General features: G+C 72.3%; 50 protein-coding genes and 1 pseudogene (2 of these 51 only partly in view). 25 read left to right on the forward strand and 26 right to left on the reverse strand.

What is annotated here, in order from left to right; genetic code table 11:
* From ACSHXN_RS07925 to ACSHXN_RS07935, 3 genes are all read left to right on the forward strand, one after another.
* Nucleotides 1–122, forward strand: the 3' end of a protein-coding gene (locus ACSHXN_RS07925; RefSeq protein ID WP_355139791.1) for a carbohydrate ABC transporter permease. 742 nt of this gene lie to the left of the window's left edge; 122 of the gene's 864 nt are visible here — the last part of the coding sequence; its start codon lies beyond the left edge, outside the window; the stop codon is at nt 120–122.
* Entirely contained in the window at nt 122–3046 is a 2925-nt protein-coding gene (locus ACSHXN_RS07930; protein ID WP_356295714.1) for a glycoside hydrolase family 2 TIM barrel-domain containing protein, read from the forward strand. Before ACSHXN_RS07925 ends, ACSHXN_RS07930 begins: the two co-directional genes overlap by 1 nt.
* Before the next feature lie 62 nt (nt 3047–3108).
* Entirely contained in the window at nt 3109–3303 is a 195-nt protein-coding gene (locus ACSHXN_RS07935) for a hypothetical protein (RefSeq protein WP_356111400.1), read from the forward strand.
* Between the two features lie 544 nt (nt 3304–3847).
* Here the strand turns inward: ACSHXN_RS07935 and ACSHXN_RS07940 are convergent.
* Complete coding sequence (locus ACSHXN_RS07940) at nt 3848–4735, reverse strand: helix-turn-helix domain-containing protein (RefSeq protein ID WP_355139795.1); 888 nt, start codon at nt 4733–4735, stop codon at nt 3848–3850.
* A 146-nt stretch (nt 4736–4881) separates the two neighbouring features.
* Here ACSHXN_RS07940 and tkt point away from each other — a divergent pair, with 146 nt between their 5' ends.
* The 8 genes from tkt to ACSHXN_RS07980 all read left to right on the forward strand — a co-directional run bounded on the left by tkt (nt 4882) and on the right by ACSHXN_RS07980 (nt 14731).
* Entirely contained in the window at nt 4882–6957 is a 2076-nt protein-coding gene (gene tkt, locus ACSHXN_RS07945) for a transketolase (RefSeq protein ID WP_355139797.1), read from the forward strand.
* Between the two features lie 19 nt (nt 6958–6976).
* On the forward strand, nt 6977–8122 hold the full coding sequence (gene tal, locus ACSHXN_RS07950) for a transaldolase (protein ID WP_355139799.1): 1146 nt from the start codon (nt 6977–6979) through the stop codon (nt 8120–8122).
* On the forward strand, nt 8119–9771 hold the full coding sequence (gene zwf / locus ACSHXN_RS07955) for a glucose-6-phosphate dehydrogenase (RefSeq protein WP_355139801.1): 1653 nt from the start codon (nt 8119–8121) through the stop codon (nt 9769–9771). The genes tal and zwf overlap by 4 nt, the downstream gene beginning before the upstream one ends.
* Nucleotides 9768–10706, forward strand: a complete 939-nt coding sequence (opcA, locus tag ACSHXN_RS07960) for a glucose-6-phosphate dehydrogenase assembly protein OpcA (RefSeq protein WP_355139803.1) — start codon at nt 9768–9770, stop codon at nt 10704–10706. Before zwf ends, opcA begins: the two co-directional genes overlap by 4 nt.
* Nucleotides 10699–12345 carry a glucose-6-phosphate isomerase gene (pgi, locus tag ACSHXN_RS07965; RefSeq protein WP_356111361.1) on the forward strand — a complete coding sequence of 549 codons (1647 nt, stop codon included), beginning with the start codon at nt 10699–10701 and terminating at the stop codon, nt 12343–12345. The genes opcA and pgi overlap by 8 nt, the downstream gene beginning before the upstream one ends.
* Before the next feature lie 6 nt (nt 12346–12351).
* A complete protein-coding gene (gene gnd / locus ACSHXN_RS07970; protein WP_355799156.1) occupies nt 12352–13230 on the forward strand; it encodes a phosphogluconate dehydrogenase (NAD(+)-dependent, decarboxylating) in 879 nt (292 codons plus the stop codon).
* A gap of 9 nt (nt 13231–13239) precedes the next feature.
* Complete coding sequence (locus tag ACSHXN_RS07975) at nt 13240–13866, forward strand: histidine phosphatase family protein (RefSeq protein ID WP_356111359.1); 627 nt, start codon at nt 13240–13242, stop codon at nt 13864–13866.
* 199 nt (nt 13867–14065) lie between these two features.
* Complete coding sequence (locus ACSHXN_RS07980; protein ID WP_355138818.1) at nt 14066–14731, forward strand: TetR/AcrR family transcriptional regulator; 666 nt, start codon at nt 14066–14068, stop codon at nt 14729–14731.
* An 11-nt stretch (nt 14732–14742) separates the two neighbouring features.
* Here the strand turns inward: ACSHXN_RS07980 and ACSHXN_RS07985 are convergent, their stop codons facing one another.
* Nucleotides 14743–15393 (reverse strand): class I SAM-dependent methyltransferase, encoded by a 651-nt coding sequence (locus tag ACSHXN_RS07985; protein WP_356297569.1) that lies wholly within the window; start codon nt 15391–15393, stop codon nt 14743–14745.
* A 413-nt stretch (nt 15394–15806) separates the two neighbouring features.
* On the opposite strand from ACSHXN_RS07985, the gene ACSHXN_RS07990 reads away from it, so the two are divergent.
* The gene (locus tag ACSHXN_RS07990; protein ID WP_438302848.1) at nt 15807–17252 is read left to right on the forward strand and encodes a glycosyltransferase family 4 protein; all 1446 of its coding nucleotides are present in this window, start codon (nt 15807–15809) and stop codon (nt 17250–17252) included.
* Nucleotides 17253–17333: 81 nt separating this feature from the next.
* Here ACSHXN_RS07990 and ACSHXN_RS07995 read toward each other — a convergent pair whose 3' ends face one another.
* The 3 genes from ACSHXN_RS07995 to ACSHXN_RS08005 form a co-directional block, all read right to left on the reverse strand.
* Nucleotides 17334–17684: a VOC family protein gene (locus ACSHXN_RS07995; RefSeq protein ID WP_356111352.1), complete on the reverse strand. Its 351-nt coding sequence runs from the start codon at nt 17682–17684 to the stop codon at nt 17334–17336.
* 50 nt (nt 17685–17734) lie between these two features.
* Nucleotides 17735–18145 carry a VOC family protein gene (locus ACSHXN_RS08000; protein WP_355799148.1) on the reverse strand — a complete coding sequence of 137 codons (411 nt, stop codon included), beginning with the start codon at nt 18143–18145 and terminating at the stop codon, nt 17735–17737.
* 115 nt (nt 18146–18260) lie between these two features.
* Nucleotides 18261–18866 carry a TetR/AcrR family transcriptional regulator gene (locus ACSHXN_RS08005; RefSeq protein ID WP_355799146.1) on the reverse strand — a complete coding sequence of 202 codons (606 nt, stop codon included), beginning with the start codon at nt 18864–18866 and terminating at the stop codon, nt 18261–18263.
* A gap of 110 nt (nt 18867–18976) precedes the next feature.
* Between ACSHXN_RS08005 and ACSHXN_RS08010 the strand changes: the two genes are divergently transcribed.
* Nucleotides 18977–19861: an NAD(P)-dependent oxidoreductase gene (locus tag ACSHXN_RS08010; RefSeq protein ID WP_438306440.1), complete on the forward strand. Its 885-nt coding sequence runs from the start codon at nt 18977–18979 to the stop codon at nt 19859–19861.
* Here ACSHXN_RS08010 and ACSHXN_RS08015 read toward each other — a convergent pair.
* The gene (locus ACSHXN_RS08015; RefSeq protein WP_355138830.1) at nt 19858–20307 is read right to left on the reverse strand and encodes a PPOX class F420-dependent oxidoreductase; all 450 of its coding nucleotides are present in this window, start codon (nt 20305–20307) and stop codon (nt 19858–19860) included. The genes ACSHXN_RS08010 and ACSHXN_RS08015 overlap by 4 nt on opposite strands.
* Before the next feature lie 76 nt (nt 20308–20383).
* Here ACSHXN_RS08015 and ACSHXN_RS08020 point away from each other — a divergent pair, with 76 nt between their 5' ends.
* From ACSHXN_RS08020 to ACSHXN_RS08030, 3 genes are all read left to right on the forward strand, one after another.
* The gene (locus ACSHXN_RS08020; RefSeq protein WP_355138832.1) at nt 20384–20962 is read left to right on the forward strand and encodes a TetR/AcrR family transcriptional regulator; all 579 of its coding nucleotides are present in this window, start codon (nt 20384–20386) and stop codon (nt 20960–20962) included.
* Nucleotides 20959–22332, forward strand: a complete 1374-nt coding sequence (locus tag ACSHXN_RS08025; RefSeq protein WP_438302849.1) for an MFS transporter — start codon at nt 20959–20961, stop codon at nt 22330–22332. The genes ACSHXN_RS08020 and ACSHXN_RS08025 overlap by 4 nt, the downstream gene beginning before the upstream one ends.
* A gap of 64 nt (nt 22333–22396) precedes the next feature.
* Entirely contained in the window at nt 22397–23623 is a 1227-nt protein-coding gene (locus tag ACSHXN_RS08030; protein ID WP_438302850.1) for a serine hydrolase domain-containing protein, read from the forward strand.
* 141 nt (nt 23624–23764) lie between these two features.
* Here ACSHXN_RS08030 and ribA read toward each other — a convergent pair whose 3' ends face one another.
* Nucleotides 23765–24451, reverse strand: coding sequence for a GTP cyclohydrolase II (gene ribA, locus ACSHXN_RS08035; protein ID WP_355799139.1), 687 nt, complete (start codon nt 24449–24451; stop codon nt 23765–23767).
* Between the two features lie 111 nt (nt 24452–24562).
* On the opposite strand from ribA, the gene ACSHXN_RS08040 reads away from it, so the two are divergent.
* A complete protein-coding gene (locus ACSHXN_RS08040) occupies nt 24563–25366 on the forward strand; it encodes a creatininase family protein (RefSeq protein ID WP_438302851.1) in 804 nt (267 codons plus the stop codon).
* Between the two features lie 362 nt (nt 25367–25728).
* On the opposite strand, the pseudogene ACSHXN_RS08045 reads toward ACSHXN_RS08040, so the two are convergent.
* The 5 genes and pseudogenes from ACSHXN_RS08045 to ACSHXN_RS08065 all read right to left on the reverse strand — a co-directional run.
* Nucleotides 25729–26754 (reverse strand): annotated as a pseudogene (locus ACSHXN_RS08045) (lysylphosphatidylglycerol synthase transmembrane domain-containing protein); the annotation flags it as partial.
* Complete coding sequence (locus ACSHXN_RS08050; protein ID WP_438302852.1) at nt 26751–27695, reverse strand: SAM-dependent methyltransferase; 945 nt, start codon at nt 27693–27695, stop codon at nt 26751–26753. The gene ACSHXN_RS08050 and the pseudogene ACSHXN_RS08045, both read right to left, overlap by 4 nt.
* Nucleotides 27692–28906 carry a glycosyltransferase family 4 protein gene (locus tag ACSHXN_RS08055; protein WP_356111343.1) on the reverse strand — a complete coding sequence of 405 codons (1215 nt, stop codon included), beginning with the start codon at nt 28904–28906 and terminating at the stop codon, nt 27692–27694. The genes ACSHXN_RS08050 and ACSHXN_RS08055 overlap by 4 nt, the downstream gene beginning before the upstream one ends.
* Nucleotides 28903–29301 carry a 6-pyruvoyl trahydropterin synthase family protein gene (locus tag ACSHXN_RS08060; RefSeq protein ID WP_355138846.1) on the reverse strand — a complete coding sequence of 133 codons (399 nt, stop codon included), beginning with the start codon at nt 29299–29301 and terminating at the stop codon, nt 28903–28905. The genes ACSHXN_RS08055 and ACSHXN_RS08060 overlap by 4 nt, the downstream gene beginning before the upstream one ends.
* A 163-nt stretch (nt 29302–29464) precedes the next feature.
* The gene (locus ACSHXN_RS08065; RefSeq protein ID WP_355138848.1) at nt 29465–30445 is read right to left on the reverse strand and encodes a zinc-dependent alcohol dehydrogenase; all 981 of its coding nucleotides are present in this window, start codon (nt 30443–30445) and stop codon (nt 29465–29467) included.
* A 107-nt stretch (nt 30446–30552) separates the two neighbouring features.
* Here ACSHXN_RS08065 and ACSHXN_RS08070 point away from each other — a divergent pair, with 107 nt between their 5' ends.
* Nucleotides 30553–31335, forward strand: a complete 783-nt coding sequence (locus ACSHXN_RS08070; RefSeq protein WP_356294873.1) for a CDP-alcohol phosphatidyltransferase family protein — start codon at nt 30553–30555, stop codon at nt 31333–31335.
* 70 nt (nt 31336–31405) lie between these two features.
* On the opposite strand, the gene ACSHXN_RS08075 is transcribed toward ACSHXN_RS08070, so the two are convergent.
* Both ACSHXN_RS08075 and ACSHXN_RS08080 read right to left on the reverse strand, forming a co-directional pair.
* The gene (locus tag ACSHXN_RS08075; RefSeq protein WP_356111339.1) at nt 31406–31861 is read right to left on the reverse strand and encodes an RpiB/LacA/LacB family sugar-phosphate isomerase; all 456 of its coding nucleotides are present in this window, start codon (nt 31859–31861) and stop codon (nt 31406–31408) included.
* A 332-nt stretch (nt 31862–32193) separates the two neighbouring features.
* The gene (locus ACSHXN_RS08080; RefSeq protein ID WP_355138854.1) at nt 32194–32754 is read right to left on the reverse strand and encodes an NADPH-dependent FMN reductase; all 561 of its coding nucleotides are present in this window, start codon (nt 32752–32754) and stop codon (nt 32194–32196) included.
* Between the two features lie 117 nt (nt 32755–32871).
* Here ACSHXN_RS08080 and ACSHXN_RS08085 point away from each other — a divergent pair, with 117 nt between their 5' ends.
* The 4 genes from ACSHXN_RS08085 (at nt 32872) to ACSHXN_RS08100 (ending at nt 35214) form a co-directional block, all read left to right on the forward strand.
* Complete coding sequence (locus ACSHXN_RS08085; RefSeq protein WP_355138856.1) at nt 32872–33357, forward strand: MarR family winged helix-turn-helix transcriptional regulator; 486 nt, start codon at nt 32872–32874, stop codon at nt 33355–33357.
* 118 nt (nt 33358–33475) lie between these two features.
* Complete coding sequence (locus tag ACSHXN_RS08090; protein ID WP_356111336.1) at nt 33476–34090, forward strand: DNA polymerase ligase N-terminal domain-containing protein; 615 nt, start codon at nt 33476–33478, stop codon at nt 34088–34090.
* Nucleotides 34087–34323 (forward strand): hypothetical protein, encoded by a 237-nt coding sequence (locus ACSHXN_RS08095; RefSeq protein WP_355138860.1) that lies wholly within the window; start codon nt 34087–34089, stop codon nt 34321–34323. Before ACSHXN_RS08090 ends, ACSHXN_RS08095 begins: the two co-directional genes overlap by 4 nt.
* A 141-nt stretch (nt 34324–34464) precedes the next feature.
* On the forward strand, nt 34465–35214 hold the full coding sequence (locus tag ACSHXN_RS08100) for an MBL fold metallo-hydrolase (RefSeq protein ID WP_355138862.1): 750 nt from the start codon (nt 34465–34467) through the stop codon (nt 35212–35214).
* A gap of 321 nt (nt 35215–35535) precedes the next feature.
* On the opposite strand, the gene ACSHXN_RS08105 is transcribed toward ACSHXN_RS08100, so the two are convergent.
* The gene (locus ACSHXN_RS08105; protein ID WP_356111334.1) at nt 35536–36987 is read right to left on the reverse strand and encodes an MFS transporter; all 1452 of its coding nucleotides are present in this window, start codon (nt 36985–36987) and stop codon (nt 35536–35538) included.
* Between the two features lie 307 nt (nt 36988–37294).
* Between ACSHXN_RS08105 and ACSHXN_RS08110 the strand changes: the two genes are divergently transcribed.
* Nucleotides 37295–37873 carry a TetR/AcrR family transcriptional regulator gene (locus ACSHXN_RS08110; RefSeq protein WP_331264151.1) on the forward strand — a complete coding sequence of 193 codons (579 nt, stop codon included), beginning with the start codon at nt 37295–37297 and terminating at the stop codon, nt 37871–37873.
* Nucleotides 37874–37918: 45 nt separating this feature from the next.
* Here the strand turns inward: ACSHXN_RS08110 and ACSHXN_RS08115 are convergent, their stop codons facing one another.
* The 8 genes from ACSHXN_RS08115 to ACSHXN_RS08150 all read right to left on the reverse strand — a co-directional run bounded on the left by ACSHXN_RS08115 (nt 37919) and on the right by ACSHXN_RS08150 (nt 48269).
* Nucleotides 37919–38698 (reverse strand): TIGR03943 family putative permease subunit, encoded by a 780-nt coding sequence (locus ACSHXN_RS08115; protein ID WP_356294877.1) that lies wholly within the window; start codon nt 38696–38698, stop codon nt 37919–37921.
* Nucleotides 38695–39711, reverse strand: a complete 1017-nt coding sequence (locus ACSHXN_RS08120) for a permease (RefSeq protein ID WP_356111332.1) — start codon at nt 39709–39711, stop codon at nt 38695–38697. Before ACSHXN_RS08120 ends, ACSHXN_RS08115 begins: the two co-directional genes overlap by 4 nt.
* Before the next feature lie 128 nt (nt 39712–39839).
* Entirely contained in the window at nt 39840–41669 is a 1830-nt protein-coding gene (locus ACSHXN_RS08125; protein WP_438302853.1) for a phosphatidylglycerol lysyltransferase domain-containing protein, read from the reverse strand.
* A 206-nt stretch (nt 41670–41875) separates the two neighbouring features.
* Nucleotides 41876–42589, reverse strand: coding sequence for a hypothetical protein (locus ACSHXN_RS08130; RefSeq protein ID WP_438302854.1), 714 nt, complete (start codon nt 42587–42589; stop codon nt 41876–41878).
* A 143-nt stretch (nt 42590–42732) separates the two neighbouring features.
* Entirely contained in the window at nt 42733–43539 is an 807-nt protein-coding gene (locus ACSHXN_RS08135) for a helix-turn-helix domain-containing protein (protein WP_356294882.1), read from the reverse strand.
* 224 nt (nt 43540–43763) lie between these two features.
* On the reverse strand, nt 43764–44267 hold the full coding sequence (locus ACSHXN_RS08140; protein ID WP_355138874.1) for an SH3 domain-containing protein: 504 nt from the start codon (nt 44265–44267) through the stop codon (nt 43764–43766).
* A gap of 220 nt (nt 44268–44487) precedes the next feature.
* Nucleotides 44488–46581 (reverse strand): elongation factor G, encoded by a 2094-nt coding sequence (fusA, locus tag ACSHXN_RS08145; RefSeq protein ID WP_355138876.1) that lies wholly within the window; start codon nt 46579–46581, stop codon nt 44488–44490.
* A gap of 422 nt (nt 46582–47003) precedes the next feature.
* A complete protein-coding gene (locus ACSHXN_RS08150; RefSeq protein WP_356111329.1) occupies nt 47004–48269 on the reverse strand; it encodes a serine hydrolase domain-containing protein in 1266 nt (421 codons plus the stop codon).
* Between the two features lie 313 nt (nt 48270–48582).
* Here ACSHXN_RS08150 and ACSHXN_RS08155 point away from each other — a divergent pair, with 313 nt between their 5' ends.
* Nucleotides 48583–51903 (forward strand): right-handed parallel beta-helix repeat-containing protein, encoded by a 3321-nt coding sequence (locus tag ACSHXN_RS08155; RefSeq protein ID WP_438302855.1) that lies wholly within the window; start codon nt 48583–48585, stop codon nt 51901–51903.
* Nucleotides 51904–51973: 70 nt separating this feature from the next.
* Here ACSHXN_RS08155 and ACSHXN_RS08160 read toward each other — a convergent pair whose 3' ends face one another.
* Complete coding sequence (locus ACSHXN_RS08160) at nt 51974–52522, reverse strand: YciI family protein (RefSeq protein WP_356294888.1); 549 nt, start codon at nt 52520–52522, stop codon at nt 51974–51976.
* A gap of 111 nt (nt 52523–52633) precedes the next feature.
* Nucleotides 52634–53431 (reverse strand): SAM-dependent methyltransferase, encoded by a 798-nt coding sequence (locus ACSHXN_RS08165; RefSeq protein WP_355138882.1) that lies wholly within the window; start codon nt 53429–53431, stop codon nt 52634–52636.
* A 202-nt stretch (nt 53432–53633) separates the two neighbouring features.
* Here ACSHXN_RS08165 and ACSHXN_RS08170 point away from each other — a divergent pair, with 202 nt between their 5' ends.
* Entirely contained in the window at nt 53634–54824 is a 1191-nt protein-coding gene (locus tag ACSHXN_RS08170) for a S8 family serine peptidase (RefSeq protein ID WP_355138884.1), read from the forward strand.
* A gap of 946 nt (nt 54825–55770) precedes the next feature.
* Here ACSHXN_RS08170 and eccCa read toward each other — a convergent pair.
* On the reverse strand, nt 55771–57671 hold the end of the coding sequence (eccCa, locus tag ACSHXN_RS08175) for a type VII secretion protein EccCa (RefSeq protein WP_356294920.1). The gene runs 2020 nt beyond the window's last position; 1901 of the gene's 3921 nt are visible here — the last part of the coding sequence; its start codon lies beyond the right edge, outside the window; its stop codon occupies nt 55771–55773.

The following is a 57671-nucleotide window of genomic DNA, read 5'->3' on the forward strand; positions in this document are numbered from 1 at the left end:
GCACGACCGACTACGGCATGGTGATGACCGGCGCGCTCCTCGCCCTCGTCCCGCTGCTGATCGTGTTCGCGATCGGCGCCCGGCAGATCATCGCCGATCTGGGCAAGGGGGCCATCCGCTGATGAACCGCGATCCCCTGATCGCGCTGCGCCCCTGGGAGTCGCCCGAGGTGACCTCCTGGGGGCGGCTGCCCATGTGCGCGGTCGACCGCCGTCCGGGAGCGATGCCGCTGGACGGCGAGTGGCGCTTCCAGCTGCTGCCCGCACCGGACTCCCCCGTCACAGACACCTGGTCGTCCCAGCACGTCCCCGGCGCCTGGACCCTCCAGGACACCGGCGACCTGCCGCAGTACACCAACGTCCGTATGCCGTTCGACGCGTTCCCGCCCGCCGTGCCCGCCGCCGACCCGACGGGCGTGTACGAGCGTGACGTGCAGGTACCCGCCGCGTGGACGGACCGGCGGATCGTGCTCCAGGTCGGGGCCGCCGAGAGCGTGCTGCTGGTACATGTGGACGGACGGCCCGTGGGCGTCTCGAAGGACTCCCATCTCGCCGCCGAGTTCGACCTCTCCGGTGTGCTGCGCCCCGGGGAGCGAAGCACCCTGCGTCTGACGGTGGTGAAGTGGTCGGACGCCACGCACCTCGAGGACCAGGACCAGTGGTGGCACGGCGGGATCACCCGGTCGGTGCTGCTGTACGCGACGGACCCGCTGCACCTTGCGGACGTGACCGTGCGGGCGCGGCGGAGCGGCGAGCTGCGGGTCGACTGCCGGGTGCGGGACGCCGCCGGCGCGCTGCCCGAGGGCTGGTACGTCAGCGGCGAGGTGGACGGCTGGACGCTCACCCAGGACAAGGACTTCGACCGCGCCAACATCGAGGACGAGCGTGTCTCGGCCTTCCTCGGCGAGGCACGTCTGCTCACCACCGTGCCCGAGGTGCGCACCTGGACCGCCGAGACACCCGAACTGTACGACTTGACCGTCCGGCTCCACCGTGCCGACGGCACGGTCGCCGACACCTCGCACCATCGCGTCGGCTTCCGTGACGTGGAGATCGTCGGCCGGGACCTGCTCGTCAACGGCGAGCGTGTGTTCATCCGCGGCGTCAACCGGCACGACTTCCATCCGCTCACCGGCCGGACGGTGACCTACGACGACATGCGCGCCGATCTGGTCGTACTCAAGCGCTTCGGCTTCAACGCGATCCGCACCGCGCACTACCCGAACGACCCGGCGCTCTACGACCTCGCCGACGAGCTCGGCCTCTACGTCGTCGACGAGGCGGACATCGAGTCCCACGACCACGCCCACGAGATCGCCGACGACCCTCGCTATCTGAACGCCTTCGTGGACCGTGTCTCGCGGATGGTGCTGCGGGACAGGAACCACCCGTCGATCATCATCTGGTCGCTGGGCAACGAGTCCGACTACGGCGCGAACCACGACGCGGCGGCCGGCTGGCTGCGCCGGCACGATCCGACCCGGCCCCTCCAGTACGAGGGCGCCGCGAAGCTCGGCTGGGCCGACCCGGGCCTGGCCTCCGACATCGCGTGCCCCATGTACGCACCGATCGAGGACTGCGTCGCGCACGCCCTGTCCGGGAAGCAGACCAAGCCGCTCATCCAGTGCGAGTACTCGCACGCCATGGGAAACAGCAACGGGACGCTCGCCGACCACTGGGCCGCCATCGAGGCCACCCCGGGTCTTCAGGGCGGCTTCATCTGGGAGTTCTGGGACCACGGCATTCTCCAGCGGGTGAGCGACGGAAGACCGGCCGGGCCCGCGGGCGCCGGCCTGCATGGCAACGGTGTCGCCGCGCCCGGTCATCGCTGGGCGTACGGCGGCGACTTCGGCGAGACGGTGCACGACGGCGCGTTCATCGCGGACGGCGTGGTCTTCCCCGACCGCACGCCCAAACCGGTGATGTACGAGCACCGCGAGATCGCGGCGCCCCTACGGGTGGAGTGCTACAGGCACGAGGGCATCGTCCTGCGCAACCACCAGCACTTCCGGGGCCTGGACTGGCTGACGGGCCGGTGGGAGCTGGCGCTCGCCGACGGCCGCACCCTGAGCGCGCCGGCCGATCTGCCCGATCTGCGGCCTGGCGAGACGGCGGCGGTCCCGCTGCCGTTCGAGCTGCCGCGGGACGGGGGCGAGGTCTGGCTCACGCTCCGCGTCACCACGGCGGAGGATCTGCCGTGGGCGCCGCGCGGTACGGAGGTGTGCGCGCCCCAGGTGCGGTTGCGGCCGGCCCCGAGGCCGGTGGACGAGCCGACGGCGGACCGGCCGGTTCAGGTCGACGCGGAGGGGCTGCTCGTCCATCCGCTGCTGACCGCCGCCCCCACGCTCTCGCTGTGGCGGGCGCCGACCGACAACGACGAGCTGGGCGGCATCGCGCCGCGCTGGCGGGCCTGGGGGCTCGACGCGCTCGTGCGCAAGGCCGTCTCCGTCCGGCGTGACGCATCGCGGGTGACGGTGCTGGCGGAGTACGCCGGCACGGTCGGCGTCGTCCGCCACCGCCAGGTGTTCACCCCGGTCGAGAGCGGCATCCGTGTCGACGAAGAGGCCGAGCTGCCCGAGGAGTTCGACGACGTGGCACGGGTCGGCTCGGTGTTCGAGACGGTGGCGGGGCTCGACCTGCTGGAGTGGTTCGGGCAGGGGCCCTGGGAGTCGTATCCCGACCGCAGTGCGGGTGCGCCCGTGGGCCACCACCGCGTCGCCGTGGACGAGCTGTTCACCCCCTACCTGCGTCCGCAGGAGAGCGGTGGCCGGCACGGTGTACGCCACTTCACCTTGAGCGGGCCGGACGCCGCCGGTCTCGGCGTGGTCCTGGACGAGCCGCGTCAGGTCTCCGTGACCCGCTACCGCGCCGAGGATCTGACCGGTGCCGCACACCACGACGAGCTGAAGCCCCGCTCCGGCTGCGTGGTGCACATCGATGCCGCACACCGCGGGCTGGGCACGGCCTCCTGCGGTCCCGACACCTCGTCCTCGTATCTCGTCCCCCCGGGCGTCCACCGCTGGAGCTGGACGCTGCGCAGTCTCTGACCCCCGCCCTTCCCGCACCCCCCCGCGCTTCCCCCTCCTCTGTCACCTCTCACGGAGCACACGTGTGTACTTCGCATGACCACACTCAGGGCGAGGCCGCGCAGGCCGGCGCCGGAAAACGCAGCTTCCTGCGCGCCACCGCGCTGCTCGGCGGATACGAGTACGCGGGCAGGATCGACCAGATCCACCACGGGTGGCTCGGCGACGTCCGCATCGTCGACCGCGCCCTGCCCGTGTCCCAGTTCATGAACCATTGACGTCGGGAGATCGGACGCGCTCATGAACGAGCAGCGGCCGGCCGCCTTGGCCGACCGTCCGTCACCCCGGGCGCCTGGACGCCCGGGGTGTCTCCCCGCGCCGGCTCCTCTGCGGCGCGTCGGCCTGTTCGGCGCCGCCTTCGCCCCCGGGTCCGCGGCGGCCCCCGCCGTCGTAACCGGCCGCCTCGGTGCCGCCGTCGATCCGCCCGGGGACCGGCCGCTGCTCGAGGTGGATCTGCCGCACCTGCCGGAGACGGGCAGCCGCCCACCGGGCGGATGAGCAGTCTGCTCGCGCTGCCCCGGCGCAGTGTGTGCACGGGCGCCTTCGAGACGGAGGGCGTGGACCACCACGCGGCGAGCGGCACGCTCCACGCCGTGGTCGTGCGACCCGGCGCAGGCGTGGTCGCCACGACCGTCCACGCCTACCGCGAGCAGCAGCGGCTTCGTGAACGTGAACCGGTTGGGCTTCGGTCACTGACGGAGCGGGCCGGGGGTGGGCCGGGCGCCCACCCCCGTGTCGCCGGCCCGCGCATCCCGGTTCCGCTCATCTCAGCTCCGCGCGGAACGCGGCCGGGGTCGTGTCCGTGTGCTGGTGGAAGAACTTGGAGAAGTTCGCCGCGTCGGCGAACCCGACGGCGGCACCGACCCGTCCGATCGGCAGGTCCGTGTGCGCGAGGAGACGTTTGGCCTCCAGGATCACGCGCTTGTCTATGAAGCCCTTGGGGGTCTCGCCGGTGGCGGCGCGCACCGCGCGGACCAGGGTGCGCCGGGAGTATCCGAGGCCGTCGGCGTACGCGCTGACGCTGTGGTTGGTCGCGAACCCCTTCTCCACCTCGTCCCGGAAGCGGGTGAAGGTCGTGTCGGCCTGCTCCTGGGCCGCCTTCGCGGAACTGGCCGCGAGATGCGCGAGACGCAGCAGGAACGCGGTCAGGGAGTGCCGCAGCACCGCCGTGTGCAGACTCAGGGGCAGCGTGCCGGTGTCCTCGTACTCGCGCCGCAGCTGGGTGAGGGCCGACTGGAGCCCGTCGAGCTCGGCCGGGTCGGGGTGCAGCAGGGGTGGCAGTTCGTAGCGGTACAGACCCGCCGCCTCCACGGTGGCGCGCGGCAGGAATCCGGGTTGCATGGTGAGCACGGTGCCGTGGTACTCGCTGGCCCGGGAGAAGCGGTGGACCTGTCCGGGTCGGATCCACAGGAGGTCGCCGGCGCTCATCCGGTATTCGGCGAAGTCCACCATGTGCGTCACGGGGCCGCCGGTGAAGAGCATGACCACATGGAAGTCGATCCGGTGGACGCGGTCGACCGGTGCGGCCCGGTGCCAGGGGCGCCCGGGCTCCATGGGGGCCACCTGCATACCGACACCGCAGACGCTCTGGTCGACCGGGAAGGGGTACGTTCTGATCCCGTCACCGTCTTGCACGGTTCTGTCCACCATGTCCTTCTCGTGCCGCCTCGATCGCGCTGCCGATGTCCCACTTTCACCGAAGGCTGACACAGGTGCACCTTCCACTGCAAAAGTCAGACTTTTAGGTTTGAACGCGTTCTGTCAGCGAGTTGCCACGCAGTGAGGACTTCTTGAAGATGAGTGCGCAGAGCCCCGATGGATTCGAATGGACCGACCTCGACCGGCGGGCCGTCGACACCGCCCGCATCCTGGCCGCCGACGCGGTGCAGAAGGTCGGCAACGGACACCCGGGCACCGCGATGAGCCTGGCCCCGGCCGCGTACACGATCTTTCAGAAGGTGATGCGGCACGATCCGGCCGACCCCGAGTGGACCGGCCGCGACCGTTTTGTCCTCTCCCCCGGCCACACCTCGCTGACCCTGTACACACAGCTCTTCCTGGCCGGATACGAGCTGGAACTCGATGATCTGAAGGCGTTCCGCACCCACGGCTCGAAGACCCCGGGTCATCCCGAGTACGGGCACACCGCGGGCGTGGAGACCACCACGGGACCGCTCGGCCAGGGCGTCGCCAACGCGGTCGGCATGGCCATGGCCGCCCGCTACGAGCGCGGCCTGTTCGACCCGGACGCCCCTGAGGGCACCTCTCCCTTCGACCACACGATCTGGGCGATCGTCTCCGACGGCGACCTGGAGGAGGGCATCTCCGCCGAGGCGTCCTCGCTCGCCGGCCACCAGAAGCTCGGCAACCTTGTCTTCCTCTACGACGACAACCACATCTCCATCGAGGGCGACACCGCGACGGCCTTCTCCGAGGACGTGCTGAAGCGCTACGAGGCCTATGGCTGGCACGTGCAGCGCATCGAACCCGGCGAGAACGGCGACATCGACGTGCACGCCCTCCACGCCGCGCTCAGGACCGCGCAGGCCGAGACCGGGCGGCCCTCGATCATCGCGATGCGCACGATCATCGCCTGGCCGGCCCCGAACGCGCAGAACACCGAGGCGTCCCACGGGTCCGCCCTCGGCACGGACGAGATCGCGGCCACCAAGCGCGTCCTCGGCTTCGACCCGGAGCAGACCTTCGAGGTCGCCGACGAGGTCCTGGCCCACACCCGCACGGCTCTCGACCGCGGCACCGAGGCGCACGCCGCCTGGGACAAGCGCATCGCCGAATGGCGCACCGCCCAGCCCGAGCGCGCCGCACTCTTCGACCGCGTCGTGGCCGGTCAGCTGCCCGAGGGCTGGGAGGACGCGCTGCCGGTCTTTGAGGAGGGCGCGTCCGTCGCGACGCGTGCCGCCTCCGGCAAGGTGCTGCAGGCCCTGGGTGCGGTCGTCCCCGAGCTGTGGGGCGGCTCCGCCGACCTGGCCGGCTCGAACAACACCACCATCAACAAGAACAGCTCCTTCCTGCCGAAGGGCAACCCGCTCCCGGAGGCGGACCCGTACGGCCGCACGATCCACTTCGGCATCCGCGAGCACTCCATGGCCGCGGAGATGAACGGCATCGCCCTGCACGGCAACACCCGCGTCTACGGCGGCACCTTCCTGGTGTTCTCCGACTACATGCGCAACGCGGTCCGCCTGTCGGCCCTCATGCAGCTCCCCGTCACCTATGTGTGGACCCACGACTCCATCGGTCTGGGCGAGGACGGCCCCACCCACCAGCCCGTCGAGCACCTGGCCTCGCTGCGCGCCATCCCGGGCCTGAACATGGTCCGCCCGGCCGACGCCAACGAGACCGCCGTCGCCTGGCGCGAGATCCTCAAGCGGCACTCGACGAACCCCGCCCCGCACGGCCTCGCGCTGACCCGCCAGGGCGTGCCGACCTACGCCCCCAACCCCGAGGCAGCGAAGGGCGGTTACATCCTTCAGGAGTCCTCGACCGAGGTACCGGACGTCATCCTCCTCGCCACCGGCTCCGAGGTGCAGCTGGCCGTCGGCGCCCGGGAGCGGCTGGAGGCCGAGGGTGTGGGTACCCGCGTGGTGTCGATGCCGTCCGTCGAGTGGTTCCAGGAGCAGCCCGCCGACTACCGCGAGCGGGTCCTTCCGCCGTCCGTGAAGGCCCGCGTGGCGGTCGAGGCGGGTATCGCCCTGACCTGGTACCGGTACGTCGGTGAGAGTGGACGCATCGTCTCCCTGGAGCACTTCGGCGCCTCCGCCGATGCCAAGACCCTGTTCGCCGAGTACGGCTTCACCGCCGAGAACGTGGCCGCCGCGGCCCGGGAATCCCTCGCCGCCGTCCGCGGTTGATCCGATCGCCAGAAAGAAGATGATCACAGTGACCGAAGCAACCGCAGCAGCGGAGCCGTTGAAGCGCCTGTCCGACGCGGGCGTGTCGATCTGGCTGGACGACCTCTCCCGCAAGCGGATCGCGTCCGGCAACCTGGCCGAACTCGTCGCGGCGAAGCACGTGGTGGGCGTCACCACCAACCCGTCCATCTTCCAGGCCGCCATCGGCTCGGGCGAGGGATACGAGGAGCAGCTGGCCGATCTGGCGGCCCGGGGTGTGACGGTCGACGAGGCCGTGCGCATGATGACCACCGCGGACGTCCGCGACGCCGCGGACATCCTGCGGCCCGTCCACGAGGCCACGAGCGGCCGGGACGGCCGGGTCTCCATCGAGGTCGACCCCCGGCTCGCCCACCGGACCAGGGCGACGGTGGCCGAGGCCAAGCAGCTCGCCTGGCTCGTCGACCGCCCCAACGTGATGATCAAGATCCCGGCCACCGACGCCGGCCTCCCGGCCATCACCGAGGTGATCGGACGGGGTATCAGCGTCAATGTGACGCTGATCTTCTCGCTGGAGCGCTACCGCCAGGTGATGGACGCGTACCTCGCCGGCCTGGAGAAGGCGAGCGCCGCCGGCCTCGACCTGTCCACCATCCACTCCGTCGCCTCCTTCTTCGTCTCCCGCGTCGACTCCGAGATCGACAAGCGCCTGACGAAGCTCGGCACGGACGAGGCACTCGCGCTCAAGGGCAGGGCCGCACTGGCGAACGCGCGGCTCGCCTACGAGGCCTACGAAGAGGTCCTCGCGGGTGAGCGCTGGCTCGCCCTGGCCCGCTCCGGAGCCAACGAGCAGCGTCCGCTGTGGGCCTCGACCGGCGTGAAGGACCCGGCGTACAAGGACACCCTGTACGTCGACGAACTGGTCGCTCCGGGCACGGTCAACACCATGCCCGAGGCCACGCTCGACGCCACCGCCGACCACGGCGACATCCGGGGCGACGCGGTGACCGACGGCTATGTGCAGGCCCGTGCGGACCTCGACGCCGTGGAGCGGCTCGGCATCTCCTACGACGAGGTCGTGAAGCAGCTCGAGGACGAAGGCGTCGCGAAGTTCGAGGCGGCCTGGGCCGACCTGCTGGAAGCAGTGGCAACCTCTCTCAGCAACAAGGGAGTTGACGGGGAATGAGCAAGGGAAAGTCCAAGGGGACGCACTCCGGGGGCACGCAGCCCGCGACCCCGGAACCGCAGGCCGGGGCGCCCGGGGCGGCAGTCGGCACACAGCCCTCCGCCGCGGCGGCCGAGCTCCCGGTCGACGACTGGGACAACCCCCTCCACGACGAACGCGACCGCCGTCTGCCCCGTATCGCGGGGCCGTCCGGCCTGGTCATCTTCGGCGTCACGGGCGATCTGTCCCGCAAGAAGCTGATGCCGGCCGTGTACGACCTGGCCAACCGCGGTCTGCTGCCGCCGGGCTTCTCGCTCGTCGGTTTCGCCCGCCGCGACTGGGCGGACCAGGACTTCGCGCAGGTGGTGCACGACGCGGTCAAGGAGTACGCCCGTACGCCGTTCCGCGAGGAGGTGTGGCAGCAGCTCGCCGAGGGGATGCGGTTCGTCCCCGGCACGTTCGACGACGACGCGGCCTTCGAGCAACTGCGAGAGGCCATCGAGGAGTTGAACACGTCCCAGGGCACGAGCGGCAACTACGCGTTCTACCTCTCCGTCCCGCCGAAGTTCTTCCCGCAGGTCGTCCAGCAGCTCAAGAAGCACGGACTCGCGGACGCACCGGAGGGCTCCTGGCGGCGCGCCGTCATCGAGAAGCCGTTCGGCCGCGACCTGGCGAGCGCCCGTGACCTCAACCGGATCGTGCACGACGTGTTCGAACCGGACCAGGTGTTCCGCATCGACCACTACCTGGGCAAGGAGACCGTCCAGAACATCCTGGCGCTGCGCTTCGCCAACCAGATGTACGAGCCGATCTGGAACCGGTCGTACGTCGACCATGTGCAGATCACCATGGCCGAGGACATCGGCATCGGCGGCCGGGCCGGCTACTACGACGGCATCGGCGCCGCCCGCGACGTCGTCCAGAACCACCTGCTCCAGCTGATGGCCCTCACGGCCATGGAGGAGCCCATCGCCTTCGACGCCGAGGCGCTGGTCACGGAGAAGCTCAAGGTCCTGAAGTCGGTGCGGCTTCCGGAGGACCTCGGGCTGCACACCGTGCCCGGTCAGTACGCGGCCGGCTGGCAGGGCGGCGAGAAGGTGATCGGCTACCTCGACGAGGACGGCATCGACGCCGGGTCCACCACGGACACCTACGCGGCCGTCAAGCTGGAGATCGACAACCGCCGCTGGGCCGGCGTCCCCTTCTATCTGCGCGCCGGCAAGCGCCTCGGCCGGCGGGTCACCGAGATCGCGGTCGTCTTCCAGCGCGCACCGCACTCCCCGTTCGACTCCACGGCCACCGAGGAACTCGGTGAGAACGCGATCGTCATCCGGGTGCAGCCGGACGAGGGAATGACCGTCCGCTTCGGCTCGAAGGTGCCGGGAACCTCGATGGAGATCCGGGACGTCTCGATGGACTTCGCTTACGGCGAGTCGTTCACCGAGTCCAGCCCGGAGGCCTACGAACGCCTGATCCTGGACGTACTGCTGGGTGACGCCAACCTCTTCCCCCGCACCGAGGAAGTGGAGGAGTCCTGGAAGATCCTCGATCCGATCGAGGAGTACTGGGCCACGCACGGCAAGCCCGCGCAGTACCCCGCGGGCACCTGGGGTCCCGAGGAAGCCGACGAGATGCTCGCACGAGACGGACGGAGCTGGCGCAGGCCATGAAGATCGACCTCACCGACACTACGTCAAGCAAGATCAACAAGGCGCTGGTGCAGGGCCGCCGGGCCCTCGGCACCCCCGCCGTGGGCATGGTGCTCACAATGATCATCGTGACGGACGAGGAGAACGCGTACGACTCGCTCAGGGCGGCCGAGGAGGCCTCCCACGAGCACCCGTCGCGCACCCTGGTCGTCATCAAGCGGCACGCCCGCACCCTGCGCGACCGCACACGCCCGCACCTGGACGCGGAGGTCCGGGTGGGCGCCGACGCGGGCACCGGCGAGACGGTGGTGCTGCGGCTGTACGGCGAGGTGTCCGACCACGCCGACTCGGTCGTCCTGCCGCTGCTGCTGCCGGACGCACCCGTGGTGGTGTGGTGGCCGGTCGACGCCCCGGACAACCCCTCCAAGGACCCGCTCGGCGCCCTGGCCCAGCGCCGGATCACCGATCTGTACGCCGTCGAGGCGCCGCTGGCGGCACTGGAGACGCGCGTGGCCTCGTACGCGCCCGGAGACACCGATCTGGCCTGGACGCGCCTGACGCCCTGGCGGTCGATGCTCGCCGCGGCACTCGACCAGGCGCGCACGAAGGTGACCTCGGCGGCCGTGGAGAGCGAAGCGGAGAACCCGAGCGCGGAGTTGCTGGCCCGCTGGCTGCAGGCCCGGCTCCATGTGCCCGTGGAGCGGGTGGTCAGCGGCGGACCGGTCGTCACGGCCGTCCGGCTGGGCACCGCGCGGGGCGAGATCGTCATCGACCGCCCCGAGGGTCCGCTGGCCACGCTCACCCTGCCGGGCCAGCCGCCGCGCACCCTGGCGCTCAAGGTGCGCCCGACCTCGGAACTCATCGCCGAGGAGCTGCGCCGCCTGGACGCGGACGAGATGTACGCCATCGCCCTGCGCGGCGAAGGCAGGAAGAAGGAGGGGAAGGGCCGTGGCTGACCGTACGAGGCTCAACCAGCTGCCCGAGTGGACCGCTCTGGCCAAGCACCGCGAGGAACTGGACGGTGTGGGACTGCGCGAGTTGTTCGCGGCGGATCCCGGCCGGGGCGGCGGCTACACGCTGCAGGTCGGTGACCTGTCGGTGGACTACTCCAAGCAGCTCGTCACCGACGAGACGTTGCGGCTGCTGCGGGAACTGGCCGCGGCGCGGGACGTCTTCGGGCTGCGGGACGCGATGTTCCGCGGGGACAAGATCAACGTCACCGAGGACCGGGCGGTGCTGCACACCGCACTGCGTGCGCCGCGGGACGCCGTGATCGAGGTCGACGGCGAGAACGTGGTGCCGAAGGTCCATGCGGTCCTGGACAAGATGAGCGGCTTTGCCGACCGGGTGCGCTCCGGGGAGTGGACGGGGCACACCGGCAAGCGCATCAAGAACGTGGTCAACGTCGGCATCGGCGGCTCGGATCTCGGTCCGGCCATGGCGTACGAGGCGTTGCGCGCGTTCACGGACCGCTCGTCGACGGTCCGGTTCGTGTCCAATGTGGACGGTGCGGACCTGCACGAGGCGACGCGGGATCTGGATCCGGCGGAGACGCTGTTCATCGTCGCGTCCAAGACGTTCACCACGATCGAGACGATCACCAATGCGACGTCGGCGCGTCAGTGGCTGCTGTCCGGGCTGGGAGCCGGTCAGGAGGCGGTGGCCAAGCACTTCGTGGCGTTGTCGACGAATGCGGAGAAGGTCACCGAGTTCGGTATCGACCCGGACAACATGTTCGAGTTCTGGGACTGGGTCGGCGGCCGGTACTCGTACGACTCGGCGATCGGTCTGTCGTTGATGATCGCCATCGGCCCGGACCGGTTCCGGGAGATGCTGGACGGTTTCCACACCGTCGACGAGCACTTCCGCACCGCGCCGGCGGAGTCGAATGTGCCGTTGCTGCTGGGTCTGCTGGGTGTCTGGTACGGCAATTTCCATGGTGCCCAGTCGCACGCGGTGCTGCCCTATTCGCATTACCTGTCGAAGTTCACCGCGTATCTGCAGCAGTTGGACATGGAATCCAACGGCAAGTCGGTGGACCGCCAGGGGATGCGGGTCGCATGGCAGACCGGTCCGGTGGTGTGGGGTACGCCGGGGACCAATGGTCAGCACGCCTACTACCAGCTGATCCACCAGGGTACCGAGCTGATTCCGGCGGACTTCGTCGGTTTCGCCCGCCCGGTGGGGGAGTTGAGCGAGGCGTTGAAGGCCCAGCACGATCTCCTGATGGCGAACTTCTTCGCGCAGACCCAGGCGCTGGCCTTCGGCAAGTCGGCGGACGAGGTACGGGCCGAGGGGGTGGCGGAGGAGTTGGTGCCGCACAAGACCTTCCGGGGCGACCATCCGACGACCACGATCCTCGCCCCGGAGCTGACTCCTTCGGTGCTGGGCCAGCTGGTGGCGCTGTACGAGCACAAGGTGTTCGTACAGGGCGCGATCTGGAACATCGACTCCTTCGATCAGTGGGGCGTGGAACTGGGCAAGGTCCTCGCCAAGCGCGTCGAACCCGCCCTGACCGAAGGCGCGGACGTACCCGGCCTCGACACCTCCACCCAAGCCCTCGTCGCCAAGTACCGCGAGCTCAGGAAGAAGTGAACTGACATGCAGATCGGACTCATCGGCCTTGGCAAGATGGGCGGCAACATGCGCGAGCGGATCCGCCGTGCGGGCCACACCGTCGTCGGCTACGACCGCAACCCCGAGGTCTCCGACGTCAAGCATCTGGCCGAACTGGTCGAGAAGCTCGACGCGCCCCGCGTGGTGTGGGTGATGGTCCCGGCCGGCGCCGCCACCCAGGCCGTCATCGACGAGCTCAAGGACCTGCTCAACCCCGGCGACGTCGTCGTCGACGGCGGCAACTCCCGCTGGACCGACGACGAGAAGCACGCCGCCGAACTCGGCATCAAGGGCATCGGCTTCGTCGACGCGGGTGTATCCGGCGGCGTCTGGGGGCTGCAGAACGGCTACGCCCTGATGGTCGGAGGCGACAAGGAGCACGTCGAACGCCTCCAGCCCATCTTCGAGGCGCTCAAGCCCGAAGGACCCTATGGGTACGTCCACGCCGGCCGGGTCGGCGCCGGACACTTCTCCAAGATGGTCCACAACGGCATCGAGTACGCGATGATGCAGGCCTACGCCGAGGGCTGGGAACTGCTGGAGAAGGTCAAGTCCGTGGAGAACGTCCGCGAGGTCTTCCGCTCCTGGCAGGAGGGCACCGTCATCCGCTCCTGGCTGCTCGACCTCGCGGTCAACGCCCTCGACGAGGACGAGCACCTCGACAAGCTCCGCGGCTGGGCCGACGACTCCGGCGAGGGCCGCTGGACGATCGAGGCGGCCATCAACAACGCCGTGCCCCTGCCGGCCATCACCGCCTCGCTGTTCGCCCGGTTCGCATCCCGCCAGGACGACTCTCCCCAGATGAAGATGATCGCCGCGCTGCGCAACCAGTTCGGCGGCCACGCGGTCGAGTCCGCCAAGTAGGTGACCACCGTGGGCGACCTCCTGCTGGTCCGCCACGGCGAAACCGAGTGGAGCGCTTCGGGCCGGCACACCAGCTGGACCGATCTGCCGCTCACGCAGGGTGGCGAGGAACAAGCCAAGTCCCTCGCCCCCCTGCTCGCCGGACGCACCTTCGCACTCACTCTCACCAGCCCTCTGCACCGGGCGATACGCACCGCGGAACTCGCGGGCCTGTCCGGCGCCGCGACCGAGCCCGATCTGCACGAGTGGGACTACGGCGGCTACGAGGGAATCACCACCGTCGACATCCATCGCACCAGACCCGACTGGCGGCTGTGGACGGACGGGGTGCCGCCGGGTCCGCCGGGACACCCCGGCGAGTCGCCGGACGAGGTGGCGGCACGGGCCGACCGGGTCCTGGCCCGTATCGCACCCGCGCTCGCCGAAGGCGACGTGGTCCTCGTGGCCCACGGCCACTTCCTGCGTGCCCTCACCGCCCGGCACCTCGGCCTCGGGGCCGCCGAGGGACGGCTGTTCCAGCTCCGGACGGGGACGGTCAGCCGGCTGTCCACCGAGCACGACTGGCCCGTGATCGCGGAATGGAACGCGGTGGGCACGTCCGGGACCCCCCACCGGGCGCTCTCTCCGTCGCGGTAGAAGACAGGGAGGCCGGTCCGTCCACGGAGGCGGACCGGCCTCCACCGGTCGCTCCCCGGCAGCCGGCGTCCGGGGCGGAGGCCCGAAGGCGCCGATCGGCGCACCGGGTCCTGCTCGGGAGCACCGCAGGGCCGGGCTTCTACAATCGCCGGCAGCCGACGAGCCGTGCGCCGGCCCGTCCTTCGTCCGGAGGAACCCGATGACCAGCGTCGACGAACCGGCACCTGCGGGCGCCCGTGTCCGCGACGCCGCCCGCACGAAGGCCGAGATCCTCGACGTGGCGACACGGGAGTTCGCGCGCGCCGGCTACGACGGGGCCCGGGTCGACGAGATCGCCGCCCTGACCCGCACCACCAAGCGGATGATCTACTACTACTTCGGCGGCAAGGAGCAGTTGTTCACGGCCGTCCTGGAGCGGGCCTACGGAATCGTCCGCCGAGCCGAGCAGGAGCTGGACGTCGAGCATCTGGACCCCGTCGCGGCCGTCCGCCGGCTCGCCGAGGTCACCTTCGACCATCACGAGGCGCACCCCGACTTCATCCGTCTGGTCAGCATGGAGAACATCCGCGGTGCCGAGCACATCGCGGCGTCCGAGAAGCTGGACAGCATCGGGTCGCCGGCCCTGGAGGTGACCGGCCGCATACTCGCGGCGGGCCGGGAGTCGGGACTGTTCACGGCCGACGTCGACGCCGTCGATCTGCATGCGCTGATCAGCTCGTTCTGCTTCTTCCGGGTCGCCAACAGGCACACGTTCGGGGCGCTCTTCGGCCGTGATCTGGTGGCCGCCGGCCGGCGCGAGCACTACCGCCGGATGCTCGGCGACATGGTCGTCGCCTATCTGACGGCGGACCGCACGCGGACCTGAACGCCGGCCGCTCAGGGGTGTCGGCGGATCCTCGTGAAGACGTGGAAGCCGACGGTGTTCTCCCGGAATCCGTGCGGGAGGAAATGGCGGTGTCGGAGACCGAGCGGCTCGAGGGCCGCGCGGTACGCGGTGGCGGGCCGGTACACAAGACGGTCGCCGCGCACGGCCCGCTCCCCCGGGTCCGCGTCGGTGACGATCAGTCGGCCGCTCGGCCGCACCAGCGAGGCGAGGGTGCGCAGCGCCGCCGCCCAGGCGTCGTCGTCCAGGACGTGGAAGAGGACATCGAGGCAGAGCACCACGTCGTAGGGCCGAGGGCTGCGCCGGCCGCTGAGGTCGGCGACGGCGTGACGCGGCCCGCCGCCTTCGCCGCGGGCCTGCGCGACGGCCGCGGAACTGGCGTCGAAGGCGTCGACCCGATGGCCGTCACGGGCCAGTGCACGGGCGAACCAGCCCCCGCCGCAGCCCGCGTCCAGTACCGAGAGCGGGGTGCGGGAGTCTGCCGGAGCGCCGATGATCGCGAGGAGCTGGCCCAGTCGCAGGGCGCGGAAGAGTTCGCCGCCCGGCTGGTCGAGGACGACCTCGCCGCCGGCGGCGGGGTCGTCCTGCGCGCGGTGACGGGCGTCCCCGCCCGGGTGGATGCATTCCTGCGTGCTCTCGGTCATGGTGCTCCAGCCGGCGGAGGACGACGGCGGCAACGCCCCGGGAACGGCCCCCAGGACGCGGCATACCGGGACGGAAACGGCGGCAGCGCGGGCTCGGGGTGCGCGGGGGTCTCACGCGGCGAACGGGACGAGTGCGCGACCGTCCCGGACGGCGGACCCGGTAGGTGCACAGCGGCGCCACGCGACAAACCGGGTGGACGCCCGGGGATCCCGCGCGGCGGACCCGGTAGAGCGCGCCCGTCGTGATGCGGTGCCGCGCGCCGTCCCGTGCGTCCGTCACGGGGAGCGGATGCCGGTGCGCCTGTCGTACGCCGGTCGCGCGGACGCGTCCGGCCCGGCTCCCCGCGCCCGCCATCCGGGTGGACGCCGACCCATGTTGCCGCGCCGTCACCAGGGCGATCTAGCCTGATGCCATGTTCCGTCGCCCGGTGCGCGCGCTCACCCTCGCCGTTTCGGTGGCCTGGGCCGAGCTGCGGCACGACCCGCTGCGGGCGGCCCTGCTCGCCGTACGCCTGCTGCCCGCCCCTGTCCGCCGCGCGCTGCGGCCGCTGGAGATCCGTCTGAAGGCCCGGCCGTCCAGGACGTCGGACGAGTCCTCCCCCGCACGCGTACCGGCTCCCGCGGGGCGTGCGATCCTGCCCGTGCGCGGCCGGGTGCTGCACCTGGTCATCCGCGGAGTGCCGCACGAGCAGGGGGGCCCGGCCCTGCGCACCCAGGCACTCACCCGCGCCCAGTCCGCGGCGGGGCTGGATCCTCATGTGGTGACGCGGATCGGATTCCCGGTGACCCAGGGGGTGTTCGACGCCCGGCCGCTGCACCTGCTCGAGGGCGTGCCCCAGCACCGGCTGCTGCCGAGGTGGCTGCCGTACGGCTCCGGACCGGTGCTGGCGCGCAACACGGAGCTGGCCGCGCGGCTCGTCGAGCGAGTGCGCCCCTCGGTGCTGCACGCGTCGGGCGACCACGGCGACGGCAGGGTGGCGCTGGCCCTGCGCGAGACGTACGGCCTTCCCGTGGTCTACGAGGTGCGCGGGTTCCGCGAGGAGAGCTGGCTCGCCCAGACGCACGGGCGCTCCCGCGGCGACGCGGCGTACCGCGCGCGACGGGAGTGGGAGACGTACTGCATGCGCGAGTCCGACGCGGTGCTGACACCGGGCGAGGCGATGAAGGAGGAGATCGTCTCGCGCGGGGTCCCCGAGGAGCGGGTACGCGTCGTGCCGCACGCCGTCGATCCGCTCTTCCTGGAACCGCTGCCGGACGGCGCTCCCCTGCGCGCCCGTCTCGGTATCGGGCCCGAGGAGTACGTCGTCGGCACGGTCGGCGGCCTCACCCGTCACGAGGGCATCGGCACGCTGCTGGAGGCCGGGGCCGAACTGCGGCGCCGGGGTGTGCCGTTGCGGCTGCTGCTGGTCGGTGACGGTCCGGAGCGACGTGCGCTCCAGGACCTTGCCGGGCGGCTCGGCCTCGGGGACGGTACGGTCCTGTTCACCGGCCGGGTTCCGCTCGAGCAGGTGCGGGACCACCACGCCGTGCTTGATGTCTTCGCGGTGCCGCGCACCGACGAGCGCATCTGCCATCTGCTGACCCCTCTCGAGCCGGTCGAGGCGATGGCCGGCGGTCTCCCCGTCGTAGCGGGTGATGTCCCGGCCATGCGAGAACTGGTCGAATCCGGGGTGAATGGACGACTAATACCGTCGAAATCCCCTCTGGCCTGGGCAGAGGCGCTCGAGATGCTGCTCGAGAGTCCCCGGACGCGGCACGCCTGGGGCGCCGCCGGCCGGGCGCTTGTCACCCGCGAGCACACCTGGGCGCGGGTCGCCGCCACGACCCGTGACACCTACCGCGCGCTCGGATGCCTGTGACCCGTCCGGCCGTACGTCCGCGGTTCGCGTGTCCGCGCCCGGCCTTCGACCCGCACACGCTCCTGTCCGAGCACCCGCGGATCAAAGACCGTGCGCCACAGGGTGGTACGGCTCGTACAGACCGATGTCGCTCCCTCCCGGAAGCCGGAAACCGGTGACCCTGCCCCAGCGCGCCTCGCTGACCGGGCGTGTGAACTCGACGCCCTTCGCCTCGAGTTCGGACATCGTGGTGTCGAGGTCGTCGCACATCAGCATCAGTTGGTGCGCGGGCTCGCCCTCGGCCGGGTGGAAGGCGACCTCGGCCGGCGGCGCCTTGAAGACGAGCCAGCCGTGCCCGGCGTCGACATGCGCCCAGCCGAGGACGTCGCGGAGGAAGACCCGGTCCGCCTCGGCGTCGCGGGAGGAGATCACCATGTGTGCCCCATTGATCACGTGCGGAGGCTAGCGGCAACCCCGGGACGCCCCGGTACGGCGCGCCGTGCTCAGGCGTTGGACCAGGATCGCCGGCACAGCACCAGCCGATAGCCGTCCGGGTCCTCGATCGTGACGCCCCATTCGTTCCAGTACGGGTTCGGCGAGAGGACGCGCTTGCCGCCGTGCTCCTCCAGTCGCGCCACCAGTTCCTCCGGCACCGGCTCGTCGAGGTACACGACGAGAAGGTCCTCCTCGGTGGGACGGGGCATCACGGGACGGGCCGCCTCGTGGACGAGTTCGAGGTGCCAGGAGGCCTCGGGCCTGCCGACCATCAGCAGGTCGTGCTCGCCCGGTTCCGTACCGCCTTCGGCGCGGTACACCACCGACAGCCCGAACCCCGCGACCCAGAAGCGTTCGGCCGCTGCCAGATCCTTGGAGGGACGGGCGATCCTGATGTGGTGGTGACCGTCTACCGGCATGGGGATCTCCTTCATGGACGGGGTGAACGGTGAACGGGCGCGTTCCGCAGCCCAGGAGGGGGTTGATCGCCGGACCATCGGGCGTCCGCCCTGCGTCCCGGGGCCCAGGACCGCATCAGCCGCCCGGCGACGGCCGTCGCACGCTCGCGTCGAGCAGCGGTCCGAGTTCCCGTGCCACGGTCGTCAGGGCGCGCTCGTCGCGTTCGGTCCGGGCGATCAGCAAGGCGCCCTCCAGCGCACTGATCATGAGCGTGGCGAGCGGCTCGGCCCGGTCCGCCGGGACCGCCATGGCCGTCAGTGCCTCGGCCACCGGGCGCGTCCAGCGCGCGAACGCGTCCGCGGCGGCGCCACGGGTGGAGTCCGTGGACTGCGCGCAGTCCACGGTCGCCGCGGCGACCGGGCAGCCTCCCTCGAACCCCGACGTCCGGTACTCGTCGGTCCACTGCCGCACCATCGCGGCGAACAGCCCGCTCGGTGCGGGTTCGGGCAGCGCCGCGAGGAAGCGCGCCACACGCCCGGCGGCGTACCGGCCGGCCCAGGCCACCGCCTCGTTGACGAGTTGTTCCTTGCCGCCCGGGAAGTAGTGCTGGAGCGAGCCGCGCGGGGCCCCCGCGTGCGCGGCCACCTCGCGCATGCCGGTCGCGGTGACACCGTCGCGCCGGATCAACTGGGCCGCACTGAAGACCATCCGCTCGCGCGGTCCCCGCTCGGACACCGCCATCGCCGACCTCCCGACTCACCGCGGCTCGTTCGCCCCACCCTATGACCGCCGTCATAAGACTCGCTACTATGACCGCCGTCATAGCGGCACCCCACGGAGGGCGGTCCATCGTGCGCGTCGGCTTCATCGGTCTCGGGGTCATGGGACAGCCCATGGCGCTCCGGCTGGTCCGCTCCGGCACACCGCTGATCGTCTGGAACCGCACCGCGGCCCGTACCGAGCCGCTGCGCGCGGCCGGGGCCGAGACGGCGGCGGACCCGGCCGAGGTCTTCGCCAGGGCCGATGTCGTGATCCTCATGCTGGCGGACGACCACGCGATCGACTCCGCCCTGGGCCGCGGCACCTCAGGCTTCGCGGCCCGGGTCGCCGGACGCATCGTCGTCCACATGGGGACGACCTCTCCGGGCTACTCCCGCGACCTGGAGGCGGAGGTCCGCGCGGCCGGCGGGCGGTATGTCGAGGCGCCGGTCTCCGGTTCCCGGGTGCCCGCGGAGGACGGGCAGTTGGTGGCGATGCTCGCCGGGGACGACGCCGCGGTGGGCCTCGTACGGCCGTTGCTCGCCCCGCTGTGCCGCGAGACCTTCGTCTGCGGACCCGCCCCGAACGCCCTGCTGATGAAGCTCTCGGTCAACCTGTTTCTGATCACGCTGGTGACCGGGCTCTCGGAGGCCTACCACTTCGCGGACCAAAACGGTCTGGACCGGCGCCTGTTCCTGGACGTGCTGGACGCCGGCCCCATGGCCAGCGGCGTCTCCCGGATGAAGGCCCCCAAGCTGCACACGCGCGACTTCGCGGTCCAGGCGGCGGCCCACGACGTCCTGAAGAACAACCGGCTGATCGCCGAGGCCGCCCGCGCGACGGGCGTGGCCTCGCCGCTGCTGGACGTCTGCCACGCCCTGTTCGAGGAGACCGTGACACTGGGGCACGGCGGTGAGGACATGGTGGCCGTCCTGCGCGCGATCGAGGCCCGTACGGCGGGCGACCCCACGGGCTAGCCCTGGTTGGCGCCCTCGGGGATACCGTACGCACGCTCCACGCGCAGCCTCAGCACCAGACGGCGGTCGCGGACCATGGCCGCGCGGTAGTCCTCCCAGTCCGGGTGCTCGCCCGCGACGTCCCGGTAGAGCCGGACGAGTTCCTCGACCGTCTCGTCGTAGGGATCCTGGGCGACCGGCATGAGGTCCGCCGTGCCCTCGGCGACCGCATAGGCCCACCGGTCGCCACTGGTCACGTGGTACGAGGCCCGCGGGTCCCGGCGCAGGTTGCGGGTCTTGGCGCGGTCGTCCGTGAGCGAGACACGAATGACACGGTCCTTGGGATCGTAGGCGTGGGTCACGTTCGACAGCTGGGGCCGGCCGTCGCGTTTGAGGGTGACCAGCACCCCGCCGTGGCTCTCGGCGAGCAGTGCGAGCAGCGCGTTCTGCGTGGCGTCCTGAGTCATACCCCGAACAACCCGCGCGGCCGAGTCCCGCATTCCCGTGTAGACACTGTCTACGATTTTCTGGTAGACAGTGTCTATGACTGATCCGGAGACGGGCCTGCGGGCCCGGCTGGTCGATGCCGGTGTCGACCTGGTCAACACCGAGGGCGTCCAGGCCTTGACCCTGAGGGAGATCGCCCGGCGGGCGGGGGTCTCGCACGGCGCCCCCCGCCGCTACTTCCCCACCCATCTGGAGCTGCTGTCCGCCATCGCCCGCCGCGGCTTCACCGACCTCGCGGGCCGGGCGGCCGAGGTGACGGGCGACGGCGCGGCAAGCCCCCGGGAGCAACTTGCCACCCTCGGCCGCGTCTATCTGGACTTCGCTCTCACCCATCGCGGGATGCACGAGCTGATGTTCCGTCACGACCTGTTGGAGAGCGGCCATCTGGGGCTGCGCGAGACCAGCCTCCCGCTGTTCTCCCTGCTGGTCGACCTGGTGGGCCGGGCGCGGCCGGACGCCGACGCGGCGCTCGTCGCGGGCTCCCTGCTGGCCAACCTGCACGGCATCGCCCAGTTGTGGACCTGGGGCAGCCTTCCGCTCGCCACGGGGGCCGACGATGTCGTGCCGTTGCTCCAAACCGCCCTGGACGCACACCTCGGGCCGGGCGGCCGGTGAGGACCCACCGCGTCACCACGCTCGCGGGCAGTGCCGTCGGCGCGGTCGTCGTCGCCCTCGACGGCACGGTGCTCACCGTCGCGCAGCCCACCCTGCAACGGGATCTGCACGCGTCCCTGACCCAGGTGCAGTGGACGAGCACCGCCTATCTCATCCCGGTGGCGAGCCTGCTGGTGTTCGCCGGCCGGCTCGGCGACCGCCACGGCCATCGGCGCATGTTCGCACTCGGCATGCTCGGTTTCGGCGCGGCGTCGGCGGGGATCGCGGTGGCGCCGGACATCGGCTGGGTGATCGGACTGCGCGCGCTCCAGGGGACATTCGGCGCCCTGCTGCAACCGGCGACGCTCGGCATGCTGCGGGCCGCGTATCCGCCGGAGCGTCTGGGCATGCCGATCGCGCTGCGCACCAGCGCGATCGCCCTGGCCGCCGCGGCGGGCCCCTTGATCGGCGGCGCTCTGGTCGCCCCCTTCGGGTGGCGGGCCGTCTTCTTCCTCAATGTCGCCCCTGCTCTGGTCATGGGCGTGCTCGTGGGGTGTGCCCGCGTCCCGGAGCAACAGCCCGCGTCCCGCCCGCCGCTGGACCTCCTGGGCGCCGCTCTGCTCGCGGCGGCCCTGATGTGCCTCGTGTACGCGCTCGCCGCGGGCGCGGACTCCGGCCGTCCCGCGATGTCCGCCCCGGCCCTGCTCGGCTCTGCGGCGGCCGGCTTGATGTTCCTGCGGCACGAACGGCGCGCCACCGGCCCGCTGCTGCCCACGGACGTCCTCGGCCGGCCGGGGGTGGGCTCCGCGCTCGCGCTGCTCGTGGCCGCGTCGGCGGCGATGCTGGGGGCGATGTTCGTCAGCAGCTACGTCCTGCAGGACGAGTTGGGCCTCGATCCGTTGCACACCGCGCTGCACGCCCTGCCGGGCCCCGTGGCGATGGTGCTCGCGGCGCCCGCGGCGGCCGTCCTCATGCGCCGCTGCGGTCCGCGCCGCACGGCCGGGACCGCGGCGGCGCTCCTGAGTGCGGGCGTGCTCCTTCTGTCCCGGCTCTCGCAGGCATTGCCGGCCCTCTGGGCGGGAATGGGATTCCTGCTGGTGGGTGCCGGATTCGGCACGGTGATGGTGACGGCGACGGCGGTGGTCGTACGAGAGGCGTCCGTCACCTCGGCCGGGGTGGCCGGCGGTCTGCAGCAGACCGCGCTGAACATCGGGCCCACGGTGGGCGTCGCCGCCGCCGGCACGCTGATGACGTGCACGAACGCGGCACCCGGACCCACCCTTGCGGCCCTCGCCTGTGTGTCCCTGCTCGGTGTGCCGACGGCCCTGCGACTGCCCGGCCGGTCCGAAACCCCGGCGGGCGCCGGAGAGGGATCGCCCGCAGCCGGGTAGCCGACCATGAAATGTTGGAACCGGAAGTCCCGGTACAGCACCCGGGGGAGACCGGAGGAGAACGATGGGACACCTGCGGCAAGAGGTGGCGCCGGAGGACGTGGGTCTCGACCCGAAGGCGCTGGCCCGTCTGGACCAGCACTTCGCCCACGAGGTCGACGACGGACGACTGCCCGGCTTTCTGGTGGCCGTCTCCCGGCACGGCCGCACGGCCCACCTCGCCACGTACGGGCACCGCGACGTCCGGGCCGGGCTTCCGGTCGGCACCGACACGTTGTGGCGGATGTACTCGATGACCAAGCCGGTCACCTCGGTCGCCGCTCTGATCCTCATGGAGGAGGGCCGCTTCGGGCTGGACACGCCCGTCGCCGACGTCCTCCCGGCCTTCGCCCGTCCACGGGTCTACGTCGGGGGATCCGGCGCGGCGGTGCGGACCCGCCCCGCCGAAGGACCGATCCTGGTCCGCCATCTGCTCACCCACACGGCCGGGCTGACCTTCGGCTTCTACCACTCGCACCCCGTCGACGCCCTGTACCGGGAGGCGGGCATCGAGACGTCGGTGGTACCCGGCGCGACCCTGGCGGACACATGCGAGGTGTACGCGCGGCTGCCGCTGCAGTTCGAACCGGGCACGCAGTGGAACTACTCGGTGGCGACGAATGTGCTCGGGCGGCTCGTCGAGGTGGTGTCGGGCCGGGACCTGGACGACTTCTTCACCGAACGGATCTTCGCCCCGCTCAGCATGACGGACGCCGGCCTGTGCGTCACCGAGGCACAGGCACCGCGGCTCGCGGAGCTGTACGGCGAGACAGAGGACGGCGGCATCGCACCGATCCCGGGGCTCCCCCTGCGCGGCCGGCCCCGCTTCCTGTCCGGCAGCGGCGGCATGGTGGCGACGGCACACGACTACCACCGCTTCATGGAGTTCCTCCGCCGCCGCGGCGAACTGGACGGTGTCCGTCTGCTGAGCTCCGACACGGTCGCCACGATGGCGTCGAACCACCTTCCGGGGGGCGCCGACATGCTCTCCTGCGGCAGCCGCGGCCACCGCGACCCCGGCAAGGCGGGCCTCGGCTTCGGCCTCGGGGTGTCCGTCGTCACGGAACCCGAACTGACCAGGTCCCCCGAGGCGCTCGGCACGTTCGGCTGGAGCGGGGTGGCCACCACGACCTTCTGGGTGGACCCGCTGAACGATCTGACCGTGCAGTTCCTGACCCAGCTCAGACCGACGGGCTCGCACTCCGTCTACCCCGAACTGAAGCGGCTCGTGCACGAGGCCCTGACCGGCTGACGCCCGCAAGGCGTCCGCCGTGGGGCGGCCCGGCTCGCGGCCGGCGCACGGCGGCGGTCGTCCGGCCGTGACGCACCGCGCGCCGAGGACACCGGGGGTGCGGGGACGGCGGCCGGCGCCGGGCGGCCGCCGCGCATCCGCTCACGACGAGTGCATCACAGCGTCCAGATGCGGCAGGTAGTGGTCGAGCCGTTCCCGCTTGGTGCGCAGGTAGGTGATGTTGTTCTCGCACGGCGGTATCAGCAGCGAGACCTGCTTGTCGACCTTGATGCCGTGCCGCAGCAACGCCTCCCGCTTGCGCGGGTTGTTGGAGAGCAGGCGCACCGACCGCACCCCGAGATCGTGGAGGATCTCCGCCGCCACCCGGTAGTCGCGCGCGTCCACCGGCAGGCCCAGGGCGAGGTTCGCCTCCACCGTGTCCAGGCCCTCGGCCTGGAGCTTCATCGCGCGCAACTTCCCGAGCAGGCCGATGCCGCGGCCCTCGTGGCCGCGCAGATAGACGACGATGCCCCGGCCCTCGGCCACGATCTCCCGCAGAGCGGTGGAGAGTTGGGGACCGCATTCGCAGTGCGTCGACCCGAAGGCGTCTCCGGTCAGGCACTCCGAATGGAGGCGGACCAGCATCCCCTCCTCCTCGATGTCGCCGTACACCAGCGCCACTTGTTCCTCGCCGCGGTCGTGATCAAGATAGCCGACGGCCTGGAAATCACCGTATTCGGTGGGCAGGGGGGCGTTCACGACCCGGGTGACCCCGGTCGGGGCGTTGGCGATTCGGGTGACCCCGGAGGGGTGGGCATTCCCGCCGAGCACGCCGTCAATGTCTGTCATGATCTGTTCCTATCTGGTAAGCGCAGGCGGTACGAGACGAAAGGCCGTGAAAAAATGAGCGGTTCGGGAACTGCGGACACTGCTGGGTCGTCGCCGACGGGAGACGCGGCCGTGCCCGGACCGCCGCCCGTGCACACCACCGGGGTGCTGCCCTCGGACACCTCGCAGGACGTCCGGGCGCGGGCGGCCGGTCCGGGCCGCCAGGTCGCCGTTCTGCCCGTGGGCAGTTTCGAACAGCACGGCCCCTGCCTTCCGCTGGCCACCGACACACTGGTGGCCTGCGCGATCGCAGGCGAGATCGCCGCAGCGCATCCGGTTCACCTCCTTCCTCCGGTGACGATCTCCTGCTCCCACGAGCACGCGGCATATCCGGGAACCGTGAGCATCTCCTCCGTCACTCTCCACGCGGTGGTGCGGGACATCGCCGAATCGCTCCGTCGCTCGGGCGTCGAGGCCCTGGTACTGGTCAACGGCCACGGCGGGAACTACGTCCTCGGCAATGTCGTCCAGGAATCCGCGGGCAGCGGTGTGCGGATGGCGCTTTTCCCCGCCCCGGAGGACTGGGACGAGGCCCGGGATCGGGCCGGTGTGCGCACTTCGCTGCTCAGCGACATGCATGCCGGAGAAATCGAGACCTCCATTCTTCTGCACTGCCATCCCGAATTGGTCAGGCCCGGTTACGAGTCCACCGATTTCATCGCCGACGACCGTAGGCATCTGCTTACCCTCGGTATGCCGGCCTATACCGAGTCCGGCGTCATCGGGCGCCCTTCACTCGCCTCCGCGGACAAGGGGAGGCAGTTGCTCGCCGCCCTCACCGACTCCTTCGAGGCGTATTTCTCCCTGGTCGCCTCGGACGAGGCCGACGGCGGCACGCCGGGTTCGGTCAACTCCGCATCCGGGCACGTCTTCTGACGCTCGTTCGGCCGCTCCGCCCGCGGCTCGGGAGGCGAACGCGGGTAGGGGAGGTACGGCACGGGGGCACGGAGCGCGATGGGGGTACGCTCCGTGCCGCCCGTCACCGGCCCTGCCGCGGGAGCCTCTTCCCGGCCCGCGGCAGGAGTCTGTGAACCGCCGTCGGCGCTCTCCGCGTCCCCGGCGACGGCCCGGTCGCCGACCGGCGCCGGAATCCGCCGACCGTCGTCGACGTCCTCCGGTGCCGTTCCCCGCCGGGCGCCCCGCAGCCCCGTGTACCACCGGGCGAGCAGCACCGGGATGCCCGGCAGGCTCGCGACGAAGCTGAGGACGCCGTACACCACCGCGACCGTCAGCCCCGTGTCCGCACCCAGCCCGGCCGCGCCGAAGGCCCAGGCCGTGACACCCTCCCGAGGGCCCCAGCCGCCGACGTTCAGCGGAAGCCCCATGGCGATGAGGGCGAGCAGGGCCAGCGGCAGCAGCGTGACCGGGGATGCCTGCGAACCGGCGACCCGCGCCGCCACCCAGAACATCAGCAGATGACCGGCCAGCACAACGACGGACGAGATCAGAACGGCCGGCCAACTACCGCGTGCCAGCAGGGCGTTCCGTGCCTCGCCGAGGGCGGCGCGGAGCGCGCGGCGCCGTCGCGAGGGGCGGGGCGCCCGGCCCATCCGTACGGCCGCGACGACGGCCAGGGCGCCGAGGGCGGCCAGTACCAGCAGGCCCGCGAGATGGCGGGTCTGGACCAGCACCGGCGACGGCAGCGTCAGCAGGACCGGCACACCGACGGCAACGAGGGCCACCTGTCCCGCGGTCCGCTCCAGGACCACGGCACGGACGCCGCGTCCGACGTCACCGGCGCTCTGCCCGTGCCGTACGGCACGGTGCACGTCGCCGAGCACGCCGCCGGGGAGCGCCGCGTTGAGGAACAGGGCACGGTAGTAGTCGGCCACGGCGGCGCCCAGCGGCAGCCGGATGTCCAGCGCACGGGCGACACGGCACCAGCGCCAGGCGCTGAACACCGTCGTGAGCACGCCGATCCCGAGCCCGGCGAGCAGCGTGGGGGCGTCGATGCGCCGCAGCCCGTCGAGGAACACCCCGGTGCCGAGCCGCCACAGGAGCACACCGAGGATGACGGTCCCGGCGACCGTGCCCAGATGCGCCCGCAGGGCCCGGAGCACGCCGCGGCGTGCGGCCGGCGCCACATCCGTCGGCGGGTCCGCGACGGGCGCCCGCGACGGGGTCGCGGCGCAGGCGGGCGCCACGCCCCGTGCCCGTCCGGGCCCGGACGTCACGGGGTGGACATCCGAGGGCACAACCGCGGTGACCGCGGCCGGGTGTGCCCCCTCCGCCGCCTCCACCGGGGCGATGGTCCGCACCGTCATCCCGCCCCTCCCGTGGGCCGCGGCAGGACCAGCATGTCGCTGTGGTGCACCGTCACGCGCAGTTCGCCCGCCGCGCCGGCGGCCGACCGGTCCCGCAGATACGCATCGGCGCGGGCCTCGAGGTCCGGCCGCTGCTCCACCGCGGCGCCGACCCAGCCGCGCAGCCACTCCTGCGTCAGTTCCGCCTGCCCCGCCCCGAGCCGCCAGGAGCTCGGCCGTGTCAGCACACACGCGCCCAGCCGCTCGAAGACCTCACGGGCCACCTCGACCGCGTCGGGACCGAGCAGATCGCCACGGCGCTGGTGCGCGTTGAACGCGTCGCCGATCTCCCGGTCCATCGGGTGCCCGGGGGAGAGTTCCACACTGCCGACGACGGACAGGGTCAGCAGCGCCGGGCAGCCGGCAGCCACCACGGCGGCGGCGAGTGTGTCGATCTCCTCGGCGGTGAGGACGTCGAGCAACGCGGAGGCCGTCACCAGCGAGGCTCCGGTGAGGGCGTCGGGAGTGAGCCGTCCGATGTCACCGCGCTGCGTGGTGACGGTCACCCGGCTGCCGTCGGCGGCCGCCCGGGGTGCCCCCACCGTGGCGAAGTGCAGGAGGTAGGGGTCGCGGTCGTGCAGGACCCAGCGCTGGGCGCCGTCGATGCGCGGGGCGAGCCAGCGGCCCATCGATCCGGTGCCGCAGCCCAGGTCGTGCACCACCAGGCCGGTGGTACGTCCGGGCCGGTCGGCGAGCCGGATCCGCAGGGGTTCCAGCAGATCGTGGGCGCGTGCCGCGGCGTCGGCCGGCTCGCGCAACTGGAGCCACTGCGGGGCGTATCGGGGGACCTCCGACTCACCCGTGCCGCCGGACGCGGGGTCGGCGGACACGGGCTCGGCCTGCGGGTCGCCGAAGGACGCCGAGGGCACCTGGGGACCGGTGGGAGTCGTGCTCATGGTCATGCCGCCCTCCGGGGCTCGCGGGGCAGCCGCGCGAGCACGCCCGCGAGGCTGCGGGCGGTGGTGGCCCAGCCGTCCAGCGCCGCGCGTCGGCCGCGTGCCGCGGCCTTGAGCCGCCGCCGCACGTCCGCCTCGCCGAACCAGCCGCGCAGTTCCGCGGCGAGCGCCGCGGGGTCCTCCGGCGGTACGAGAATGCCGGGCACTCCCCCGTCGGGAGCGCGCCCGACCGCTTCGGGCAGGCCCCCGACGTCGGTCGCGAGAACCGGGATACCGCGGGCGAGCGCCTCGGTGACCGCCATGCCGTACGTCTCGGCGTACGAGGTGAGGACCATGAGGTCGGCCGCCGCGTAGCTGGCGTCGAGTTCGGCCCCGGACTTGGGGCCCGCCAGGTGCAGCCGGTCGCCGAGGCCGTGCTCGTCGACGAGGACGCGCAGGCGTGCCACGTACTCGGGGTCGTGGCCGAGCCCGCCGACCAGGGAGCAGGTCCACGGCAGGTCGGTGACCGTGGCGAGCGCCTCGATCAGCCGGTGCTGGCCCTTGCGCGGGGTGACGGCGGCCACGCACAGCAGTCGGGAGACGCCGTCGGTGCCGGGCGCGAGGGGCGCGATGTCGGCGCCCGGGGCGGCGACATGGACGCGTTCGGGGGCGAGCCCGTGGTGGGCGACGAGCCGGCGCACGGCCCAGTCGCTCGTGGCGACGACGGCGGGTACGGCACGCAGGGTGGCACGTTCCCGGGCGTCCAGTTCGGCGGCGGTCCGCGGGTCCAGGCCCGTCTCGTCGCCGAGCGGCAGGTGCACCAGGACGGCCATGCGCAGGCGTTCGTTCTCCGGCACCACGATCCCGGGGACGCCGCAGGCGACCAGGCCGTCGAGCAGGACGACGGCACCGTCGGGCAGTTGCCGCAGCGTGCGGGCCAGCTCGTCCCGGGCGGCCGCGTCCGGGCGGGGCCACGAGCCCTCGACGGGGTGCTGGGTGACCCGCCAGCCGAAGCCGGGCAGGTCGAGGCGGATCCGGCGGTCGTAGGCGTTGCCGCCGCTCGGAGCGGCCGGGTCGTCCACGCCGCCCGGCACGACGAAGTGCACACTGCGCAGTGACATGGGAATGATGTCCGCGTTCCTCAGGGCCGCGTTCTGCACGGGAACGTAGCTCAGCCGGGGCTGCGACGCCGGGCCGGACGGGCTCGGGGACGTCTGGTCGAGGGTCGTGTCGGTCACAGGTCACGCTCGTAACTCGCCCAGGCGATGTGCGACTCGTGCAGAGTGACGGTGATGCGCGCGATGTCACGGGCGCTCTCGCCCAGTGCCCCCTTGTGGACGCGCTCGGCGAGGCGGTCGGCGATGACCCTGGCCAGAAACTCCGTCGAGGTGTTGGTGTGGGCGAAGTCCGGCTCGTCGTCGAGATTGCGGTAGTTGAGCTCGTTCACCACGGCGCCGAGTTCCTGCGTGGCCAGTCCGATGTCGACGACGATGTTGTCGTCGTCCAGCTCGGCGCGGCGGAAGGCGGCGTCCACGAGGAACGTCGCCCCGTGCAGGCGCTGCGCGGGGCCGAAGACCTCGCCGCGGAAGCTGTGGGCAATCATCAGGTGATCGCGGACGGTGATGCTGAACAACGGACGACCCTCCAGGTGCGGTGCGTCTGATCCCCTGCCGGGGCATGCCGTGTAGTACGGCTGACCCCTGCACGTTGTTCAGGTGCTCGTTCTCCTTGTTTCGAAGTTCCTCGGGGCTTCGTCGGGCGTTTCCGCCGAGTCCGGGCAAATCGGACGACCGGGCTCAGCCGGCGGTGTACCGAACTCGATGGCACAACCCTTCGAGCTCACCACGTGTGAGGCGGGACAGCACCTCGGGGAGGTCGTCGAAGGCGGACTCGCCGGTGATGAGTGCGTCGAACGCGGGTTCGGCGAGCAGCTCGAGGGCGAGGGCGAGCCGGTCGCCGTAGCCGCGTCCGGCACGGGCCCGCGGCGAGACGGTGCCGACCTGGCTGCTGCGGACGGTGAGACGGCGCGAGTGGAAGGCCTCGCCCAGCGGCAGGGTGACACGCCGGTCGCCGTACCAGCTCAGCTCGATCACGGTGCCCTCGGGCGCGAGCAGTTCCAGGGACCGTACGAGGCCCTGTTCGGTCGCGCTCGCGTGCACGACGAGGTCGCACTCACCGAGGGCGTCCTCGGGCAGGGCGAAGTCCACGCCGAGCGCGCGGGCCGTGTCGGCGCGCCGGGGGTCGGCGTCCACGAGCTGGACGCGGACACCGGGGTGCCGGCCGAGCAGGGCGGCGACGGAGCACCCGACCATGCCACCGCCGACCACCGCGATACGGTCCCCGATCTGAGGGCCTGCGTCCCACACCGCGTTGACCGCGGTCTCGACGGTGCCGGCGAGGACGGCGCGTGCGGCCGGCACGGCGTCGGGTACCACGGTGACCGCCGAGGCCGGGACGACGTACCGGCTCTGATGCGGGTACAGACAGAACACGGTGCGCCCGACCAGCTCGGCCGGCCCGTGCTCCACCCGGCCGACGCTCAGATATCCGTACTTCACGGGTGCCGGGAAGTCGCCCTCCTGAAAGGGCGCGCGCATCACCGCGTGCTGGCTCTCGGGGACGCCACCGCGGAAGACGAGGGTCTCGGTGCCGCGGCTGACACCGGAGTACAGCGCGCGCACGAGCACGTCGCCGTCACCGGGCTTCGGCAGCTCCACGTCCCGCACCTCCCCGAGCCCCGGCGAGCGCAGCCAGAAGGCGCGAGCTGTGAGGTCCATGTGCCTTCTCCTGAACGATCGGCCGATTCTCCACGTACGCAGCTACGAGAAGTCGCGCACAACGTACGCGCGAAGATCGAATCTGTCACATGGCCGGAGGGTGAGCGGTGGCCCTGAACCACACATACGACGCGAGGCTGTTGCAGCAGGAGACGACCGTGGGAGCGGGCGTGCAGGTGCTGTTGCTGGCCTTGCTGGGCACGGCGATCGGCCTGGGTCCGGCCGGATGGCTGACGGGCCTGGCCTTCGCCCTCGCCACCTGGGCCGTTCTCACACGTGCCGTGCTGCGCTCCCGGTTGCGCTCCTTCGGGCCTGCCAACCGGGTGACGCTCGGCAGGTCCATCCTGGTCGGCGGCGTCACGGCGCTGGTCGCGGACTCGTTCGAGAGCTCGCCGCCGGTGACGGTGTTCGTCGGGCTGACGGCGGTGGCGCTCATCCTGGACGGTGTGGACGGCAAGGTCGCCCGTCGCACGGGAACCTCCTCCGCGCTCGGCGCGCGCTTCGACATGGAGGTCGACGCGTTCCTGATCCTCGTGCTGAGCGTGTACGTGTCGATGTCGCTCGGGCCGTGGGTGCTGCTGATCGGCGGGATGCGGTACGCGTTCGTCGCGGCGGCCAGGGCGCTGCCGTGGCTGAACGGCGAGCTGCCGTCAAGCATGGCCCGCAAGACCGTCGCGGCGCTCCAGGGGATCGCCCTGCTGGTGGCCGCCTCGGGTCTGCTGCCCGAGGCGGCGAACGTCGCCGTCGTCGCCGTCGCGCTGGCGTCCCTGGTCTGGTCCTTCGGGCGTGACGTGCTGTGGCTGTGGAGCGTGCGGGACCTGGGGCTCGACGCGGAGCAGCCCGCCGCTGAGGAGACGCTGAAGCCGGTCGCGGAGCTGGTGGGGGGCTGAGCGGCAGCGCACCCGGCCCGCGGGCCGAACCGGCGCCGCCCCGTGGGTGCCCGGCGGTGAACGCGCTCCCCTACCGGGCCGGACGCCCGGGATCCAGCCCGTTCACGCGGGCCACGTTCTCGCGGTCGACACCGTCCTGGCTCGGCTCGGCGCCGAACCAGGCGTCGAGGATCTCCTTCAGCAGCGGCTCGGACGTCAGACGCAGGCTCAGTGCCAGCACATTGGCGTCGTTCCAGCGGCGTGCCCCGTCCGCCGTGTAGGCGTCGGTGCACAGGGCCGCGCGTACTCCCGGCACCTTGTTCGCGGCGATCGACGCTCCGGTGCCGGTCCAGCAGCAGACGACCGCCTGGTCCGACCTGCCGTCGGCGACCTCGCGGGCCGCGGCCTGCGAGCACGCCGCCCACCGGGGGTCGTCCCCGGGGCGCAACGCGCCATGGGTGAGCACCTCGTGTCCGCGCTCGCGCAGCTCCGCGACGAGGCCGCGTGCGACGGGTTCGTCCATGTCCGAGGAAACCGAGATCCGCATGCCGCGGAGGTTACCCGCTCTTCATGCGCACGCCGGAGGGCCTTCGGGGCCGGGCCCCGAGGGCGGGAGCCCTGGCGCCGCGAAGACCCCGACCGGGACTTCCCGGGGAGGACCTCGTTTCCACCCGGCCGTCCGCCACCCCGATGCCGAACGGCTCGAGGCGGCGCGTCAACGCCTTCCGCGGTTGCCGGCCGGCTCACCCTCGAGACCGGCCCGTCCGCGGCGGGCCGTCGCCTCCCCGGACGGCGGCGAGCTCCCGCACCCCGTGGATGCGGGAGCTCGCGTGTCCGCCGGTACGGGACCGGCTGTGGGCGTCGCTCCGGGCGCCGGCGTCAGTTGGCGCGCAGCGGGGCCAGCGCCGAGCTCCAGGCGATGACCTGGTCGAGGGTCGTGACCAGGGTGTCGCGCTGGACGTCGAGCGGCTTGAAGGTGCTGAAGTTCTCGAAGTCGGTGAACAGCGAGAGGGCGACCTGGCTCCGCACGTCGGCCATCTGCAGCTCACCGGCGATGCCGCGCAGGTGCTCCACCGCGCGGGTGCCGCCGTTGCCGCCGTAGCTCACGAAGCCGACGGCCTTGTTGTTCCACTCCGCGTAGAGGAAGTCGAGGGCGTTCTTCAGTGCGCCGGGCACGGAGCGGTTGTACTCGGGGGTGACGATCACGAAGCCGTCGAGAGACGCGATCTTCTCGGCCCAGGCGTGGGTGTGCGGCTGGGCGTACTGGCCCATCGAGGGCGGGTAGGCCTCGTCGAGCAGCGGCAGCTTGTAGTCGACCAGGTCGACCAGCTCGAACTCGGCGTCGGCACGCTGGGCGGCGATCTCGTGGACCCAGCGGGCGACGGCCTCTCCGTTGCGGCCCGGGCGAGTGCTGCCGAGGATGATGCCGATCTTGGTCATGGTCGTACCTCTGCGTTTCCTGAAAGCGAACATTTCATTGCCTCGTCAAGTAAAAAACTTGCAGAGTCAAGTAGATGCCCGACATTCTTGACTTGTCAAGGAGATAGGATCGCCGGTATGCCGTCCAAGGAACACCGCCTGCCGCCCCTCAGCCCGACCGAGGAGGAGTTCGTGCGTGAGCTGGGCCGGGTGATGATGGCGCTGCCGCGGGTGGTGGACGCCGACATGGCGCGCGACGCCCGGCTCGCCCTGTCCGAGTACACGACCCTCATGCACCTGTCCGAGGCCCCGGGCAGGCACCTGCGGATGAGTGAGCTCGCCGCGGCATGCAACCTCTCGCTCAGCGGGATGACCCGAGTGGTGAACCGCCTCGAGAAACAGGGCCTGATCCAGCGTGCCAAGTGCGACGAGGACAGGCGCGGCTGGAACGCGGTCCTGACCGACTCGGGACTCGAACGCCTCGAAAAGGCGTGGCCGACCCACCTGGCCAGCGTCCGACAGCACATCCTGGACCGTCTCGGCGACTACGACCTCGCCCGCCTCACGTCCGCGCTGCGCCACATCGCGACCACCTCCGCACCGCCCTGCGGCCCGGAGGCCTGATCCGCGCGGTACCGCACCCGCCGCCCGGCGCACCGGGTGTCATCACGGCCGACGGGGTACTCGGGCCGCGGACGACGGGTGCGACCGCTTCGCGGCGGTCGGCGGAAGGGAGCCGGACGTGGGCGGCGGCGATCGGTTGCGGGAGTACCGCGGCAGACGGGACGTCGGCCGGAGCGGCGAGCCACGGGGCAAGGACGCCTCCCCCGGCGAGGGACCCCGCTTCGTGGTGCAGATCCACGACGCGAGCACCCTGCACTTCGACTTCCGGCTCCAGGTCGGCGACGTACTGAAGTCCTGGTCCGTACCCAAGGGTCCGTCCGGCGATCCCGGCGACAAGCGGCTCGCCGTACCCACCGAGGACCACCCGCTGGAGTACGAGGACTTCGAAGGTGTCATCCCGCGGGGCGAGTACGGCGGCGGCACCGTGATCGTCTGGGACCGGGGCACCTACCGGCCGCTGAGTCACGACCGCCGCGGCCGGGCCGTCCCCTTTGAGGAGGCTCTCGAGCACGGGCACGCGACGTTCCGGCTGAACGGGGCCAAGCTCCACGGCGACTACGCCCTCACCCGCTTCCGCGGCGAAGAGGGAGGCGACGGCGAGGAGGCCTGGCTGCTCGTGAAGACCGGGCACGCCGGGGCCGGGCGGCACGGTACGCCCGACCCCCACCGCGCACGCTCGGTGCGCACCGGACGCACCCTCGCTCAGGTCGCCGGGCACGGCGGCGGTCGGTGAGCGGTCCCGCGGGCGGTCTCCCGGACACGCTGCCCGCCGGGGAGCGCCGGCTCAGCGGCGCGGTGCGCGAGCGGGACGCGCACCGGGTGCGGCTCGGACCGGTCGCGCAGATCGGGTCCACGGGGTGGACCAAGGACGGCCTGCCGCGTCATCCGCACTTCCCGGGACTGCGGGACGACAAGGGTGCGGGCGCGGTCGTCCGCGAACGCCCCGGGCGGCACGTGCCGAGGTGACAGGCCGCGCCGTGCCGGGGGTCCGGACGGGCGCCCCACACGGTTGCGAGAGTATGAGCCCGACGCCACCGCCAAAGGTGCCGGCAGCGCGTGCCGAGAAAGGCCCGCCCCTCAGGGGCCCTCAAGAAATACCGGTGATCCATGCTCAACGACGGCATCGTCGAGGTCGGCTCCGATGTATACCTGGTACCGGGGAGCAGTACCAACTGGGTGATCGTCAAGGACGGCGACACCGCCACCCTTGTGGACACCGGCTATCCCAGGGACCGGGAACGTCTCCTCGCGTCGCTGGCCGCGGTGGGTGTCGCCCCGCAGGCCGTGACGGCGGTGCTCATCACCCACGCGCACAACGACCACTTGGGCGCGGCCGAGTACCTGCGCCGCACGCACGGCACGCCCGTCCTGATGCACCGGGCGGAACTGCCCCATGCGCGCCGTGAGTTCCTGCACCAGGTCTCGGTCGGCCAGGTCCTGGCCAACGGCTGGCGCCCCGGCGTCCTTCCCTGGGCCGTCCACGCCCTTCGCGCGGGCGGTACGGAGCACATCCCCGTCGTCGAGCCGCAGGCGTTCCCGACCGAGAGCAGGCTGGACCTGCCCGGCCGTCCGCTTCCGGTCCTCACCCCGGGGCACACCGACGGGCACTGCGCCTACCACCTGCCCGACGCCGGGATCCTGATCACGGGCGACGCACTGGTCAGCGGTCATCCGACCTCCCGCCGGCGCGGCGCACAACTGCTTCCCCGGATGTTCCACCGGGACCGGGCCCGTGCCCTCGACTCCCTGACCGTCCTCGAAGACCTCGAGGCCGACGTTCTTCTCCCCGGCCACGGCCCGGTGCTGCGCAGCACCGTCGGAGTCGCGGTGGAGCACGCGCGCGAACTGGCCGCCTAGGGTCTGTCCGGCCCTGCGCGTCGGGTGCCGTGCACGGCATGGCGGAGGGTCGCCCTGTAGCGGACGCACTCGGGCGTGGCCGACAACGCGGCGAGGTGCCGGGCCGGGCGTCGCGGGCCCGGCGGGAGTCGCCGGAGGGGCCTTGGCGGTTACCGCCGGCGCGGCGGGCCGGTCGCTCCCCCGGGTCCGCGGGGCGGCCGCCGCCCGTCGTCGTCCCGGCCCGGAGCCCCGGCCCCGCTCAGGGCCGGGGTCCTCCGGCCGGTGCGTCGTGGGGCGCACCGGCCGAAAACGATCCGCGGGCCCTCCATGGCCGCGGGCACCTCAGCGCCGCGCACCTCGGACGGCGACCTCGGGCCGCGCGCCCACCTGGGTACCCGACGCCCGGGGCGCTCCCGTCGCCCGCCCCGTACGCCGGGCCGGGACGAGGAGTGCGGCCAGCGCGGCGGCGAGGCACAGCAGGGCCAGCAGGCCGAAGCCGTGCGTGTAGCCGGATGCGTAGGGCAGGCCCGAAGGCTGCAGCCGGCCCGTGACCAGGACGCTGGTGACCGCGGCGCCTATGGAGCCGCCGATCGTCCGGATGTTGGCGTTCATCCCGGTCGCCGCGCCGGTCTGCTCGGCAGAAACGCTGCCGACGATCAGGTTGGCCATCGAGGCGAAGGCCAGTCCGATCCCGAAGCCGAACACGCCCGAGACGAGGGCCACCTGCCACTGCTCGTCGTGCCAGAAGGTCAGGATGGCGCAGGCGACCGCCCCGAAGGCGGCACCCGCCGTGAGCAGCGCCTTGGCTCCCACCACCGGCTCCAGACGGCCGGTGAGAACACCCGAGAGGAACATGGCGACCAGCATCGGCAGCATCAGCAGCCCGGAGGCGGTGACGGACGCGCCGAAGCCGTAACCGGCCGCCCGGGGCGTCTGGACGAAGCCCGGCAGGAAGGACCAGATCGAGTACATTCCCGCGCCGAAGAGCAGGGCGGCGGTGTTGGTGGTCCACACGGCCGGCAGCCGCATCACCTTCAGGTCGATCAGCGGGGAGCGGGAGCGGGCCTCGGCCAGCAGCCACAGCGCGAAGAACACCACCCCGGCGACGAACAGGCCGATCACCCGGGCCGAACCCCAGCCCCACTGGGTCGCCTGGCTGAGCGGCAGCAGCAGGGCCACCAGCCAGGCCGAGAGCAGCACCGCGCCGAGCCAGTTGACACGCCCCTCGGCCCGGCGGGGCGACTCGGGGACGTAGCGGAACGCGATCAGGGTGGTGATCGCGACGACCAGGACCGGGATCCAGAACAGCCAGCGGTAGTCGAGTGCGGACACGATGGGTCCGGCCGCCACGATGCCGACGCCGCCGCCGGCGGCGATCACCGCGGACAGATTGCTGATGCTGCCGCTCACCTGCGACGGGGCGAACTCGTCCCGGATGATGCCGAAGGAGAGCGGGAACAGCGCGCCACCGGCGCCCTGGATCGCGCGGGCGATGATCAACACACCGATGTTCGGTGCGAGCGCGGCGAGGACACAGCCGGCCAGCACGGTGAGCAGGACGGCGACGAGGGTGCGCTTCCTTCCGACGAGGTCGCCCACCCGGCCGAGGATCGGTGTGAAGACCGAGGCGGACAGCAGGTAGGCGGTCATCACCCAGGTCGCGGTGGACTGGGAGGTGTGCAGCGCGTGCTGGACGGTCGGCAGGGCCGGCGCGATCAGCGACTGCAGCATGGAGAACACGCCTGCACCGGTCGCTAGGACCGCGAAGGTGAGGCGGGTGGACTTGCGGGGCATCGAGAGCCTCTCCGAACAGGGTGCGGCCGACGTCGCCCGGCCGCGGTCGTACGGACGCGTGCGCGCTGCGGACAGCGCGAAGCATGCCGACGGCCACGGAGGGACCGGTCGCGGAGCTGGCGGGTGGACGGGCGGCGCGGACTGCGGTCCCGTCTCAGGGGAGAAAAAGGGGGTACGAGGCCGTCGTGGGCGCGTGTGGCCCCACACGCCCACGACGGGCACACCCCGACTGCTAAAGTGGAGGTACGCCTCCACTGTAGCGGAGGCGAACCTCCGCTTCAACCTCGTTCCGGCCAGGGAGGCAGCAGTGACGGTTCAGCCGTTCCCCGTCAGCCAGTTGGTCGCGTCCCAGCGCCCGCACCGGAAGGACGCCGCCCGCAACTACGACGCGCTGATCGCCGCCGCGCGCGAGATCTTCGCGGAGAGCGGCGCGGACGCCTCCCTGGAGGACATCGCCCGCCGCGCCGGGGTCGGCATCGGCACCCTCTACCGGAACTTCCCGACCCGCCGCCATCTCTTCGAGAGCGTGTACGCGGACGAGGTGAACGACCTGTGCCGGGTGGCCCGGGACGTCGCGGAGCTGGATCCGTGGGAGGCACTCACCTCCTGGCTGCGCCGCTTCGTGGACTACACGGTGACCAAGCGGGCCATCCGGCAGGCGATGGACGACGAGTCGGAGATCTTCCTGGCCTGCCGGGAGTCCATGTACCAGGCGGGCGGCCCGCTGTTCGAGCGGGCGCAGAAGGCCGGCCGGGCCCGTACCGACATCAACCTCGACGACCTGCTGCGCATGGTCGCCGGGATCACGGCGACCAACTTCCTGGACGACGCCCAGCGGGACCGGGTGCTGAACGTGGCCCTGGACGGGGTGCGGGCCGACGGCTGACCCGGGGCCGCATCCGGCCGCCGCCCCCGGGGGCCGGCCCGTCCCCTATTGGTTCCAGCTCTCGTCGTAGGGGTCCTTCGGAGTCGGCACCGGCCGGGCGGCGACGACGTCGAGGAACGGGATGATCCCCCCGTTGACGGGATCCTCGGCACGCTTGCCGGTGTAGGTGCCGGTGACCTCGAGCCAGGAGTCGGGCTGCAGCACGGGCGGCAGCTTTCCGTACAGTCCGATCTTCACCGGCTGGGCGTCGGCCGCACAGCAGTTGAGGGCCATGCGGACCAGGTAGGGCGTGCCGCCGCGGTCGAGGGCGACGAACCCCGTGACCTCGACGGTGCGGCCGCCCAGGGAACGCCCGTGCCCGTACGCCGCGCGCCCCGCGTAGTCCACCAGGCTGAGGCTCACGGGATCGCCGGACGGCAGGGCCGGGTAGGCCAGCGGCGGCTGGAGGGCCGTGCCGCTGCGCAGGGCGCTGTAGGAGCCGAGTGCGGGCGGCGCGACCAGGATGAGGGCCAGGAGGGGCAGTACCAGAAGCCAGGAGATCCTGGGCTCGCGATGGCCGTGGCCCCGGTCGTCGTCGTGTCCGTCCTGAACATCGCCGTGCCCGGCGTCCGCCAGCCCGGCGTCCGCACGTCGCCGGGCCTCCCGCGCCCGGCGCAGTTCGTACCAGGCGGTGGCCGCGGCCGCCACGATCAGGACGGCGCCGGCCGCGAGCAGCAGCGGCTGCAGCCCGGCCTTGACGTAGCGCAGATACAGGCTGGTGGTGCCGGCGTGCAGCATCGCCCCGCCGACCAGGAACAGGACGGCCGCTTGTGCCTGACGGTTCACAGCAGCACCGCCCCGACCAGCACCGACATCAGGATCGCCAGCACGAAGGTGGCGGGCGCGAAGCGCAGTGCGAACGAGCGGCCGAAGGTGCCGGCCTGCATCGCGAACAGCTTCAGGTCGATCATCGGTCCGACCACCAGGAACGCCAGCCGTGCGGTGAGCGAGAACTGCGACAGCGACGCGGCGACGAACGCGTCCGCCTCCGAGCAGATCGACAGCAGCACGGCGAGCACCGAGAGCGCGAGGACGGCCACCGCCGGGTTGCCGGCCGCCGTACGCAGCCAGCTCTCCGGGGCCACGGCCTTCAGGGTGGCCGCGGCCATGGCGCCTACGACCAGGAAGCCTCCGGCGTGCATCACGTCATGACGTACCGACCCCCAGAACGCCGCACCCTTGCCGTCGCCCTCGTAGGCGGCGCGGGCCGGCGGCCGCAGCCAGTCCGTGCGGCCGAGCCGCTGCCACAACCAGCCCATGGTGCACGCGACGAGCAGGCTCGCCACGAAGCGGCCGAGCACCATCTCCGGGTTGCGCGGGAACGCGACGGCCGTGGCGGTCAGCACGATCGGGTTGATCGCGGGCGCGGACAGCAGAAAGGCGAGCGCCGCCGAGGGCGCCACACCCCGGCGCACCAGAGCCCCGGCGACCGGCACCGAGGCGCATTCGCAGCCGGGCAGCACCGCCCCGGCGACACCCGCGACGGGTACCGCGAGGCCGGGCCGCCGGGGCAGGGCGCGGGCGAAGAAGGAGGGCGGGACGAACACCGCGAGGGCCGCCGACAACAGGACACCGAGCACGAGGAACGGCAGCGCCTGTACCACCACCGCGAGGAACACGGTCATCCAGCTCTGCATCACCGGCGCGGACAGCGCCCGCCGGATCGGGCCCTGTCCGACGACCAGCAGGAGCAGCAGCAGGACCAGACCGTGGGTGGAGGTGAACTGCCAACCCTGTTGAGGGGGCTCCTCGCCGTGGCGCCGTTCGACCGGCGCCGGGGGTGCTTTGACGATCGTCACGGGCGGGGTACCTCCGGGAGGAGCAGGCGGCGCGGGGGGCTTCCCCTCCCCTCCTGTACGCGGTCCCGGGCACCGCGTCTCACCGCGAACCCGGGACTTTGCCGCTCGATGACCCTTCGCGTACCCGGTCAGGAACCTTTCCCGTACGTCGCTCGCGGCTGCCCCTGGGCGGCCCGCCGGTGGCGCCGCCCGAGGGACGGCAGGCTCGGCACGGTGAGGAAGCCCTCTGCCCAGGCGCTGGCGATGCCGATGCGCGGGATGTCGGCGCTCTTCTCGAACAGCAGGAAGCGCGGCTCCCACACGGGGCGGTACTTGGCGTTCGCACGGTAGAGGGATTCGATCTGCCACCAGCGGGAGAAGAACGTCAGCACCGAGCGCCACAACCGCAGGACCGGGCCCGCGCCCAGGCGGGAGCCGCGTTCGAACACCGCTCGGAACATGGCGAAGTTGAGCGAGACCCGCTCGAGGCCGAGTTCCCGGGCGCGCAGCAGAAGCTCGATGACCATGAACTCCATCAGGCCGTTCTCGCACCGGCGGTCGCGCCGCATCAGGTCGAGGGAGAGGCCGCGCTCCCCCCAGGGCACAAAGCTGAGCAGGGCCCGGGGCTCTCCCGCGCTGTCGCGGCACTCGAGCATCACGCAGCCGTCGTCGGCGTGGTCGCCGAGGCGGCCGAGCGCCATGGAGAAGCCGCGCTCACCGCCTCCGTCCCGCCACTGGTCGGCCTTCTCGATCAGCGTGGTCATCTCGGACTCGGGGATGTCGCCGTGGCGGCGGATCCGCACCGTGTAACCGGCCCGGCCCACACGGTTGTGCGCCTGGCGCACTACCCGCATCGCGCGTCCCTCCAGGCTGAAGTCGGCGACCTCCACGATGGCCTCGTCACCGAGTTCGAGCGCGTCGAGGCCGTGCCGGGCGTAGATCGTCCCGGCCTCTTCCCCGGCGCCCATGACGGCGGGGGTCCATGCGTGCCGGCGGGCCTCCTCCAGCCACGCGTCGATGGCGCCGGGCCATGCCTCGGGGTCGCCGATCGGGTCACCGGAGGCCAGGGTGACGCCGCCGACGACGCGGTAGGTGATGGCGGCCTTTCCGCTCGGGGACCAGATGACGGCCTTGTCGCGGCGGAGCGCGAAGTAGCCGAGGGAGTCGCGTTCGCCGTGTCCGGCGAGGAGGGTCCGCAGCCGCTGCTCGTCCTGCTCGCCGAGCAGTTCCCGGCCTCTGGGGGCGCGGAAGCAGGCGTAGAGGACGAGGAGGAAGGTGGCTGCCATCAGGACGTTGATGATGATGTCCACCCAACGCGGCGCGTCGACGGTGTCGATGCGGTCGGCGAGCGGGCCGACACTGACCCCGCGCAGCAGCGTGTACGCGATCCTGTCGGCCGGTGAGGCGCCGGGCACCTTGTTGGTGGCGTCCACCAGCAGGGTGCCGATGCCTCCGCTGACCAGGACGCCGCAGGCGCCCACGACGAGCGCGAGCTTGGGGTTGGAGCGGTCGCCCACGGCCCGGAACTCCTTGCGGCCGAGCAGCAGGGCGGCCACGAACACGCCGGTGAGCAGCGTCGAGATCCAGTTGAAGACGTGCTGCCGGTAGGCGCCCTGGGTCAGGGCGAGGACGTAGAGCGCGAACAGCGGACCGGCCAGCAGCATGTTGAAGATCCATGCGGCCCGCTTGCGGCGCCGCATGACCACGGCGAGGAACAGCGCGAGGGCCGCGGACACGAGTCCGGCGGTGGCCAGGTACGGGGTGAAGAACTGGCCGACGTTGTGCTCGTGCACCTCTTCGCGGAAGGGCAGTGAGAGAACCGCCACGATGTTCAGCACGGCCTGCAGCCTCAGGTACCAGACCGTGGCGGCGGCGGCCCCGGGGCGCAGCCGGGCGTGCAGGGGCGTGCGTTCCCCCGCCGAACCCCGCGGATGCAGGGCCTGCTGCCGGGGGATCAGTGTCGATTGCTGTGCGGGCACCGCGATGACTCACCTTGACGGGGGCCGGAGCGACCGGCGTGGACGGAAGAGGACACTTGTGCGGGGACGGTCTGCCCTCGGCCGGCCGTCTCGGCCATCACATCGAACCTACATGCCGTAGGGGCGGCCGTGACCCCGCCCACGGTAGGAGTCAGGCAAGAACGGCCGCTCCGGCCGGGACCGACGCGCACGGGACCCCGGCATCGCTACTGGGCTCTCTCCTCCGCACCCACGGCTCGCTCCCGCTCCCCGGGCCGGCCGTCCGCGTGCCGCGCCTCGACGCGGTCGCTTCCGGCACGCCGATGATCGGCGTTTCCGGGATCGAGTTGCCCCAGCAGGAACGGGACCACTCCCCGCTCCAGCACGGCATGCTCCCAGTCCGCGCGGGCCGCGCACACCTCCGGATCGCCGTCCGCGCGACCGCCCCCGCCCCGCCCGCGGCGGCCCCGCGACCGGGTCGCCAGGATCCAGGCGAGGTCCCCCAGAGCCGCACCCGCCGTCACGGCGGCGGCGATCACCCCGGCCATCACCAGGCCGTCGCCGATGTGGGGGCGTACGGCGAAGGCGCGCAGGCCGAATCCGCACAGCAGGAACACACCGGTGGCCGCGGCCCCGAGACTCGGCACCAGCACCGCGAGCACGGGGAGCAAACCGCCCCTGGACCGGCCGTCGGCGTCCGGCCCCCGTCCGCCACGGGCGAGGGCGGCGGCCCGCAGCGTGAGATAGCGGGCGTACTCCTCGGGTGCGGCGGCGGCGAGCCTGTCGCACGCCTGAAGGGCCCGCGCCCGCAGCGCCGCCCGCGACGGACCCGCGCCCCCGGCGTCGATCGCGTGCGCGACCCGCGGAAGGTCGAGGGCCCGGTCCACCAGCCGTTCGTAGAGCGGACCGTCGGCCGGTGACGGCTCGTCGGACTCCTGCACAGATCCCCCGATCGGTGACGAGGTGCCGGCCGATGCCGACCGGCGGACGGACGGGCCAAACCCTACAACATGTAGGACAACCGTCAGGGGGAAAGCGGCGACATGGGGCACGGCGTGTGCGCATGTCCGGTACGGCCATCGGATCATTGATCACCGCCGGACAGGGCACCGAGGCCGGTACAGGCCAGATTGCCGTCCACCTCGGCACACGCCTCCACACCTTCGGGCGATGCCGCGGCCAACATGGGACTCGCCGTGCCACCGGAGCCGTCGCCCGGGTACGCCGCGGACAGCACGTCGCGCCCGGAGCGCACGGAGATCACACGGTCCGCCGACTTCCGCGCCACGACCTCGGCCCAGGCCGTTCCGCAGGACGGCGAGTACTCGAGCCGTACCGCGTAGGAGGCGGCCCGGACCGTGCTCTTGGTCTGGGCGTCCCGGTCACAGGCGGCGACATCGGGCAACTGGCCCTGGCAGGCGCTGCCCCGGCACCGGTGGGAGGCCGCCGCCGGCCGTCCGCCCGGCGCTCCCGAACGGTGGGAGGTCACCAGGGTGACGGCCACGGCGGCGATGGTGACGATCAGGGCGAGCGCCGACAGCGGCAGCCGCCGCAGGCGGACGCGGCGCGACGGGGCGGGCACGGCGTGCACGGGCGCGTCCACGGCCGGCGGGCCGTCGGCCGTCTCCCACAGGTCCAGAACGGGGGCGGGGTCGACGCCCGCGAGGTGCGCGAGCGCCTCCACCGCCGAACGCGGGGGCCGCTGGGCACCGTTGAGATAGCGGTGCCAGGCCGACTTGCTGTAGGGGGTACGCGCGGCCAGGGCCGCGAGACTGAGACCGGTGCTCTCCTTCAGATCGCGCAGCTCCGTCACGAACGGTCCGCCCATCGGTGCGAACGGGGCGGCCGCGGGCCCGTGGGGCTCCTCCGTCCGTGCTGCGCCTGCCTTCACGGTCTCGATCCTTGGGACTGTCGCATGACCTTTCCCTCAACGCCGATTCCACTTTGGGCGGTTCGCCCACGTTGTGGGGATGTGTTCCCTTGTTTGAGGGGCCGTCACACATCGGGAGCGGTATGAGGAGGGTGAACCGACGGGACCGGGACGCACCGACGGTCTGCCCGGACACACGGGGTGCCCGGGCAGACCGATTTCCTGGAGGGGTTGAGGGTGGGGCTTCAGCACCAGCGCACGGTGCTCCGCGGACGGACGTAGTGGGCGGAGACGTATCCCCTGCCGCCCGCGAGCCGGTACCAGCGCCGGTTCCCGAAGACGTACGAGCCGTGCTTCTTGCAGACCAGCAACACCCGGCCCTGCGCCCGGCGGTGGCTGATCACACGGTAGCCGAGTCCGGGGCCGGAGCGGACGTTCAGCGACCTGTGCTGCGTGGCGACCCGGCCCACGACCCGCCGGGCACGGTGGTGGTACGCCGCCCCCGTGACGTGGTGGACGCGGCGCGTGTGCCGGACGTAGTGGTGGTGGTGCGTGAACCGGTGCGCGCGGTGACGGACGGGAGTGTGCCGGGCGGGGACCGGGAACTGCGTGTGCGGGCGGTGCGGAACCGTCACGACGACCGATGCCGGGCCGGCGTGGTCGCCCTCGGCGGCAAGGGCCGCCGAGGGCACGAGCGCGAACATCGCGACCGCGGCCATCAGGCCGCCCTGCAGTGTCCGACGAATCATGGAAACCTCCGTGCTGACAGTGCCGATCACGAGGCGTGATCTCACGTCGCCCAGCGTTTCCGTGCCGACGCCCGGGAATTCCGTTCCAGCGTTCCAGGGACGCGAGGAACGTCCCGTGGGACGGGGCGGGCGCCCTGACCTGCCGACGCCCGTCCCCACCACGCAGGCCCCGGGGCGCCCGGACGGCCCCGCCCGCTCGGGGCGAGGCCGTCGCCGGGCCCTACCGGGGCACCGTCCCGTCGGACGCGGCGCCCTGAGCCCGGACATGACCGGCCGGCCTGGCGGTGAAGGACCCGCGGCCCTGGGTACGGCTGCGCAACCGGGTCGCGTAGCCGAACAGTTCGGCCACCGGCACGGTGGCGGTGACCACCGTGCCGCCCAACCGCGCCGTGGAACCCGTGATCCGGCCACGGCGCGCCGCCAGATCGCCCAGCACCCCGCCGACGGCGTCGTCGGGCACGGTCACCGTGACCTCGGCCACGGGCTCCAGCAGGAGCATCGAGCACGCCCGCAGCGCGGCCCGCAGGCCGAGCCGCCCGGCCGTGCGGAACGCCGTCTCCGAGGAGTCCTTCGGATGGATCGCGCCGTCCGTCAGCACGACGCGCAGCCCGGTCACCCGATGACCGCCGAGCGGCCCCTCGGCCAGGGCGTCCCGGCAACCGGCCTCCACGGCCCGTGCGTACTCCTGCGGCACCCGGCCGCCCACGACGGCCGAGCGGAACGCGAAACCGGTCGCGGCGTCACCGTCGCCCTCGGGCGGCAACGGCTCCACGTCGAGGACGACATGGGCGAACTGACCCGCACCGCCGTCCTGTTTGACGTGCCGGTACACCAGGCCGGTGACACCGCGGGCCACGGTCTCCCGGTACGTCACCCGCGGCCGGCCGACGGCGAGGTCGAGTCCGTGGTCGCGGCGGATCTTCTCCACCGCCACCTCCAGGTGCAGTTCACCCATGCCGGACAGCACCGTCTGCCCGGTCTCCGGGTCGGTCCGCAGAGCCAGTGAGGGGTCCTCCTCGACCAGTCGCGCCAGTGCCGGACCCAGCCTGCCGGCGTCGGCGCTCCTGCGGGCCTCGAGCGCGACCGAGACCACCGGTTCGGCGACCGTGGGCGCTTCGAGGACAAATGGTGCCCCCGGTGCGCACAGCGTCGATCCGGGACGGGCCGCCTTCGGACCGACCACCGCGACGATGTCGCCGGCCACGGCCAGTTCCAGCTCCGTATGGCGGTCGGCCCGCACCCGCAGGATCCGGGCGATCCGCTCGGTACGCCCGGCTCCCGCGTCCATCACCGTCTCCCCCTTCCTCAAGGTGCCCGAATAGACACGCAGATACGTGAGCCGGCCGGTGGCACCCGCCTGCACCTTGAACGCCAGCGCCGCGAACGGCGCCGCCGGATCGGCCGCCCGCTCCCGCTCCACGCCGTCCACGGTGCCGCGCACCGCGGGCACGTCCAGGGGCGAGGGCAGATACGCCACGACGGCGTCCAGCAGCGGCTCGACACCGCGGTTGCGGTAGGCGGAGCCGCACAGCACCACCAAGCCGTCGCCCGTGCGCGTGAGGTCGCGCAGCGCACGGCCGAGCGTCCGCTCGCCGAGCGCCGAAGCGGCGCAGAACTCCTCCAGCGCCGACGGGTGCAGTTCGGCCACGGCCTCCTCCAGCAGTCTGCGACGCCGCAGCGCCTCCGCACGCAGGGCGTCCGGTACCGGGCCCTCCTCGGCCGTGTCGATGCCGTCGGTCCAGATCAGCGACCGCATGCGCAGCAGGTCCACCACACCGGTGAAGTCCGCCTCCGCGCCGATCGGCATCTGCACGACCAGCGGGGCGGGATGCAGCCGCCGCCGGATCGACTCCACCGCCGTGTCGAGATCGGCACCCGCACGGTCCAGCTTGTTGACGAAGGCGATCCGCGGCACCCCGTGGCGGTCGGCCTGCCGCCACACCGACTCGCTCTGCGGCTCGACGCCCGCGACCGCGTCGAACACCGCGATCGCTCCGTCCAGTACGCGCAGCGAACGCTCGACCTCGTCGGCGAAGTCGACGTGGCCCGGAGTGTCGATCAGGTTGATCCGGTGGCCGTCCCAGGCACAACTGGCCGCCGCGGCGAAGATGGTGATCCCACGATCGCGCTCCTGGGGGTCGAAGTCGGTGACGGTCGTGCCGTCATGGACCTCCCCGCGTTTGTGGGTGGTCCCGGTGGCAAACAGGATCCGCTCGGTGACGGTGGTCTTACCGGCGTCGACGTGGGCCAGGATGCCCAGGTTGCGAACGGCGGTGAGCGGACTGGTGAGGTGACGGAGCAGGTCGGTACGCACGGCCCGTGGCCTTTCAGGGTGATTCCGAACAGGGCGGCGCGATTCCCGGGCGAACGGGCCCGGCGCAGAAGCGGTTCGAGACGCGACGGCTCGGCCCGGCACGGCGTGCTCGGGCGGAGGGGTCTCGGACGTCAGTCGTTCGTCACGGGCATCCGGTGCCGGCCGCGCAGCCGGCACCGGACCTTCCGGGACACCGGAATCACCTCGGACCGCGACGGGGGGACGACGACGGTGGTGGGCTCACGCACGGCCGGCTCCCCTCACTGGTCACGGAACGCGCCGCACAGACGTGGCGGCGCGCGATGTGTGACGAGTGTAGGGAGCGGGCCGGGACGCAGGCACCGGATTTTCTTCCCGGCCCGGAGGCGGACCGCAGCCCGCACGATCCCCGAACTGCCCGCCTGCGACCGGTCCGTCGTCCGTCACCGGGCCGCGGGCTGGGCGCGCAGGTCGAAGACGTGCCCGGGCGTGGCGATCCTCGTGACGGCTTCGCCGAAAAGTGTGCTGGGCTCCTGACCGTCATGGTCGATGTCGGTGTTGAGCAGGATCACGAGCGTCGCCCGCGCCGACGGGAGGTACACCGTCAGGGACTCGTAGCCCGGCAGTGATCCGTTGTGCCCGAGCCAGCCCCGTACGTTGAAGATGCCGAGTCCGTACCCCGCGCCGCGGATCGCGGTCGGGGGCGTGGTCAGACGCTGCCTCTGCAGGGCGGGGCTGATCAGCGGGCCGCCGTTCGGGAGCGTGCCCGTGGCGACCGTACGCGCCCAGACGCTCAGATCGCGCAGATCGGAGATCATCGCTCCGGCCGCCCAGCCCCAGGAGGGGTTCCAGTCGGCCGCGTCCTCGGTCTTCCCGCTCGCGGTCTGGGCCGTGTACCCCTGCGCGTGCGGGGCCGGGAACGTCGCGTCGGACGGGAACGACGTGTGGTGCAGCCCGGCCGGGGCGAGGATGTTCTTCTCGATGAAGTCCCCGAGCCGCTGACCGCTGACCTTCTCGACGACCAGACCGAGCAGGACGAGGTTCGTGTTGCAGTAGTCGAACTTCTCTCCCGGCGAGAACTGCACGGGGTGCCGGAAGGAGTAGTCCAGCAGTTGCCGCGGTGTGAAGGAACGCCGAGGATCGGAGGTCAGTGCCCGGTAGAAGTCGTCGTCCTCGGAGTAGTTGAACAGCCCGCTGCGCATCCCGGCCAGGTCGCGCAGGGTGATCCTGTCCCCGTTCGGCACGCCCTCGACGTACTTCCCGATGGGATCGTCCAGGGCGGCCCTGCCCAGATCGACGAGCTGGAGCAGGGCCGTCACGGTGAACGTCTTGGTCTCACTGCCGATCCGCACGTCCAGGTTCCGGGACATCCGCTCCCCGCCGGCCTTGTCCGCGACCCCGAACGACCGCACGTATTTGCCCCTGTCCTGCATCCACAGCCCCACGGTCACCCCCGGCACGTCCGCCTCCCGCATGACCCGGCGCACGGCCGTGTCGAGTTGCCGCCGCACGTCGGGCGTGAGGTCCCGTACGTCCTGAGTGGCCAACGGCGTGGCGTCGGGCGGCAGGTGCGGCAGGGCGACGGTGACGGCGTTGGTGTCCGGCTCCGGCATACCGAACGTGGCCGCGGCGACGAGCGGCAGTACGAGCGTCCCTGCCGTGGCGACCGTCGCGGCCGCCCTGCGCAGCCGTCCACGCGAATGCGTCATGGGCTGACTCCAACCGGGCCGCGGAGCACGGCCTGCCGTAGGTCACGACCCCCGGGGTTCCAAGTCAGCATATGTCGGGTGGCGGTGTGGCCCGCGGCGGGTTCCGCCAGGTGGGGGACGCACCGGACGGCGGCCGACGGACAGTCCGGGCGGGGCGGGCCGCCGGGTGTTCCGAGCCGGGCGGATTCGGCGGTGCGACAGGGCTGGTGTGGCCGGGCGCTCCTGTCGCCCGGCATGATGGTGCCGCTCACGCCAGGCACCGCCGGGCATCCCGGTCCCGTGGACGCCGGTGCCGTCTACAGGAGGTTCACGCTTGTCACGCCAGGTACTGACCGTCGGCCACGAGCGGCCGGGCGGCTATCGGACGATCGGTGAGGCCCTGGCGAGGGCGCGCAGCGGAGCCGTCATCAGCGTTCTCCCCGGTACCTACGCGGAGAACCTGACGATCACCACCCCGGTCACCATCGTCGCCGAACAGTCCCGCGGCACGGTCGAGATAGCCCCACGCCGGGGCAGCGCCGTGGTGCTGAAGGCGGACGCCGTGCTGCTCACCGACCTCGTGATCCGGGGCCGGGACGACGAACTGCCGGTCATCGACGTCCCGCGCGGGCAGGTCGCGATGGACGGCTGCGAGGTCAGCGGTACCGCCTGGGCCGCGCTGCTGGCCCGGGGCAGCGGCTCGCTGGCCCTGCGGGACTGCCGGATCAGCAATCCGGGGGGTGCCGGGGTGGTCGCCACCTCGGCCGTGGACAGCTCCATCGAGTCCTGCACCATCGAACATCTCGGCACCTCGGGCGTGGTGATCGGTGAGAGCGGCCGGATCACCGTGCGCGGCTGCACCATCCGTGACGCCCGCGGCAACGGTGTGCTCGCCAACGGCGAGGCACAGGGCTCCGTCGAGGAGTGCGACATCTCCTCCACCGACAAACCGGCCATCGCGCTGGAGGACCGCAGCACCACCCGGGTGCTGCGCACGGTCGTCCACGACACGAGCACCGGCGTCCACCTCACCAGCCAGTCCCGTACGACGCTCGAGGACGTGCGGGTCACCGGCACCTCGGGACCGGGCGTGGTGCTGGGCGGTGGCACCGACCCGCTGCTGCGCCGCTGCCGCACGGCCCGCACCAAGAGCCACGGACTGCTGGTCACCGAGCGTTCGCGGGGCACCTTCGAGGACTGCTGGCTGGACGCGGCGCAGGCACCGGCGCTGCGGGTGACGGGATCGGCCTCCCCCGTCCTGGTCGGGCTGACGATCCGCGACTGCGCGGAGACGGCCGTGCTGCTGGAGGAGGACTCGGCCGCCGAACTGGACCGGATGGAGATCCTCGACGCGGCCGGGGCGGGTGTCTCCATACGCACCGGGGCCAATCCGCTGCTGCGCCGTGCCCGCATCAGCGCACCGGGCGGCCACGGAGTCGAGGTCGTGAAGGACGGCCGGGGGCGGCTGGAGGACTGCGAGATCGAGCGGCCGGGCGGCGCGGGCATCCGGTCCGAGGACGACGGCAACGTCTACGTCGGCGGCGGCAGTGTCGATTCCCCGTCCGCGGGCGGTCTGTCGATCGGCGCCGGCGGCATCATGACCGTCCGGGACTGCGAGGTCCGTGCCCCCGCCGAGGCGGGGATCACCGTGCAGGAGGACGGGGAGGTCACCGCCACCCGGGTGAAGGTGAGCGGGAGCACCGGTCACGGCGTCCTCGTCGCCGACGGCGGGCGGGGCTCGTTCAACGCCTGCGAGGTGGCCGCGAGCGCCAAGGACGGCTACCGGATCGAGAGCACCTCACCGGTGTCCGTCGTCAACTGCACCGCCCGCGACAACGCCGGAGGCGGCCTGGTCCAGGCCAGGCCCGGAGACCGGCTCGCCGTCGAGGGGCTGACCAGCAGCGGGAACGGCAAGCGGGACGCATGGGGACTCGGTGAGGCCGAGGGCACCGACCCGGCGTCCGGCGGCGACGGTGACACGGGGCTCACCCGCGAGGACGGGCCGCTGGCCGCGCTCGACGGCCTCATCGGTCTGGAGAACGTCAAGCACCAGGTCCGCACGCTCGTCAACCTCACCCAGCTCGCCCAGCGCCGTGCCCGGCTCGGCATGTCCGCGCCGCCGATGAGCCGCCACCTCGTCTTCGCCGGCCCGCCCGGCACCGGTAAGACGACCGTCGCACGCCTGTACGGCACCATCCTCGCCGAACTGGGCGCACTGCGCTCGGGACACCTGGTCGAGGTCTCGCGTGCCGACCTGGTCGCCCAGATCGTGGGCGGCACCGCGATCAAGACCACCGAGACCTTCACCAAGGCGCTCGGTGGCGTGCTCTTCATCGACGAGGCCTACACCCTGTTGTCCGACGGACGCAGTTCGGGCGCCGACTTCGGCCGGGAGGCCGTGGACACGCTGCTGAAGCTGATGGAGGACCACCGCGAGGACATCGTGGTGGTGGCGGCGGGGTACTCCGCCGAGATGGAGGCGTTCCTCGCCTCCAACCCCGGTCTGGCGTCGCGTTTCTCCCGCACCGTCGAGTTCGAGAACTACGCGGTGCCGGAGCTGGTGGCGATCGTGGAGAGCATGTGCGCCCGCCACCAGTACGAGCTGGACGACACCGCGCGCAAGGCGCTCGCCCTGCACTTCGAGCGCATGCCGAAGGACGCCACGTTCGGCAACGGCCGGGCGGCCCGGCAGGTGTTCGAGGAGATGGTGGACCGGCAGGCGTTCCGGCTGGCGTCGTTGTCGGACGTCGGCGAGCGGGACCTGACGCTGCTTGTGGCGGAGGACCTCGGTGAGGAGGTCGCCGCGGCCGTGTCGGGCGAGTCCACCGCGGGGCAGGAGAGCGACCCGCTGGCCCGGCTGGGCGACCTCGTGGGCCTGGCCGCCGTCAAGCGGGACGTCACCGACCTGGTCAACCTTCTGTCCACCGCGCGCCAGCGCGAGGCCGCCGGGCTTCCGGTACCGCGCATCAGCCACCATCTGGTCTTCACCGGACCGCCCGGCACGGGCAAGACCACCGTCGCACGGCTCTACGGCGAACTCCTCGTCTCCCTCGGCGTACTGCCACGCGGCCAGCTGGTGGAGGTGTCCCGTGCGGACCTGGTGGGCCGGTACGTCGGCCACACCGCCCAGCTCACCCGCGAGGTCTTCGAACGGGCCCTGGGCGGTGTGCTGTTCGTCGACGAGGCCTACACCCTGACGCCGTCGGGGCCGTCCGCGGGCTCCGACTTCGGGCGGGAGGCGGTGGACACGCTGCTCAAGCTCATGGAGGACCACCGCGACGAGGTCGTGGTGATCGTCGCCGGCTACACGGAGGAGATGGAGCGCTTCCTGTCCTCCAACCCCGGTCTGTCGTCCCGCTTCTCCCGGCGGGTCGAGTTCCCGGACTACTCCTCGGACGAGCTGGTGACCATCGTGCGCCAGCACGCCACCTCGGCGGGATACGAATGCGGGCCGGGTACGGGCCAGGTGCTGCGCAAGTACTTCGACTCACTGCCGCGTGACCGCTCGTTCGGCAACGCGCGGCTCGCCCGCCAGGTCCTGGAGGGCATGATGACCCGTCAGGCCGGCAGGCTGAGCACGATGGCGGCGCCGGGCATCGAGGACCTGCGTCTGCTGGTGCCCGGCGACGCGCCCTGGCAGGAGCCCGTCGTGTGACGGACGGAGTCCGGGTCCGGGTCCGGGCCGTCGCGGGCCCGGCACCGGCGGCTCGGTACGTCCCGAGCCGTCACCTCCGTCCGCCGAACTCCCACTCGTGGACCTCGATGCCGGCGTAGTGCTCCGGGGTGAGGACGGCACGTGCCGTGTCCGGGTCCGGGGCCCGGAGCAGCGCCGCCGTGCCCAGCCAGGTGGCGGCGTCGTCGGACAGCAGAGGACCGTACGCGATCAGCCCGTCCCGGTCGGCGGGCACATCGAGATCGGCGGCCGGACCCGAGCCGAGACCGAGCACCAGGTAGCGGTTGCCGCCGGTGCGCCCACCGGGGAAGTCCCACATGGTGCGCCCCAGCAGGTTGCGCCAGCGGCGCAGCAGCACGTCCCGGTACACACCGGCCTGGTGGTTGGGCTCGTCGAAGGCGAACGCGCGCGCTGCCACGGGATCGGGCAGGTCGACGATGTGCACGCTCCCGGTGGGCGTCTCACCGTCGTCGGCGAAGGTGGGGCCGCGAGCGATCAGCTGGGCCGCGAACCGGTCCATGTAGGACCAGTGCTCCTCCAGCAGCGCGCCGCGCAGCGCGACGGAGCCGGGCCGGTCGCGGTGGTAACAGAAGAACTCCATGCGCACAGCCTGTCCCGACCCGCCGGGCGATCACAACCCGTGCCCGACGCACCCCTCCTGGGCCCTGTCTTCGCGAGCGGGTCCGTGGCACACCGTGCGGCGAGCGGCCGTTCAGCCGGTCCTGCGGGCCACGCCCCCGTAGAAGCCGATCGCCTCGGACCCTGCCGGCGGCGGGCCGTCCGGGCGCCAGAAGGGGATCTGGGCCAGGCCCGGCTCGAGCAGGTCGAAACCGGCGAAGAATCGCTCGACCTCGACGCGGGACCTCAGGTTCAAGGTGGCGGTCGCTCTGTTGTAGACCGACTGCGCCCTGCTGCGATCGGCGAAGTCGCCCGTGGCGTGGGAGAGCACCAGGAAGCTTCCGGCCGGGAGCGCGTCACGCAGGGTGGCGACGATCTGCGCGGGGTTCTCGGCGTCTGTGATGAAGTGCAGGACGGCCCCGAGAAGCAGGGCGACGGGCTCGTCGAAGTCGATGACCCGGTGGACGTCGGGGTGGCCCACGACGGCCAGGGGGTCGCGCAGGTCGGCGAGCACGATCCCGGTCGCCCCCGCACGGCCGAGCAGCGCGTCTCCCTGTGCCTTCACGATGGGATCGTTGTCGACGTACACGACGCGCACGTCCGGTGCCTGCTGCCGGGCGGTCTCGTGGACATCGGGCGAGGTGGGCAGTCCGCACCCGATGTCGAGGATCTGGCTGACCCCTGTTCCGATCACATGGCGGACGGCGCGCCCCAGGAAGGCGCGGTTGGCCCGCAGGCCGGCCCGGACCTCGGGTGCGGCGGCGGCGAGTTCCTCGCCGGCCTGCCGGTCGACTTCGAAATGGTCCTTGCCGCCCAGCAGATAGTCGTAGATCCGCGCGGGGTGCGGCCTGCTCGTGTCGATCCCGTCCGTGCGCAGGCCGTCCTGTCCCACACCGCGCTCCTCTCGACGGCCCCACGGCCCTGCCCGTGTACGGCCGACGACAGTTTTCCACATCAACTCACGCTTGCACGAGGGTAGTTGGGTCGTAGTGGACGAGGGAACGGCACGGCGATCCGTCGGGGGGCGAGCGACGGCCGCCAACGGGGGGTCCGCGACGCCGAGGGCTTCCACGACACGCTCTAGTATGCGTGCCATGCGTCGCCTCCCCCGCTCCCTGCGAGCGCTGATACCGCTGGTCCTCACAACGGTGACGGCATTGGGGACGACGTCCCCCGTGGCCTTCGCGGCGGGCACCACCGTACGACTGCCGGTGCTGAAGTCACGCCTCGCCGACGGTGCCGCCTGCACGGGTGCGTCGAGCGCGGTGGCCTCCGCGGTGCCGTGGGAACAGCACTCCCTGGGCCTGTCCGGCGTCCGGCAGTGGGGAACCGGTGCGGGCGTGACCGTCGCGGTCGTCGACACCGGGGTCTCGGAGCAGGCGCCGACCCTGAAGGGCCGTGTCACGGCGGTCGGCGGCGCGGGCGTGGACTGCGTGGGGCACGGAAGTTTCGTCGCCGGGATCATCGCCTCCGCCCCGGCGAAGGGCGTGCGTTTCGCGGGGGTGGCCCAGGGGGCACGCGTCCTGGGCGTCCGGGGCACGGACGAGCACGGTGTCGCGACCGCCGCCGGTGTCGCCGCGGGCATCCGTGCCGCGGTGGACGCCGGGGCACGGATCATCGAGGTGTCCCCCGCCCTCGTCCAGGGCTCCGACGCCCTGACCTCGGCCGTCCGTCATGCCGCCGACCGGGACGCCCTGATCGTGGCCGCCGCGGTGCCCGACGCGCCCACGACCGCCACCTCGTCCTCTCCGCCGCCGCCGCACGACTACTGGCCGGCCGCCCAGCAGGGCGTGCTGTCCGTGCTCGACGTCGACGTCGCCGGCAAGCGCCCCGACGGGGCCTACACTCCCGGCTCCGCCGACCTCGCCGCGCCGGGCGACGGAGTCGTGGGCCCCGGTCCGAAGGGGACGGGACACTTCATCGGCTCCGGTGCGTCGCTCGCCGCGGCCTACGTCGCCGGTACGGCGGCGATCGTCCGCGCCGCGCATCCCGACCTCACGGCGGCCCAGGTCGCCCAGCAGTTGACGACCACGGCCTATCCGGCGGACGTGCCGCGCCTCGACCCCTACGCGGCCCTCGCCTCCGTGCGGGAGCCGGCCGCCGGGGCCGCACGGGCCCGGCCGGCCCCGCCGGTCCGTCTCCACTCCGACGCGGCCGGCGAGCGCGCGACCCACCGTGCGGTCGTGCTCGCGGCGGCGGGCGCGGGACTGGTCCTGCTGGTCGTCTGGGCCTCGGTGGTGATTCCGCGCGGCCGGGCCCGCAACTGGCGCCCGGCCCGCCACTGACCCCCGCCCCTGCCGGACCGCGCGGCACACCCACGACGGCGAGCGGCCCGGGCGGGTGCGCTTCCGCTCGCGGCGCTGGGGTGCCCTACTGCTCGCCGCGGCGGACCCAGGACTGCCCCTGCCCGCCGCACGGACCTCAGCGGCAATTCCCGCCACCGAACCCACGACTGGCACCCGACCCGCCGCTGACCCCCACCCCACCCGGACCGCGCGGCACACCCACAACCAGGAGCAGCCCGGCCCACCGTGCCCTACTGCTCGCCGCGGCGGACCCAGGACTGCCCCTGCCCGCCGCACGGACCTCAGCGGCAATTCCCGCCACCGAACCCACGACTGGCACCCGACCCGCCGCTGACCCCCACCCCACCCGGACCGCGCGGCACACCCACAACCAGGAGCAGCCCGGCCCACCGTGCCCTACTGCTCGCCGCGGCGGACCCAGGACTGACCCCTGCCGACCGCACGGACCGCAGCAGTGAATTCCGCGGCGCCGAACCACCGACCGGCGCCCGGCCGAACGCTGACCCCACCCGGCCAGACGCCGCCGCGGACACACGACCGCAAGCGGCTCGGCCCACCACGCGCTTCCGCTCGCGGCGGCAGGCGCAGGCCTGCCGCCGAACCCCCGACCGGCGCCCGACCCGCGACGGACCGCCGTCCCGACTCGACTCGACTCGACTCGCGGCGAGCCCATCGCCTCCGAACCACCCGGCCCACCGCGGAAACATCCGCCGCGCCCGGCGCAGGACCGGCTCCTGCCGGCCGCGTGGGCCGCAGCGCTGACTTCCGCGCCGACGGACCCGCAACCGACACCCGGGCACTACCGCACGGCGCACCCACCGCCGTCGGCCTGTCCACCCCACCGTGCACGTCCTCGCGACAGGCGGCCCGGCTCGGGCCGGAGGCTGAGGGCCCCGACGGCTGCGGCCGTTCGGGGCCCTCGGGGTCACTCCCCCACGAGCGCCGTCTGGATCAGGGTCGGCTTGCGGCGGGTGATGTGCTGCGCTCGGCCCGGCGGCAGGTTGCGCGGCTTGATGGTGCCGAAGACATAGCCCTCCGAGGGCGGGCAGGACATCAGCAGCCCGGGGGTGTTGACCTCGTCGAGCCGGCGCAGCAACTGGTCGTTGAGGCCTCGGCCCGCGCCCGTGGCCGAGCGGACGACAACCAGGTGGAGACCCACCTCGTGGCCCAGGGCCAGATGGTCGAAGAGCGGCGCGAAGGGATGGTCGAAGGCGTTGCTGCCGCCGACCATGTCGTAGTCGTCGACGAGGACGAACAGCCGTGGGCCCGTCCACCAGTCCGCCTGCCGCATTCGGGCCGGAGTGATGTCGGGACCGGGCAGCCGCGTCTTGATGGCACGCGCCGAACCGCCCACCAGCTCGCGCAGCCCGTCCACCGAGACGGCATGGCCGAGGCGGTACTCCTCCGGCACGGCCTCGACCAGCTCGCGCCGGTAGTCCACGACCAAGATGCGGGCTTCGGCCGGGGTGTAGCGGGCCGTGATGGATTCGGCGACCACCCGCAGCAGGTTGGTCTTGCCGCTCTCGGTGTCGCCGATGGCCATCAGGTGCGGGGTACGGCTGAAGTCGTGCCACACCGGGGACAGCGTCTCCTCGTCGAGACCGAGCGGGATCCGCAACCCCTCCGCCACCTCCGGCGTCGGCAGTGCGGCGACCGGGAGCCGGTGCGGCAGCATCCGCACCGGCGGGGCCGCAGGCCCCTGCCACGCCTTGGCCACGCTCTCCACGAGCTGGGCCACCCCGTCGGTGAGGTCCTCGGCGCTGTCGCTGCCGTCGATGCGCGGCAGGGCGGACAGGAAGTGCAGCTTGGTGTCGGTCGTCAGACCGCGGCCCGGCGTGCGGGGCACGGTGGCGGCCTTGCGTACGTCGACCACCGAGTCCATCGTGTCGCCGAGCCGCAGTTCGAGCCGGGTGGCGATCTGGTCGCGCACCTGGGCGGACAGCTCCATCCAGCGCGCTGCGGCGACGACCAGGTGGATGCCGTAGTTCAGGCCGCGTGCGGCGATCTGGTTGAGGGTGGGGACGAGGGTGTCGAAGTCCTGGCGGACCGTGGACCAGCCGTCCACCACGAGGAAGACGTCACCGTGCGGCTCGTCGGGGAACTCGCCGGCCGCCCGGCGCCTGCGGTAGGTCGCCATCGAGTCGATGTTGTGGTCGAGGAAGAACTGCTCGCGGTGGTTGAGCACCGCGGTGACCTCGGCCACCGTACGGGTGATCCGTTCGCTGTCCAACCGGGCCGCGACCCCGCCGACATGCGGCAGACCGGCGAGCGCGGAGAGCGTTCCGCCACCGAAGTCGAGGCAGTAGAACTGTACTTCGCGCGGGGTGTGGGTGAGCGCGAGCGCGGCGATCAGCGTACGCAGCACGGTCGACTTGCCGCTCTGCGAGCCGCCCGCCACACCGATGTGGCCGCCGCTGCCTGCGAGGTCCACGACGAGCGGGTCGCGTCGCTGCTCGAACGGCATGTCCACCAGGCCCACCGGTACCCGCAGCCGCCCGGTCCCCGGCCACCGCTGCGAGGTCAGTCCGCGTTCGGCGTCCGGGGCGAGGCCGGGCAGCAGTGCGCCCAGGGTGGGCGGCAGGTCCAGCGGCGGCAGCCACACCTCATGGGCCGCAGGCCCGGAGGCACGCAGCCGGTCCAGGGCGACCGAGAGCAGCGAGGGGCCGCTCTCGTCCGCCTCGTCCGCCGAGGGTTCCGGATCGGGCAGTTGGGCGGGCGTGCGCGGAACGACCCATCCCGCCGTCCAGGGCACCACCTGACTGGCCACCCGCGCCTGGGCCGCGGCGCCCCGCCTGCGGCGGTAGGCCCCGGAGACATAGGCGGCCC

This window comes from Streptomyces sp. HUAS TT11, assembly GCF_051553595.1.
In the GTDB taxonomy this organism is placed as follows: domain Bacteria; phylum Actinomycetota; class Actinomycetes; order Streptomycetales; family Streptomycetaceae; genus Streptomyces.

Excerpts from the sequence above, each read along its gene's own strand:
- ACSHXN_RS07930 (WP_356295714.1), top strand. The coding sequence starts at position 122 with ATGAACCGCGATCCCCTGATCGCGCTGCGCCCCTGGGAGTCGCCCGAG.
- ACSHXN_RS07940 (WP_355139795.1), bottom strand. The coding sequence starts at position 4,735 with ATGGTGGACAGAACCGTGCAAGACGGTGACGGGATCAGAACGTACCCC.
- tkt (WP_355139797.1), top strand. The coding sequence starts at position 4,882 with ATGAGTGCGCAGAGCCCCGATGGATTCGAATGGACCGACCTCGACCGG.
- tal (WP_355139799.1), top strand. The coding sequence starts at position 6,977 with ATGATCACAGTGACCGAAGCAACCGCAGCAGCGGAGCCGTTGAAGCGC.
- zwf (WP_355139801.1), top strand. The coding sequence starts at position 8,119 with ATGAGCAAGGGAAAGTCCAAGGGGACGCACTCCGGGGGCACGCAGCCC.
- opcA (WP_355139803.1), top strand. The coding sequence starts at position 9,768 with ATGAAGATCGACCTCACCGACACTACGTCAAGCAAGATCAACAAGGCG.
- gnd (WP_355799156.1), top strand. The coding sequence starts at position 12,352 with ATGCAGATCGGACTCATCGGCCTTGGCAAGATGGGCGGCAACATGCGC.
- ACSHXN_RS07980 (WP_355138818.1), top strand. The coding sequence starts at position 14,066 with ATGACCAGCGTCGACGAACCGGCACCTGCGGGCGCCCGTGTCCGCGAC.
- ACSHXN_RS07985 (WP_356297569.1), bottom strand. The coding sequence starts at position 15,393 with ATGACCGAGAGCACGCAGGAATGCATCCACCCGGGCGGGGACGCCCGT.
- ACSHXN_RS07990 (WP_438302848.1), top strand. The coding sequence starts at position 15,807 with ATGTTCCGTCGCCCGGTGCGCGCGCTCACCCTCGCCGTTTCGGTGGCC.
- ACSHXN_RS08000 (WP_355799148.1), bottom strand. The coding sequence starts at position 18,145 with ATGCCGGTAGACGGTCACCACCACATCAGGATCGCCCGTCCCTCCAAG.
- ACSHXN_RS08005 (WP_355799146.1), bottom strand. The coding sequence starts at position 18,866 with ATGGCGGTGTCCGAGCGGGGACCGCGCGAGCGGATGGTCTTCAGTGCG.
- ACSHXN_RS08015 (WP_355138830.1), bottom strand. The coding sequence starts at position 20,307 with ATGACTCAGGACGCCACGCAGAACGCGCTGCTCGCACTGCTCGCCGAG.
- ACSHXN_RS08020 (WP_355138832.1), top strand. The coding sequence starts at position 20,384 with ATGACTGATCCGGAGACGGGCCTGCGGGCCCGGCTGGTCGATGCCGGT.
- ACSHXN_RS08030 (WP_438302850.1), top strand. The coding sequence starts at position 22,397 with ATGGGACACCTGCGGCAAGAGGTGGCGCCGGAGGACGTGGGTCTCGAC.
- ribA (WP_355799139.1), bottom strand. The coding sequence starts at position 24,451 with ATGACAGACATTGACGGCGTGCTCGGCGGGAATGCCCACCCCTCCGGG.
- ACSHXN_RS08050 (WP_438302852.1), bottom strand. The coding sequence starts at position 27,695 with ATGACCATGAGCACGACTCCCACCGGTCCCCAGGTGCCCTCGGCGTCC.
- ACSHXN_RS08065 (WP_355138848.1), bottom strand. The coding sequence starts at position 30,445 with ATGGACCTCACAGCTCGCGCCTTCTGGCTGCGCTCGCCGGGGCTCGGG.
- ACSHXN_RS08075 (WP_356111339.1), bottom strand. The coding sequence starts at position 31,861 with ATGCGGATCTCGGTTTCCTCGGACATGGACGAACCCGTCGCACGCGGC.
- ACSHXN_RS08080 (WP_355138854.1), bottom strand. The coding sequence starts at position 32,754 with ATGACCAAGATCGGCATCATCCTCGGCAGCACTCGCCCGGGCCGCAAC.
- ACSHXN_RS08085 (WP_355138856.1), top strand. The coding sequence starts at position 32,872 with ATGCCGTCCAAGGAACACCGCCTGCCGCCCCTCAGCCCGACCGAGGAG.
- ACSHXN_RS08100 (WP_355138862.1), top strand. The coding sequence starts at position 34,465 with ATGCTCAACGACGGCATCGTCGAGGTCGGCTCCGATGTATACCTGGTA.
- ACSHXN_RS08105 (WP_356111334.1), bottom strand. The coding sequence starts at position 36,987 with ATGCCCCGCAAGTCCACCCGCCTCACCTTCGCGGTCCTAGCGACCGGT.
- ACSHXN_RS08140 (WP_355138874.1), bottom strand. The coding sequence starts at position 44,267 with ATGATTCGTCGGACACTGCAGGGCGGCCTGATGGCCGCGGTCGCGATG.
- ACSHXN_RS08150 (WP_356111329.1), bottom strand. The coding sequence starts at position 48,269 with ATGACGCATTCGCGTGGACGGCTGCGCAGGGCGGCCGCGACGGTCGCC.
- ACSHXN_RS08160 (WP_356294888.1), bottom strand. The coding sequence starts at position 52,522 with ATGGAGTTCTTCTGTTACCACCGCGACCGGCCCGGCTCCGTCGCGCTG.
- ACSHXN_RS08170 (WP_355138884.1), top strand. The coding sequence starts at position 53,634 with ATGCGTCGCCTCCCCCGCTCCCTGCGAGCGCTGATACCGCTGGTCCTC.